Source organism: Epilithonimonas sp. (assembly GCF_032054305.1).
In the GTDB taxonomy this organism is placed as follows: domain Bacteria; phylum Bacteroidota; class Bacteroidia; order Flavobacteriales; family Weeksellaceae; genus Epilithonimonas.
On sequence record NZ_DAMBSX010000002.1, the window covers coordinates 346,029 to 403,699 of the forward strand.

53 protein-coding genes and 1 pseudogene (2 of these 54 cut by a window edge) are annotated in these 57,671 nt (G+C 34.6%); 26 read left to right on the plus strand and 28 right to left on the minus strand.

Annotation, left to right across the window (positions count from 1 at the left end; all coding sequences use genetic code 11):
* Both RTX21_RS05550 and RTX21_RS05555 read left to right on the plus strand, forming a co-directional pair.
* On the plus strand, nucleotides 1-1,143 hold the 3' portion of the coding sequence (locus RTX21_RS05550) for a SulP family inorganic anion transporter (RefSeq protein WP_312765876.1). It extends 369 nt beyond the left edge of the window; 1,143 of the gene's 1,512 nt are visible here — the last part of the coding sequence; its start codon lies off the left edge, out of view; it ends in the stop codon at nucleotides 1,141-1,143.
* A gap of 408 nt (nucleotides 1,144-1,551) precedes the next feature.
* On the plus strand, nucleotides 1,552-3,144 hold the full coding sequence (locus RTX21_RS05555; protein WP_312765877.1) for a peptide chain release factor 3: 1,593 nt from the start codon (nucleotides 1,552-1,554) through the stop codon (nucleotides 3,142-3,144).
* 48 nt (nucleotides 3,145-3,192) lie between these two features.
* Here RTX21_RS05555 and RTX21_RS05560 read toward each other — a convergent pair whose 3' ends face one another.
* Nucleotides 3,193-3,990, minus strand: a complete 798-nt coding sequence (locus RTX21_RS05560; RefSeq protein ID WP_312765878.1) for a hypothetical protein — start codon at nucleotides 3,988-3,990, stop codon at nucleotides 3,193-3,195.
* Between the two features lie 205 nt (nucleotides 3,991-4,195).
* On the opposite strand from RTX21_RS05560, the gene RTX21_RS05565 reads away from it, so the two are divergent.
* A complete protein-coding gene (locus tag RTX21_RS05565; RefSeq protein WP_312765879.1) occupies nucleotides 4,196-5,140 on the plus strand; it encodes a DUF4349 domain-containing protein in 945 nt (314 codons plus the stop codon).
* A 149-nt stretch (nucleotides 5,141-5,289) separates the two neighbouring features.
* Here RTX21_RS05565 and RTX21_RS05570 read toward each other — a convergent pair whose 3' ends face one another.
* Entirely contained in the window at nucleotides 5,290-5,832 is a 543-nt protein-coding gene (locus RTX21_RS05570; RefSeq protein ID WP_312765880.1) for a tetratricopeptide repeat protein, read from the minus strand.
* Nucleotides 5,833-6,021: 189 nt separating this feature from the next.
* Complete coding sequence (locus tag RTX21_RS05575) at nucleotides 6,022-7,056, minus strand: acyl-CoA reductase (RefSeq protein ID WP_312765881.1); 1,035 nt, start codon at nucleotides 7,054-7,056, stop codon at nucleotides 6,022-6,024.
* Nucleotides 7,057-7,105: 49 nt separating this feature from the next.
* On the opposite strand from RTX21_RS05575, the gene RTX21_RS05580 reads away from it, so the two are divergent.
* From RTX21_RS05580 to RTX21_RS05605, 6 genes are all read left to right on the plus strand, one after another.
* Nucleotides 7,106-7,456 carry a 4Fe-4S binding protein gene (locus RTX21_RS05580; RefSeq protein ID WP_248876933.1) on the plus strand — a complete coding sequence of 117 codons (351 nt, stop codon included), beginning with the start codon at nucleotides 7,106-7,108 and terminating at the stop codon, nucleotides 7,454-7,456.
* A 67-nt stretch (nucleotides 7,457-7,523) separates the two neighbouring features.
* A complete protein-coding gene (serC, locus tag RTX21_RS05585; RefSeq protein ID WP_312765882.1) occupies nucleotides 7,524-8,579 on the plus strand; it encodes a 3-phosphoserine/phosphohydroxythreonine transaminase in 1,056 nt (351 codons plus the stop codon).
* Nucleotides 8,580-8,740: 161 nt separating this feature from the next.
* Nucleotides 8,741-9,697 carry a D-2-hydroxyacid dehydrogenase gene (locus RTX21_RS05590; protein WP_312765883.1) on the plus strand — a complete coding sequence of 319 codons (957 nt, stop codon included), beginning with the start codon at nucleotides 8,741-8,743 and terminating at the stop codon, nucleotides 9,695-9,697.
* 3 nt (nucleotides 9,698-9,700) lie between these two features.
* Complete coding sequence (locus RTX21_RS05595) at nucleotides 9,701-10,942, plus strand: DUF1015 domain-containing protein (protein WP_312765884.1); 1,242 nt, start codon at nucleotides 9,701-9,703, stop codon at nucleotides 10,940-10,942.
* Between the two features lie 214 nt (nucleotides 10,943-11,156).
* On the plus strand, nucleotides 11,157-13,358 hold the full coding sequence (locus RTX21_RS05600) for an ATP-binding protein (protein ID WP_312765885.1): 2,202 nt from the start codon (nucleotides 11,157-11,159) through the stop codon (nucleotides 13,356-13,358).
* Nucleotides 13,339-13,875 (plus strand): biliverdin-producing heme oxygenase, encoded by a 537-nt coding sequence (locus RTX21_RS05605; RefSeq protein ID WP_312765886.1) that lies wholly within the window; start codon nucleotides 13,339-13,341, stop codon nucleotides 13,873-13,875. The genes RTX21_RS05600 and RTX21_RS05605 overlap by 20 nt, the downstream gene beginning before the upstream one ends.
* 48 nt (nucleotides 13,876-13,923) lie before the next feature.
* On the opposite strand, the gene RTX21_RS05610 is transcribed toward RTX21_RS05605, so the two are convergent.
* From RTX21_RS05610 to RTX21_RS05620, 3 genes are all read right to left on the minus strand, one after another.
* Nucleotides 13,924-15,000: a peptidylprolyl isomerase gene (locus RTX21_RS05610; protein WP_312765887.1), complete on the minus strand. Its 1,077-nt coding sequence runs from the start codon at nucleotides 14,998-15,000 to the stop codon at nucleotides 13,924-13,926.
* A gap of 21 nt (nucleotides 15,001-15,021) precedes the next feature.
* Nucleotides 15,022-15,537: an FKBP-type peptidyl-prolyl cis-trans isomerase gene (locus RTX21_RS05615; protein ID WP_312765888.1), complete on the minus strand. Its 516-nt coding sequence runs from the start codon at nucleotides 15,535-15,537 to the stop codon at nucleotides 15,022-15,024.
* Between the two features lie 147 nt (nucleotides 15,538-15,684).
* Complete coding sequence (locus RTX21_RS05620) at nucleotides 15,685-16,755, minus strand: branched-chain amino acid aminotransferase (RefSeq protein ID WP_312765889.1); 1,071 nt, start codon at nucleotides 16,753-16,755, stop codon at nucleotides 15,685-15,687.
* A gap of 83 nt (nucleotides 16,756-16,838) precedes the next feature.
* Between RTX21_RS05620 and mnmD the strand changes: the two genes are divergently transcribed.
* Complete coding sequence (mnmD, locus tag RTX21_RS05625; RefSeq protein WP_312765890.1) at nucleotides 16,839-17,513, plus strand: tRNA (5-methylaminomethyl-2-thiouridine)(34)-methyltransferase MnmD; 675 nt, start codon at nucleotides 16,839-16,841, stop codon at nucleotides 17,511-17,513.
* Nucleotides 17,514-17,564: 51 nt separating this feature from the next.
* Here mnmD and RTX21_RS05630 read toward each other — a convergent pair whose 3' ends face one another.
* The 5 genes and pseudogenes from RTX21_RS05630 to RTX21_RS05650 form a co-directional block, all read right to left on the minus strand.
* Entirely contained in the window at nucleotides 17,565-18,440 is an 876-nt protein-coding gene (locus RTX21_RS05630) for a GEVED domain-containing protein (protein WP_312766313.1), read from the minus strand.
* A gap of 120 nt (nucleotides 18,441-18,560) precedes the next feature.
* Nucleotides 18,561-20,243, minus strand: a pseudogene (locus tag RTX21_RS05635) (M4 family metallopeptidase); the annotation flags it as partial.
* 1 nt (nucleotide 20,244) lies between these two features.
* Nucleotides 20,245-21,051, minus strand: coding sequence for a laminin B domain-containing protein (locus RTX21_RS05640; protein WP_312765891.1), 807 nt, complete (start codon nucleotides 21,049-21,051; stop codon nucleotides 20,245-20,247).
* Between the two features lie 81 nt (nucleotides 21,052-21,132).
* Nucleotides 21,133-22,866: an ATP-binding protein gene (locus RTX21_RS05645; protein WP_312765892.1), complete on the minus strand. Its 1,734-nt coding sequence runs from the start codon at nucleotides 22,864-22,866 to the stop codon at nucleotides 21,133-21,135.
* A gap of 3 nt (nucleotides 22,867-22,869) precedes the next feature.
* Entirely contained in the window at nucleotides 22,870-23,499 is a 630-nt protein-coding gene (locus RTX21_RS05650; RefSeq protein ID WP_312765893.1) for a response regulator transcription factor, read from the minus strand.
* Nucleotides 23,500-23,628: 129 nt separating this feature from the next.
* On the opposite strand from RTX21_RS05650, the gene RTX21_RS05655 reads away from it, so the two are divergent.
* The 4 genes from RTX21_RS05655 (at nucleotide 23,629) to RTX21_RS05670 (ending at nucleotide 27,455) form a co-directional block, all read left to right on the plus strand.
* The gene (locus RTX21_RS05655; protein WP_312765894.1) at nucleotides 23,629-24,045 is read left to right on the plus strand and encodes an NUDIX hydrolase; all 417 of its coding nucleotides are present in this window, start codon (nucleotides 23,629-23,631) and stop codon (nucleotides 24,043-24,045) included.
* A 662-nt stretch (nucleotides 24,046-24,707) separates the two neighbouring features.
* Nucleotides 24,708-25,889, plus strand: a complete 1,182-nt coding sequence (locus tag RTX21_RS05660) for an acyl-CoA dehydrogenase family protein (protein WP_312766315.1) — start codon at nucleotides 24,708-24,710, stop codon at nucleotides 25,887-25,889.
* A gap of 261 nt (nucleotides 25,890-26,150) precedes the next feature.
* The gene (locus RTX21_RS05665) at nucleotides 26,151-26,720 is read left to right on the plus strand and encodes a DUF1287 domain-containing protein (protein ID WP_312765895.1); all 570 of its coding nucleotides are present in this window, start codon (nucleotides 26,151-26,153) and stop codon (nucleotides 26,718-26,720) included.
* A gap of 84 nt (nucleotides 26,721-26,804) precedes the next feature.
* On the plus strand, nucleotides 26,805-27,455 hold the full coding sequence (locus RTX21_RS05670; protein WP_312765896.1) for a peptidoglycan recognition family protein: 651 nt from the start codon (nucleotides 26,805-26,807) through the stop codon (nucleotides 27,453-27,455).
* A 96-nt stretch (nucleotides 27,456-27,551) separates the two neighbouring features.
* Here RTX21_RS05670 and RTX21_RS05675 read toward each other — a convergent pair whose 3' ends face one another.
* From RTX21_RS05675 to RTX21_RS05695, 5 genes are all read right to left on the minus strand, one after another.
* A complete protein-coding gene (locus RTX21_RS05675) occupies nucleotides 27,552-30,245 on the minus strand; it encodes a PD-(D/E)XK nuclease family protein (protein ID WP_312765897.1) in 2,694 nt (897 codons plus the stop codon).
* Nucleotides 30,246-30,543: 298 nt separating this feature from the next.
* Complete coding sequence (locus RTX21_RS05680) at nucleotides 30,544-30,963, minus strand: hypothetical protein (protein WP_312765898.1); 420 nt, start codon at nucleotides 30,961-30,963, stop codon at nucleotides 30,544-30,546.
* A gap of 14 nt (nucleotides 30,964-30,977) precedes the next feature.
* Nucleotides 30,978-31,613: a 16S rRNA (guanine(527)-N(7))-methyltransferase RsmG gene (rsmG, locus tag RTX21_RS05685; RefSeq protein ID WP_312765899.1), complete on the minus strand. Its 636-nt coding sequence runs from the start codon at nucleotides 31,611-31,613 to the stop codon at nucleotides 30,978-30,980.
* 109 nt (nucleotides 31,614-31,722) lie between these two features.
* On the minus strand, nucleotides 31,723-36,111 hold the full coding sequence (locus RTX21_RS05690) for an Ig-like domain-containing protein (RefSeq protein ID WP_312765900.1): 4,389 nt from the start codon (nucleotides 36,109-36,111) through the stop codon (nucleotides 31,723-31,725).
* Between the two features lie 294 nt (nucleotides 36,112-36,405).
* The gene (locus RTX21_RS05695) at nucleotides 36,406-37,617 is read right to left on the minus strand and encodes a LuxR C-terminal-related transcriptional regulator (protein WP_312765902.1); all 1,212 of its coding nucleotides are present in this window, start codon (nucleotides 37,615-37,617) and stop codon (nucleotides 36,406-36,408) included.
* Between the two features lie 386 nt (nucleotides 37,618-38,003).
* On the opposite strand from RTX21_RS05695, the gene RTX21_RS05700 reads away from it, so the two are divergent.
* The 6 genes from RTX21_RS05700 to RTX21_RS05725 all read left to right on the plus strand — a co-directional run bounded on the left by RTX21_RS05700 (nucleotide 38,004) and on the right by RTX21_RS05725 (nucleotide 42,281).
* Entirely contained in the window at nucleotides 38,004-39,194 is a 1,191-nt protein-coding gene (locus tag RTX21_RS05700) for a pyridoxal phosphate-dependent aminotransferase (RefSeq protein WP_312765903.1), read from the plus strand.
* A gap of 316 nt (nucleotides 39,195-39,510) precedes the next feature.
* Nucleotides 39,511-40,143, plus strand: coding sequence for a peroxiredoxin (locus RTX21_RS05705; protein WP_312765904.1), 633 nt, complete (start codon nucleotides 39,511-39,513; stop codon nucleotides 40,141-40,143).
* Between the two features lie 85 nt (nucleotides 40,144-40,228).
* Nucleotides 40,229-40,537, plus strand: coding sequence for a thioredoxin family protein (locus RTX21_RS05710; protein ID WP_312765905.1), 309 nt, complete (start codon nucleotides 40,229-40,231; stop codon nucleotides 40,535-40,537).
* Between the two features lie 5 nt (nucleotides 40,538-40,542).
* A complete protein-coding gene (locus RTX21_RS05715) occupies nucleotides 40,543-40,791 on the plus strand; it encodes a DUF6952 family protein (protein WP_312765906.1) in 249 nt (82 codons plus the stop codon).
* Nucleotides 40,792-40,872: 81 nt separating this feature from the next.
* Nucleotides 40,873-41,880 (plus strand): adenosine deaminase, encoded by a 1,008-nt coding sequence (locus tag RTX21_RS05720; RefSeq protein ID WP_312765907.1) that lies wholly within the window; start codon nucleotides 40,873-40,875, stop codon nucleotides 41,878-41,880.
* A 68-nt stretch (nucleotides 41,881-41,948) separates the two neighbouring features.
* Nucleotides 41,949-42,281, plus strand: a complete 333-nt coding sequence (locus RTX21_RS05725) for a hypothetical protein (protein ID WP_312765908.1) — start codon at nucleotides 41,949-41,951, stop codon at nucleotides 42,279-42,281.
* Between the two features lie 5 nt (nucleotides 42,282-42,286).
* On the opposite strand, the gene RTX21_RS05730 is transcribed toward RTX21_RS05725, so the two are convergent.
* Genes RTX21_RS05730 through RTX21_RS05755 form a run of 6 tightly spaced genes read right to left on the minus strand, consistent with a single transcriptional unit; the run spans nucleotide 42,287 to nucleotide 45,741 of the window.
* Nucleotides 42,287-42,733 carry a GNAT family N-acetyltransferase gene (locus RTX21_RS05730; RefSeq protein WP_312765909.1) on the minus strand — a complete coding sequence of 149 codons (447 nt, stop codon included), beginning with the start codon at nucleotides 42,731-42,733 and terminating at the stop codon, nucleotides 42,287-42,289.
* Nucleotides 42,730-43,230: a thermonuclease family protein gene (locus RTX21_RS05735; RefSeq protein WP_312765910.1), complete on the minus strand. Its 501-nt coding sequence runs from the start codon at nucleotides 43,228-43,230 to the stop codon at nucleotides 42,730-42,732. Before RTX21_RS05735 ends, RTX21_RS05730 begins: the two co-directional genes overlap by 4 nt.
* A 4-nt stretch (nucleotides 43,231-43,234) precedes the next feature.
* On the minus strand, nucleotides 43,235-43,828 hold the full coding sequence (locus RTX21_RS05740) for a Crp/Fnr family transcriptional regulator (RefSeq protein ID WP_312765912.1): 594 nt from the start codon (nucleotides 43,826-43,828) through the stop codon (nucleotides 43,235-43,237).
* Between the two features lie 37 nt (nucleotides 43,829-43,865).
* Nucleotides 43,866-44,240, minus strand: coding sequence for a bacillithiol system redox-active protein YtxJ (gene ytxJ / locus RTX21_RS05745; RefSeq protein WP_312765913.1), 375 nt, complete (start codon nucleotides 44,238-44,240; stop codon nucleotides 43,866-43,868).
* 56 nt (nucleotides 44,241-44,296) lie between these two features.
* Nucleotides 44,297-44,989: a ZIP family metal transporter gene (locus RTX21_RS05750; protein WP_312765914.1), complete on the minus strand. Its 693-nt coding sequence runs from the start codon at nucleotides 44,987-44,989 to the stop codon at nucleotides 44,297-44,299.
* A complete protein-coding gene (locus RTX21_RS05755; RefSeq protein ID WP_312766316.1) occupies nucleotides 44,986-45,741 on the minus strand; it encodes a class I SAM-dependent methyltransferase in 756 nt (251 codons plus the stop codon). The genes RTX21_RS05750 and RTX21_RS05755 overlap by 4 nt, the downstream gene beginning before the upstream one ends.
* Before the next feature lie 93 nt (nucleotides 45,742-45,834).
* Here RTX21_RS05755 and RTX21_RS05760 point away from each other — a divergent pair, with 93 nt between their 5' ends.
* Together RTX21_RS05760 and RTX21_RS05765 are read left to right on the plus strand one after the other, a co-directional pair.
* Nucleotides 45,835-46,995, plus strand: a complete 1,161-nt coding sequence (locus RTX21_RS05760) for a class I SAM-dependent RNA methyltransferase (RefSeq protein WP_312765915.1) — start codon at nucleotides 45,835-45,837, stop codon at nucleotides 46,993-46,995.
* 8 nt (nucleotides 46,996-47,003) lie between these two features.
* Nucleotides 47,004-47,999, plus strand: a complete 996-nt coding sequence (locus RTX21_RS05765) for a glycosyltransferase (RefSeq protein WP_312765916.1) — start codon at nucleotides 47,004-47,006, stop codon at nucleotides 47,997-47,999.
* A 73-nt stretch (nucleotides 48,000-48,072) separates the two neighbouring features.
* On the opposite strand, the gene RTX21_RS05770 is transcribed toward RTX21_RS05765, so the two are convergent.
* Nucleotides 48,073-48,663 (minus strand): T9SS type A sorting domain-containing protein, encoded by a 591-nt coding sequence (locus RTX21_RS05770; RefSeq protein ID WP_312765917.1) that lies wholly within the window; start codon nucleotides 48,661-48,663, stop codon nucleotides 48,073-48,075.
* A gap of 242 nt (nucleotides 48,664-48,905) precedes the next feature.
* Here RTX21_RS05770 and RTX21_RS05775 point away from each other — a divergent pair, with 242 nt between their 5' ends.
* Nucleotides 48,906-49,778, plus strand: a complete 873-nt coding sequence (locus RTX21_RS05775) for an AraC family transcriptional regulator (protein WP_312765918.1) — start codon at nucleotides 48,906-48,908, stop codon at nucleotides 49,776-49,778.
* Here the strand turns inward: RTX21_RS05775 and RTX21_RS05780 are convergent.
* Both RTX21_RS05780 and RTX21_RS05785 read right to left on the minus strand, forming a co-directional pair.
* On the minus strand, nucleotides 49,759-50,151 hold the full coding sequence (locus RTX21_RS05780) for a hypothetical protein (protein ID WP_312765919.1): 393 nt from the start codon (nucleotides 50,149-50,151) through the stop codon (nucleotides 49,759-49,761). The genes RTX21_RS05775 and RTX21_RS05780 overlap by 20 nt on opposite strands.
* Nucleotides 50,152-50,161: 10 nt before the next feature.
* Complete coding sequence (locus RTX21_RS05785; protein WP_312765920.1) at nucleotides 50,162-51,265, minus strand: histidinol-phosphate transaminase; 1,104 nt, start codon at nucleotides 51,263-51,265, stop codon at nucleotides 50,162-50,164.
* Nucleotides 51,266-51,564: 299 nt separating this feature from the next.
* Between RTX21_RS05785 and RTX21_RS05790 the strand changes: the two genes are divergently transcribed.
* From RTX21_RS05790 to RTX21_RS05800, 3 genes are all read left to right on the plus strand, one after another.
* Nucleotides 51,565-52,296 (plus strand): CPBP family intramembrane glutamic endopeptidase, encoded by a 732-nt coding sequence (locus RTX21_RS05790; protein ID WP_312765921.1) that lies wholly within the window; start codon nucleotides 51,565-51,567, stop codon nucleotides 52,294-52,296.
* A 63-nt stretch (nucleotides 52,297-52,359) separates the two neighbouring features.
* Nucleotides 52,360-53,523, plus strand: coding sequence for a sensor histidine kinase (locus RTX21_RS05795; protein ID WP_312765922.1), 1,164 nt, complete (start codon nucleotides 52,360-52,362; stop codon nucleotides 53,521-53,523).
* Nucleotides 53,524-53,642: 119 nt separating this feature from the next.
* Nucleotides 53,643-54,350, plus strand: coding sequence for a LytTR family DNA-binding domain-containing protein (locus tag RTX21_RS05800; RefSeq protein WP_312765923.1), 708 nt, complete (start codon nucleotides 53,643-53,645; stop codon nucleotides 54,348-54,350).
* Nucleotides 54,351-54,388: 38 nt separating this feature from the next.
* On the opposite strand, the gene RTX21_RS05805 is transcribed toward RTX21_RS05800, so the two are convergent.
* The 3 genes from RTX21_RS05805 to typA all read right to left on the minus strand — a co-directional run.
* Nucleotides 54,389-55,945 carry a family 10 glycosylhydrolase gene (locus RTX21_RS05805; protein ID WP_312765925.1) on the minus strand — a complete coding sequence of 519 codons (1,557 nt, stop codon included), beginning with the start codon at nucleotides 55,943-55,945 and terminating at the stop codon, nucleotides 54,389-54,391.
* 81 nt (nucleotides 55,946-56,026) lie between these two features.
* Entirely contained in the window at nucleotides 56,027-56,860 is an 834-nt protein-coding gene (gene purU, locus RTX21_RS05810; RefSeq protein ID WP_312765927.1) for a formyltetrahydrofolate deformylase, read from the minus strand.
* Between the two features lie 64 nt (nucleotides 56,861-56,924).
* On the minus strand, nucleotides 56,925-57,671 hold the end of the coding sequence (gene typA, locus RTX21_RS05815; protein ID WP_312765929.1) for a translational GTPase TypA. Its footprint extends 1,062 nt past the window's final position; the window shows 747 of its 1,809 coding nt (coding positions 1,063-1,809); its start codon lies beyond the right edge, outside the window; its stop codon occupies nucleotides 56,925-56,927.

Here is a 57,671-nt window from a genome sequence, read left to right on the forward strand (position 1 = left end):
TATGGTTTTGTAAATGGATTAGCAATTGTGATTTTTATGTCACAGATTAATCAGTTTAAGGTCCAGGGAACAGAAAAGTGGCTGTCAGGAAATCCACTTTATATAATGCTCGGCTTGGTCGCCCTTACTATTTCAGTAGTACTGATATTTCCAAAATTCACCAAGAAAATCCCGGCTTCTTTAGTGGCAATTGCCATTACTTTTGCTTTGGTAATAATTTTCGGAATCCATACTAAAACTGTTAGTGACATTGCCAATATTGCAGGGGGTTTCCCACCGTTTCACATCCCGAATGTTGCATTATCTTTTGAAGTTTTGAAAGTCATTTTTCCATTTGCTTTAATTATGTCAACCGTTGGACTGACGGAGGGTTTACTAACGTTGAATTTGGTTGATGAAATAACCAATACCAGAGGCAACAGCAACAGAGAATGCGTGGCACAAGGAACTGCCAACATTCTGAATGGTTTCTTTTTAGGAATGGGCGGATGCCCGATGATTGCGCAAACTTTGGTCAATCTATCAGCTGGTGCAAGAGCCAGATTGTCAGGAATTATCGCAGCTTTGGTTATTCTCTTCATCATTCTTTTTGGTGCGCCGGTCATCGGAAAAATGCCAATTGCCGCTTTGGTTGGCGTGATGATTATGGTTTCGGTTGGAACATTTGAGTGGGCCAGTTTCAAAGCGATAAAACGATTTCCGAAGTCTGATATTTTTGTGATGATTGTGGTGACTTTGGTTACTGTTTTCCTTCATAATCTGGCTTTGGCAGTTTTAATTGGTGTGATTATTTCCGCTTTGGTTTTTGCCTGGGAAAGTGCGAAAAGAATCCGTGCAAGGAAGTTTGCTGATAATGAAGGTGTTAAACATTACGAGATTTTTGGACCGTTATTTTTTGGCTCTACGACTGTTTTTGCTGAGAAATTTGATGTGATGAATGACCCTGAACAGGTGATTATCGATTTTAAAGAAAGTCGTGTTGTGGATATGTCTGCTATTGATATTCTGAATAAACTGACTGAACGTTATAAAAACCAAGGGAAAACACTTAGTTTAATAAATCTGAGCCGTAGATGCAAACGTTTGATAAAGAATGCGGAGAATGTTGTGGATATCAATATTATCGAGGATAAGGAAGATTAAAATTTTATAAGGAATTTTATTTTTATATGTCTTCGAGAGCTTCAGACTGACAATCTAATTTCAAATTGATATTTCGTTTTGCGAATCGTTTTGTAACCTCCGTCAACTTTGTTTTGTTTCCTACGGTTGTTTTGAACAAAATCCGTTTAACTTTTTTACTAATGTTGATTGGACGACAAAATCCATGGCCCCGATTGTAGCGGCATCCTTTTTTGTCTGAACTGGAAACTTTGTTTTTGATGACAAAACGCCGATGACAAAAAAGATACAGCGGAAAGCGGGATTAGGCTCCAAATAAAAAATCAAAACCAACAGTTCTACGAAGTCAAACGACTCCTTATTAATAATATAAAACTCGATTTTCAGAATCCGATAAAAATCACGATTTTTGCAATCTCAAATTTTATTATGTCTTTACAACAAGAAATCAGCAAAAGAAAAACTTTCGGAATCATCTCCCATCCCGATGCGGGAAAAACCACGTTGACGGAAAAACTCTTGCTTTTCGGAGGGGCGATTCAGGAAGCAGGCGCTGTAAAATCCAATAAGATCAAAAAAGGTGCGACCTCCGATTTTATGGAAATCGAACGTCAGAGAGGGATTTCTGTGGCGACTTCGGTTTTGGCTTTTGAATACAGAGACCACAAAATCAATATTCTGGATACGCCCGGCCACAAGGATTTTGCGGAAGATACGTACCGAACGCTGACCGCGGTTGACTCCGTGATTGTAGTGATTGACGTTGCTAAAGGGGTTGAGGAACAGACGGAAAAGCTGGTTCAGGTTTGTAGAATGCGAAACATTCCAATGATTGTTTTCATTAATAAGTTGGACCGTGAAGGTAAAGATGCTTTCGATTTGCTGGATGAAGTGGAACAGAAATTAGGTTTGACGGTTTGTCCGCTTTCTTTGCCAATTGGTATGGGAAGCGACTTTCAGGGGATTTATAATATTTGGGAAAATAACATTCAGCTGTTTTTTGAAGAGAAAAAACAGAAAGTTGGAGAATCTCTGAAAATTGATGATATCAATGATTCTCAAATTGATGAATTGGTTGGTGCAAAAGCGGCGACAAGCTTGCGTGAAGAACTGGATTTGATTCAGTCAGTTTATCCGGAGTTTAATCGTGAAGATTATATGAATGGTGATTTGCAGCCTGTTTTCTTTGGTTCTGCTCTTAATAATTTTGGAGTTCGTGAGTTACTGAATGCTTTCATCGACATTGCACCAATGCCACAGCCGAAAGAAAGTGAAACGAGATTGGTGAAACCTGAAGAAAATAATTTTACAGGATTTGTGTTCAAAATCCACGCAAATATGGACCCGAAACACAGAGACCGTCTGGCGTTCGTAAAAATCGTGTCCGGAACTTTTAAAAGAAATGAAAATTACTTGCTTGTAAGAGAAGGTAAAAAAATGAAGTTCTCCTCTCCTAACGCATTCTTTGCAGACAAAAAAGAGGTTGTGGACGAGAGTTTCCCTGGCGATATTGTCGGACTTCACGATACGGGAAGTTTCCGGATTGGCGATACGTTGACAGCTGGTGAAAAGCTGAGTTTCAAAGGAATCCCGAGTTTCTCTCCAGAGCATTTCCGTTACATCAATAATAATGACCCGTTGAAAGCGAAACAACTGGCAAAAGGTGTTGACCAGCTAATGGACGAAGGTGTTGCCCAGTTATTTACGCTGGAAATGAATAACAGAAAAATCATCGGAACAGTTGGTGCGCTTCAGTACGAGGTTATCCAATATCGTTTGGAACATGAATATGGTGCGAAATGTTCTTATGAGCCCATCAGCATCCACAAAGCGTGCTGGGTTGAAGCGGATGAAAAGTCTGAGGAATTCAAAGAATTTGCGAGACTGAAACAGCGTTTCTTAGCACGAGACAAATATGACCAACTGGTTTTCTTAGCCGATTCGTCTTTTACGATTACAATGACTCAGGAGAAATTTCCGAATGTAAAACTGCATTTTATTAGTGAGTTTGCTAATGATTAAAATATTGATCCGCAGCGTTCTCTGCGGATTTTTTGTTTTAAAAAAGATTCACTTCAAATATTTCTTAATCTCATCCAAATTATTATCATTAAAAATCAAAGAAATGATAATCGGCATTTTGCCTTTTTTATAAAGTAACGCCAACACTTTATGTCCATTGATTTTTGATTGTGTATCAATTGTTATATTTTTCTGGTTTGGTAAATCAAGACTTAGAAAACGCTTTTTCATATAATGGGTTTTTACTCTCAGCCTTTCAAAACTTTCATCCAGTTCCAGCGAATAGAAATTCCAGTCGTCCATTGCTTTGAAATAGGTATCTGCTTCTGTTGAGTTTTCATCCGCAAAGGTTTTGAGCTCAGGAGCGAAAATGATAAGTCTGGTTTCGGAAATGTTTTCTGTCTGTGAAGAATTTGGTTTTTTCGGTGATTTGTAAGAAACGACCTGCATTGGATTTTCGATAGAAACACCTTTTAAGATATTCCAACCTTCGTCTATTTTTCCAAAGTCATTAAAGAAAAAAGTGGTGTCTTTGTTTTTCTTATCTATCAAATAATCATCATAATCCGTGTAATTTCCATAGGTTTCAGTTTTCATCAGTTCTGTAATAAAATCGCCATCAGTATCAAACCTCGCCTGACCTTTGATTTCACCATTTTTAAGATATAGAATAGAACCGCCATTAGCTGTGAAAAGATGCTGAACTTGGTCTCTTGGATTTTCTGTTGGTGTCTTTGATCCAGTAATAATTGAATCTTTTTTAATTTGCTCAACTTCTTGAACTTCTTCTTTTTTACAAGAAACTGCAATTGTCAATATCAGAAAGTATTTGAAATATTTTATCATCACATTTAGTTTGAAGCAATTTAAAATTAATTCGGTAAAATCCTCTTTTAATCTTTAAAATTTCATTCTTAATTTTTGTAAATCACTTGTAAAACCAATTTAAATATTTGATTTTAAATAGATTAATAAATTACAAAAAATTTCAGATTCATTTACAAATCATTCTTTTAGTTGTTGGATAGCTTTACATCATAAAATTATCTCAATGAAAAAATTAATATTGACCGCCGTTATTTTGAGCACACTCACGATGTGTAAAAAAGCAGATTTACAGGAAGCTAATAATACAATCGCCAACGCAGATTCTTTAATGGATAAAGCTTCTGAAACAGTAAATAATCTGGATTCTAATGCCAATGCAGTTTTAGATTCGGTGAATCTGAAAGCTAAAGATTTGATTAAAAATAAGGAAGATATCGAAAAAGCCTTTGAGAACAGCAAAAATAAAATCGATTCTATTTCTGAAAATATTGAGAAATTCAAAAAAGATGTTGAAGATAAAAAGATCACTTCTAATATTGATTCAATAAAAAATCAAATCAAAAAAGAGATTCCAAAAGCAACAAAAACTCTCACCAAAGTTATCTACAAAGATAAGCCTGGAAAAAAGCAAATTGTAGTTCCGGAGCCTTCTCCATTGGTAAAAAATGGTTCGGTTGAAATCAATGTCGATAATATCTCCGAAGCCAAAGAATCTCTAAGAGAAATCATCAGAAAATATGATGGAACTGTCAAAACAGAAAATCTCGTGAGTAATGATGAATTCCAAACATTTTATCTTACCTCGAAAGTTCCTTTTGAAAAATTCGATTATGTAATTGAAGACCTTCAAAATCTAGGAATGATTCAAAATAAAAATCTGGAAGTTAAAGGAAATGCTTATAGTCCCAATAAATTGGGCAATCTGGAAATCACGCTTTATGACAATCATCTGAAACCTCAGGAAAACGAAAAAGATAAGACTTTCGGAGAAAAATCTGCAGACGCAATTTCGTCCGGCTGGACTGTAATTGGAAGTATTTTATTATTCCTTCTACCCTTTTGGCCAGTCTTTCTGATTGCAGGAATTGGTTATTATTTTTACAAAAAGAAAAATCAGGATAAGAATCAAAATCCTCCTAAAGAGAATAATACTGATGAAAATGTATAATTTTTAATGCAAAGACGCGAAGTTTTTAAAATTAAATCTCATGTTTTTAAGATGCAAATATTTTAATATCATAAAAATTGATTTGAATTTTGCAAAAAATAAAAGACGCTTAAATTAAGCGTCTTTTTTTATAATTGAAAAATTTGATTTTAGTTCATCAAGCTTTTACTTAAGTTAAGCGCATCTTGATTGGTACTATCATATTGCAGAGATTTTGCAATATATTGTTTCGCTTTTTCAGGATTCGTGTCTTTGTCAACAAATGCAATGAAAAAATATGCATAAGCCAAATTCTGTTTATTAGCCTCTACCTCCTCCGGTTTTACTTTTGCAATATATTTGTCATAAGCAGCCTTTGCTCCTTCGTTATTTTTTGCAGCCTGATTAGCATATCCAATACTATAATATGCCGGCGCCCAATCCGGAATAATCGTTGTGATTTGGTTCCAAGTTGTAATGGCAGATGTAAAATCTCCGGCATCTTGATAAGCTGTTGCCAAAGCCACCAAAGATTGTGTATCTTGTGGATTGGTAGCAATTTTTTGCTTGAGAGCTTCTATTTGTGGATTAGCTGCTTGACTTTGAGTTGTAGCTGCCGTTTGTGTTTCATTGGTTGTTTGGGCATTTACATAACTAACTGTTAGTAATGATAATCCAAACAATAGACTTTTAATTTTCAATTCCGTTTTCATAACCTTTTATTTTAAGTTATAATGATTATCGCAAGGACGATTCCAAAAAGGCCATAAATTTTGAAATTTTAATTTTTTTTCGATTTTTTTAAGAATATAAGGATACGATTTAAGAAAATTTAAAGAAACTAGTATATTGTTTTAATTAAAATCAAGCTAATAAATTAATGAAGTATAATCACATGAATCTTAAATCACGCTCAAAAAAGCCATCGTATCCACATTATCCGCATAAGTGTCCAGCGAAGGATTTTGTGTCTCTCCAAAACCAATCGATTCTAATCCCAATTCCGGCTTTGCAACAATAGTCTGGATTTCATCTTTATTAATTTCAACAAATTGTTTGGCTTCGTCCAAAGTATTGTAACGAGAAAAATTGATTACAGATAACGGACTGAATAACTTCTCATCTTCCTTCAGCATTACAAAATTATTATCCCAGAATTGGTCTTGATTCAAAAGATAAATAGCTCTGTTATAATCGTAGTTATTCGCATATTTGTTATGATTGATAATGTCTTTATAATTGATGAAATTCTCAAACAATCTGTCCAATTTCAAATTATTCGGAATCAGAATTCGGGTTACATTTCTGCATCCTAATCCATAATATCGGAAAATATCATCGGCTAATAATTGTAATTCTTCATCAGTTTCATCCCCTTTTAAAACAGCTACAGATGTTCTGTTTTTTCTGATGATGCTCAAACTATCTTTGAAATAATACTCCAAATATCTTGCTGTATTGTTGCTTCCTGTTGCAATCACAGCATCGAATTTTTCTAATCTTTCTACGATGTGATATTCAATTTCGTTATTAGAAAATTCATTCCATAGTTGCAAAAGATAAGGCAACATCAATCGATCTTTAGAAGATAATTTGATAACCGGAATGTGATTACTCAGAACTACAGAAATAATATCGTGAAAACCAACCAACGGGATATTTCCAGCCAATATCAATCCTACTCTTTTGGATGTGTTGGATAATTGATATTTGGACAACCAGTTTTCAATATTTTCTTTAGAGAAAAGACTTGCCCATTGTTGTAAGTTATACCTTTGATTCTCTTGTGTAAACCAAGGGTTTTCGATTTCAGAACGCATCATAAGATAAGCCAATCGCTCTTCTTTTTCATTGTAATGCTCATCATCATTTTTCAGGAAATTTTGGATGAATTCACCTAATTTTTCAAGTCCTGAAATTTTGTATTCGTTCAGCATGGCTGGCTTTTTTTTTGTAATTTTGTGCAAAATTAAAAATAAAATAGCAATGGCTATCAAGATAACTGACGAATGTATCAATTGTGGCGCTTGTGAACCGGAATGTCCGAACACCGCCATCTATGAAGGAGCAGTAGATTGGAAAGCGTCCGAAGGAACATCTTTGAAGGGAATGGTGGTTCTTTCTTCTGGACTTTCTGTGAACGCAGATGCTGCACAACAGCCTGTGGAAGACGATTATTACTTCATTGTAACCGATAAATGTACCGAATGTAAAGGTTTCCACGAAGAGCCACAGTGCGCGGCTGTTTGCCCTGTTGACTGCTGTGTTCCTGATGAAGACAATGTAGAAACAGAAGAAGAATTGTTGGCGAAAAAAGCTTTCCTTCATAACGAATAAAAAAATTAAAGCCATTAGCCCCAAGCTTGTGGCTTTTAAAATTAAATACCCTAATTACTTATAATAAATGAAAAAACATAATTTTAGCGCAGGCCCTAGTATTCTTCCACAAGAAGTTTTTCAAAAAGCATCAGAAGCGATTCTTGATTTTAACGGAATTGGTTTGTCTCTTCTAGAAATTTCGCATAGAAGCAAAGATTTTGTTGCTGTGATGGACGAGGCTCGTGCTATTGTAAAAAGATTGATGAATCTTGGCGACGACTACGAAGTTCTATATCTGCAAGGTGGAGCAAGTCTTCAATTCTTAATGGTTCCATACAATCTTTTGTCTGTAGACGGAAAAGCAGCTTATACCAATACAGGAACTTGGGCTTCTGGCGCTATCAAGGAAGCTAAAATGATTGGTAATGTAGATGTTGTGGCTTCTTCCAAAGAGTCTAATTATAACTATATTCCTAAAGATTTTACAGTTGGTTCAGAATATGATTATTTCCACTGTACTTCCAACAATACGATTTTTGGAACGCAGATGAAATCTTTCCCGAAAGTAGATACACTTCTGGTTTGCGATATGTCTTCTGATATTTTCAGCAGAGAGTTGGATTTTTCTCAGTTTGATCTGATCTATGCAGGTGCTCAGAAAAATATGGGTCCGGCTGGAGCAACTTTGGTTGTGGTTAAAAAATCAATTCTTGGAAAAACTGGCAGACAGATTCCAACGTATTTGGATTATGCGGTTCATATTGATAAAGAATCTATGTCTAATACACCTCCGGTTTTTGCAGTTTATGCGTCTTATCTGACCTTAAAACATTTGGAAGAAAATGGAGGAATTGCTGCTGCTGAAGCTAAAAACAATGCAAAAGCCAAATTGCTTTATGACGAGATTGATAGCAACCCAAACTTCCAAGGTGTAGCTGCTGTAGAAGACCGTTCTTTTATGAATGTAACTTTCACTTTGACAAATGAGTCTAAGCAAGAAGCTTTTGACGCCGCTTGGAAAGCAGCTGGAATCAGCGGACTGAACGGACACAGAAGTGTTGGCGGCTACAGAGCAAGTATTTATAATGCAATGCCAATAGAAAGCGTACAAGCTTTAGTAGATGTGATGAAAAGTATCTAAGCACTTTTCTCCTTATAAATCAGAAACGTCCTTGTTAATTCAGGACGTTTTTTTGTTAATATAATGTTAATCAGAAGAAAAAATCGTATCTTAGCCAACCTTGATTTTTAACTCAAACAAGTCAGGGAAACTCAGTAACTAAAGGATTTTTGAATTAAACAATGATTGTATTAGCTAATGATGGACTCTCAGAAAAGGGAATTCAGCTTTTGAAAGAAGCAGATATCACGGTTTTGGAAGCCAGAGTATCTCCGGAACATCTGAGCAAATTCATCAATGATAACAATGTTGATGTTCTTTTGGTAAGAAGCGCCACGCAGGTTAGAAAAGACCTGATTGACAAATGTCCTAATCTCAAAATTATCGGACGTGGCGGAATTGGGATGGATAATATCGATGTGGAATATGCGATTGATAAAGGTATTTACATCATCAATACACCAAAAGCGTCTTGCAAATCTGTGGCGGAATTGGTTTTCGCACATTTCTTTTCATTAGCAAGATTCCTTCACGAGAGTAACAGATTGATGCCGTTGGAAGGCGAAACGCAATTCAATGCACTGAAAAAATCATTCAATAATGCAACAGAACTTTCTGGTAAAATACTTGGTGTTATCGGAATGGGAAATATCGGAATTGAAGTCATCAAGATGGGTATTTCTCTTGGAATGAAAATCTTAGCTTACAACAGAACACCAAAAACTGAGAATATTCAGCTTAGCTTTTTCGATGGTCAATCTTTGGATTTTGAAATTAAATCTGTAAATTTAGATGAAGTTTTAAAAAACTCAGATTTCATCAGCCTCAATACAGGTCTTACTGATGGATATTTGATTGATTCTAAAGAATTGGAACTAATGAAGGAAGGTGTTTTCATTACTAATACGGCAAGAGGCGGTGTCATCAACGAAGTAGCTCTTTTAGACGCTATAGAAAACGGAAAAGTTTATGGCGCTGCATTGGATGTTTTTGAAAAAGAACCAACTCCGGAAGTATTAATTCTAATGAATCCTGCGCTTTCTCTTTCCCCTCACGTTGGCGGCAACACAATGGATGCCCAAAACAGAATTGGAGAAGAATTAGCCCAACAAATTATAAAAATAAAAGCCCAATTATAATATATGCCAGTATTTAAACCATTTAGAGGAATCAGACCAAATCCTGATTTTATTGACGTCTTCCCAACTTATTCTTTGGATAATTTTACGCAGGAAGAAATCAATAAAAAAGCACAGCAGGATGATTCTTATATCCAGATGATAAAGCCTGCGGTCGTAAGTAAATCCAAAGATGTTGATAGAAATCTGAGAAAGATAAGGTCTAACTTCGAAGAATTATTGGATGACAAAAAACTAACTCAAGACGATTCTGCTTATTACTTATATGAACAGACCCTTCCGGACAAAACAAGTTTCAGAGGATTAATGGGATTGGTAAGTGTAGATGATTTTTGGGAAGGAAAGATCAAAAAGCACGAATCGACAATTACGGAAAGAAGAATGAAAATGGCACATTACCTTGAAAAAGTTGGTGTACAAGCCGAGCCAGTTCTTTTGACCTATCATTCCAATTCTAAAGTAGAATTATTGATGAATCACGAGCAGAAGAATGTTCCAATCATCAATTATACCGATGAGAAAAAAGTAAGACACAAGATCTGGAGAATTGATAACAGATTGAAATTGCAACAGTTCAAAGAAGTTCTGGACCCAATCGATTCATTTTATATTGCCGATGGACACCACAGAATTGGTTCTGTCGCAGAATACGCAAAAAAACAAAGAGATAAAAGCAAAAGATCACATGGCACGGAACATTATAACTTTGTTTATAGTTTCATAGTTTCCAATCAATCGATCAAGATCAATGATTACAATCGTCTTCTTAAAGATCTGAATGGTCTGTCAGAAACAGATTTTTTAGAAAAGCTAAAAGAAGATTTTCAGATTCACGAAAAAGGTGAAGCGCCTTATTTTCCTTCGCAGAAATTCCATATCAGCATGTATCTTGGTGGCAAGTTTTATAGTCTGCATGTGAAGCATAACATCCGTGAGGAGAATAGAAATGGAAATGACCTGGACCATCATCTAGTAGACAAATATATTTTCGAAAATATTCTTGGCATAGAGAATGCCAAACATACGGACAAGATCACCTATCAAAAGGGAACTTCCGACATAAATGGAATCAAAGACCTAAAAGAAAAGGTGGACAATGGAGAATATAAAGTAGGATTCGGGATTTACCCTATTAGCTTTACCGATCTATTGAAAGTTTCTGACAAAGAAATTAAAATGCCTCCTAAATGTACATTAATAGAACCAAAATTGATCACAGCATTGATAATGTATGATATGAAATAAATTTTTCTACTAAATAAATATCGAGGTGACAAAATTTGTCACCTTTTTTATTTGGCACAATTTTACTATTAAAATTTATCAACTGAAATTCAGAGCATTAAATTATTTTTATCAGAAAGCAAGCTGGCACAAGAATAAAATTAACGTTAGTTAATTTTATTGTTTATCTTTACTTTTTAAAACACAAAAGGTATATCCAATTATTAATCAAAATATGTATCCAAAAGAATATATCAATTGTGATCAGGAACCTATTCATATCTGTGGAGAAGTGCAGGACTACGGTTATCTGATAGGTACTCAAAACTCTAAAATAGTTTCCTACAGTGAAAATATTCTAGCGTTATTTTCTCTTGACCCCTCTATACTTGGGAAAGACATCAAGGATTTATTAAGCGATTTAAACCTTGACATCAACTGGGATAATTATTCTAATAATCAAGAACTTGCTATTCAACATATTGATTTTAAAAATGAAGAATATACTTTAAGTATTCATACCAATAAAGAAATCACTTTTTTTGAAATAGAAAAGGTGATCCCGAATCATAAAATCAATAAAGAATATGCTGCGATCCAACATATTCTTAGAAATTCCAATGACGAAAACATCTGGAAAGTTCTTCTGAAAGAAATACAGGATATTATTGATTTTGACAGAGCAATGATCTATCAATTCTTATACGATGGCAGTGGTCAGGTTATAGAAGAATTGGTAAAACCAAATCTTGAAAGTTATCTGGATTTGCATTATCCGGAATCCGATATTCCTGCTCAGGCAAGAGCTTTGTATCTTAAAAATCCGGTGAGAATAACTTCTCACGTTTGCGGAAAAACATTTCCTATAGTTGGCGTTATCCCAAAGGAACAAATGGATCTGACTTATAGCGTAACACGTTCTTCCTCTCCTGTTCATAGAGAATATCTCAAAAATGCGCACGTAGAATCAAGCTTCAGTACATCAATTATTGTTAACGGAGAATTATGGGGAATGGTTGCTTGTCAAAACGCTGCTCCAAAACATCTTGATCTGCAATCCAGATTATTAGCAGAAACACTCACAAGAACTTCGGCCAATGCTTTTGCTTCTTACAAATCTCTGCAAACTCTGGAAGAATACCAGAGAATCAATCTTAATAATATTTCACTTCGTCAAAATCTTCTGAGTGAAGAAGATTTTGGAAAAGCACTCGAAACCAATATCAAAGATATTATGGATAGTTGTGCTGCGGATGGAATGATCATTAAAATCAATAATGAGATCCTAACTGCAGGTAATGTTCCCAATAATTCTGATATCGAGAAAATTATACTTTGGAGCAAAGAGAATAATCAGAATTTTGAGGAGAATATTTTCATCACCAATACACTTTGCCAAGACATCAATGTAGAATTGGACAATCCGGAGATCAGTTGCGGGATCATCACCAGCGTTTTAGGAAGCAACACGTCTGACATGCTGATCTGGCTGAGAAAAGAACAAGGTCAAAAAATAAAATGGGCCGGAAAACCGGAGAAAGAAACGGTTTCTGAAATCAAAGATGGTGTTGAAATTATCAAATTCTCACCAAGAAAATCTTTCGAAGTCTGGAAAGAATACGTGAAAGGTACTTCCATGCCTTGGAAAATCAAGGAAATAGAATCCGCAAGATGGATCACTTCTGTTATTCTAAAAGCATCACATACCAAATCATCTCAAATTGTTGACCTTAACAATCAATTAAAAGAATTAAACCAAGAGCTAGACTCTTTCTCTCATACTATTTCTCACGATCTCAACACGCCACTTACTGTTATTAAACTAAATGCACAGGTGGCAAAAAAGATTCCTGATCCAGATAACGTACAGAAATCTCTTGACAACATTATCACTCAAGTGGATACGATGAGTGAAATGATCCGAAATGTTTTGGAATTAAGTAAAATCAAAAAATCTGAAATAGAATTGAAAAGAATTGAAGTGGATTCATTAATCAGTAAATTAGCTGAGGATTCTAAAATTAGTTTTAATTCGCCTCGTACAGAAATCATTATCGAAAATACGCCGGAAGTTTTGGGTGACAAAACAATGATTTATCAAGTTTTTGTCAATGTCATCGGTAATGCTGTAAAATATTCTTCAAAATCAAAAAAACCATTGGTGAAAATTGCTGGAGAAGTTTATGAAGATACTGTAACATATAAAATTACCGATAACGGAATTGGGATAGACAAACAGGAATCCAGTAAAATGTTCAAGATTTTCAGTAGAATGAATAACGCAAAGGAATTCAACGGAAATGGTGTTGGATTAAGTATTGTTCATCATCTGATGGAAAAAATGGGCGGAAAAATAAGTTATGAAAGTGAAAGTGGAAAAGGAACAACATTTATATTAAAATTTCAAAAACCCAATTATGATTTCAGTATTTCTTAAAGAACAAACGAAACAACAACACGACGACACGGAAGCGAAATTACAGTCACAAAAAATCTTTGATAAATCTTATACATTAGACGACTATAAAACACTCTTGATTCACAATTATAAATTGATCAGCAGATATGAACCTCAAGTTCAAGAACAGTTGAAAGATTATCCTGAATTGAAATTGGATCTAAGAAGTAAGATCGATGCGCTTAAAATTGATCTAAGTAATCTTGATATCGAAACAGGATCTGAAGCATCAGCTCAAAACCTTGAAAACGAAGCAGAAGCCTTCGGAGCTTTATATGTAATGGAAGGTTCTACTTTAGGAGGAAATGTTATCTCAAAACAACTTAGAAAAAATCCCGAATTTGAAGATGTTGAGTTCAATTATTTTGGTGTCTATGGAGAAAATACAGGTCCTTTTTGGCAGGAATTCAAATCGATTCTCGATGAGAAGATCACAGAAGCACAATACAATGATTGCGTAACTGGAGCTAAGAAAGCATATCAGCTATTATCATAAAAAAGGAGCGAAATTATTTATTATTCGCTCCTTTTTTATTTTTTTGGATCAGCCTCCGATTTTAACCAATTCTACATCGAAAATCAACCATGCATTCGGTGGAATAACACCTCCAGCTCCTCTTTCTCCGTAACCTAAAGTTGGTGGAATCAACAATGTTGCAGTCTCACCTTCTTTAAGAAGCATGATACCTTCGTCCCATCCTTTGATAACTTGCCCAACTCCAATTGGAATATCGATAGGTTGTCCTCTTTTGAAAGAATTGTCAAACTCTTCTCCGTTTACCAATTTCCCGGCATAATGAACCGCTACTGTTTGTCCTGCAGTTGGTGCAGCTCCAGTAGTTGTTTTTGTGATCTTATAGAATAATCCGGACGGCGTAGATTGCATTCCTGCTTTCAGGTCATCAACCAATTTTTGTTGATTGGCTTTGAATTCTTCTTCAGCTTTAGCTAAATATGCTTTATTTTTTTCTTCGATCTTTTCTTTTCCTTCAGCGAAAATTTTTGCGGCATCATAATGTTTATATTTGTCCCCTTTACCGAAAACAGCCACTTTAGTAAGAACAACATCGATTTTAGGCTTGTCCTGAGCTCCTTTTTCTACATTTGCGATAGAATCGATAACAGGTAAACCTTGAACCACTTTTCCAAAGATCGTATGTCTTCCATCCAACCAAGGTGTTGCAACTTCTGTAATAAAGAACTGGGAACCGTTGGTGTTAGGACCAGAATTTGCCATAGATAAGATTCCTTTTCCTGTGTGTTGAAGATCATTCTTCTCATCAGCAAATTTATATCCAGGGTCTCCCATTCCTGTTCCTTGAGGGTCACCTCCCTGAATCATGAAATCTTTTATCACCCTGTGGAAGATCGTCCCATCATAGAAAGGTTCTCCTTTTTTCTTGGATTTATTTTCTATCTTACCTTCTGCAAGACCTACAAAATTAGCAACGGTAACCGGAGATTTCTCATCTTCGAATTTCACCAAAATATCTCCTTTGCTTGTTACAAAATTTCCATAAAGTCCGTCTGGCAGACTTTTATAAACTTCTTTGTCTATTTCCAATGTTTTACAATTTAATAATGTTAATAATGTTATAGAAAGTGCTATAATTTTTTTCATTTTATTGATTAGCGTTATTTTTTATAATACTTTTACTTTGATGATCAAAGGCGTGTCATTTGTTATTTTTTTATTATCTCCATATGTTCCGTACGCTAGAACAGATGGGATCAGAAGTTCTGCTTCCTCTCCTTTTTCCAAATATCTTATGGCATCTTCTATCGCATCCATTTCTTTGAAACGTCCAAAGATGACATCTCTATTTCCGATAGGAGTCTCGTAGACTTTGGTCCTGTCAAAATCATAGATATAATATTCATAACTGACTTTTTCTCCATCATTCTTGCGATGTTTACTTTCAAGATTGGGGATGTTTACCCAATAGTTCATACCCATTGGATAGTATTTTATACTTTGAGAATTGATCCAATCTTGTATTTGTAATCTTTCTAGGTCATTAAGTTCCTTGGTCCTGTTTTTGGAAATTTCCAAATCGCTTTCTGTCATTGTCCGTTCTTCGGATGGATGGATATTTGGTTGCTTTACACAAGATACCAAAAATGCCGTGAGAGATGTTATATAAATTATTTTTTTCATTGATCAGATATAGTTCTCCGGCGATCCGACAAAAGAATTCCGGAGGACAGGTGCAAAAATAAGAATTTTAATAGACTTAACTATAATTAAAACAAAAACCGGAAAATAATTTCCGGTCTTTGTTCTTCAATTTACTTTTATTTAATTCTATAGACTATAGACATTTTCTTCAACCAAAACCCTCCATCCGAAAGGGTCTTCTGCATTGTTGGTCTGGATGTTTACAAGATCATTTTTCAATTGTTCAGCAAAACTCTCTCCTGCCGGAAGTTTTGGCAACTCCAGATGTTCACCTTGATAGCCCAAAGCTTCAAAAACGCTCGTTACCACCGCAGTACCCACACCCCAAACCTCTTTCAGTGTTCCATTTTTCTGAGCCGCAATAACATCTGAGACTTTTACATCATCTATAACGACCTCGATTCCTCTTTTTTTGGCTAATTGAATAAAGCTGTCTCTTGTAACACCATCCAAGATTTTATCAGACGTTTTGGGTGTATAGATTGTATCGTTGATTCTTACAAAAACATTCATTGTTCCACTTTCTTCGAAATATTCGTGGGAACAATCGTCTGTCCAGATGATTTGATCATAACCTTCTTCTATTGCCAATTGTGTTGGGTAAAAAGATGCAGCGTAATTCCCTGCAGCTTTGGCCGCACCAACTCCTCCACTCGCAGCTCTGGAGTAATGGTCGGATATTTTTACAGAAACCGGAGCTGTATAATAGCTTTTTGCGGGTGTTGCTACAATTGCAAACATATATTTTTCAGAGATTCTTGCCTTGAGGGCTTCTTCTGTTGCAAATAGAAGAGGTCTTATGTATAAAGACATTCCTTCTCCTTGCGGAATCCAATCTCTGTCTATATCTACCAAAGCTTTGAGACCTTCCAGGAATATTTCTTCGGAAATCTCAGGAATTGCCAATCTTTTTGCGGATTTATTAATACGCTGAAAGTTCTTTTCCGGACGGAAAAGGAATACTTGCCCATCTTTATCTTTGTAAGCCTTCATTCCCTCAAAACACGCTTGACCATAATTGACCCCCATCATTGCAGGGGTAAATCCGATTGGACCATATGGTACTAATTGCACATCCCCCCATTTTCCATTCTCATATTCACAGATTATCATATGATCGATAAAAGTGTTTCCGAATGAAAAATTATCTGGATCGAATGTTGAGATTCTTGGGTTGGTAGATTTTTGAATTATCATTTTTTAATTTTTTGTTGAGGTATTACAAATATATAATAATTTTTTAATAATTAAAATTTATGTTAAATTTGAAAAAAAATACTTTGAAAAGACAATTAATCGAAACCCAAGATGGAAGTAAAACGCTTTTAATCAATGATTTACAAGAAACCTACCATTCAAAACATGGTGCTTTGCAAGAAGCTAAACATGTATTTATTAAAAATGGACTTAATTTAATAAATGATTGCGAAATTAATATTTTAGAGTTAGGTTTGGGAACAGGTCTTAACGTTTTGGTAACATTTGATGAATATTTGAGAAATGATAAAAATCACAAAATCAACTATTTTGGGGTAGAAAAATATCCGATTTTTTTTGAAGAAGCGTCAGAATTGTCTTATTCTGAATTATTTCCGAACCAAATCATCAAAGATTTGTCTCTTGAAATTCACAAAACAGAATGGGAAAGATTAGTTGAAATAGATGTTAATTTTCATCTCAAAAAAATAAAAGAAGACTTTTTTAATATAAAAAATATGGATTTGCCTCTTATCGATTTGGTTTATTTCGATTGTTTTGGGGCCAGAGTTCAGCCCGACCTTTGGGAAAAGGAAATATTTGAAATTGTTGCATCCAAAATGAAAAACGGAGGATTATTGACAACTTATTCATCCAAAGGAAGTATGAGACGAGCCTTAATGGAATTAGGTTTTGAAGTCGAGAAAAAACAAGGTCCACCAGGAAAAAGAGAAATGATGATTGCTTGGAAAAAATAATAAAAAGCAGAATTCGATTGAGTTCTGCTTTTTTATTAATCAATTAATAGTCTATTCTTTCATAATTTTAAATGTTCTAATTGAATCATCAGAATTATGAACTTTAATCAAATAAATTCCTGAAGAAAGTTTTGAGACATCAATTTTAGAATTATTAGAATTAGTCATCAATACTCTTCCATCAATATTTAAAACTTTTAATTTCTTATAGTCTTTTGAGTAATTAATATAATCTTTTGTTGGATTTGGATAGATAATATCTTTTTTAGAATCAATATCATTCGCAGACAAAGTTTCACTACTTATATTAAGTGTGTAATCTTCCACCTGACCAAAATTAAAATCACCACAAGGCGAATAATTAATCCCATCATAATTAATAATAATCCTCATTCTGACCTTTCCTGTAATCGCATCAGACGGAACAGAAAGAATTCCATTTACAGTAGTTGTTTGCGAAGGTGCAATCGTCAATGCTGTTTCGTTTTGGTCATTAAAATCACCGTCATTATTCCAATCTACAAAAACACTGTAACCTGTTTTGAAAGTAGAATTAGAAACAGTTCTCATCATATATAATGGATACGATGTTGATTTCTGGACATTTCCCACAACATAAGTAAAATCCTCATATCCCGAAGTTCCATAACTGTCATTAAGAATATCTGACAATTCTAATCGTAACATTCTTACATAATTAGAGTTGACCGCTTCTATCTCACAATATGGGTCAGTCGAAGTTTTTACCGTCACAAGATTACTTTTTGCGGATAGATTATTATTCTTATCTCTTGTTCTGACAGTGAAATTATAAGTTGTATCAGGAGAAAGTCTCGTAACGTCCAATATACCAAAAGGATTAGTAGAAATCGCGATAACATCGTCATTATGGTAAACAACCCAAGATTTAAAATCGCTGTAATCCATCAAATCATCCCAAAATAATGTCGTTCTGGAATGCCCCGTATCTTTAGCATTCAGGTTTTGAGGCGCTAATGGCAATGTATTATCATTCGGATTATAAATATCTCCCAATCCAACCAGATAAAAAGCGTTCTGAACACTCACAGCTTCGGGAGATCCTTTTCCATAAAGGTCGATTGCTGATTGGATGGCATATTCTCTCGTAACCGGATAATCGCTTGTCGGGGAAAGATAAGATGTTTCCATTCTGTAAACAATGTCCGCTGCTTTTGCAGTTCCGATTCCATTAACTGTAACGTTAGAAACTGTTTTTCCTTCAGATAAAATATAAAACCAATGATTGAAAACACCGCTGTTGATATGGACACCACAATAATCGTTTCCGGAATGTGGAAGACAACTGTTTGTCGCAGGATACCAATATGTTCCCTGATAATAACTCGGATGATTTTTGAGGTTTGGATTTGCCATTGACCTCAGATAATACGGTGTGGTTTTTCCAAGCTCTTCGCCGATGATATAATTCTGTTTTTCCGGCGCATATTCTTTCTCAACCAACATCGCCCAAATATCAGAAAGCGACTCGTTGATTGCGCCCGATTCTCTTTCGTATTTGAGATTAGCTGTTGAACTGCAAACGCCGTGAGCCAACTCGTGAGCTGTAACATCCAACGAAGTGAAAGGATTGTAAGTCGCATTTCCATCTCCATAAACCATCTGAGTTCCAGTCCAAAATGCATTGCTGTAATTGGTAGAATAATGAACCAAATTTACCAAAGCCGAGCCATTATTATCATAACTATTTCTATTAAAAGTTGTTTTGAAATAATCTTAAGTTTTCGCAACGCCCCAATGTGCATCCAAAGCCGAGTTATCATAATTGGCATTATCATATTCCGATGCACTCCAAACATTATCATTATCAAGAAAATCGACCGCAAGGGAATAATCTGTTGCTTTTTGAAGATTAAGTGTTTTTATTCCTCCGCCTCGTGTTTGGTCATTTAAAGTGTAATTAGTTCCATTAAATGTCGTTTGGATAGATTTTGTTCCGCTAAATTTAGTTTCAGCCGTTCCCGAAACTTTTGCCATTAATTCTTTTAAATTATTGTCTTTATCAGATTCAGGATTTGAAACAGAAAAATTTTGATTATTAGAATGTTTGATGATAGCATCTTTGGAAAGAATTTTTCCATCAACTGCACTGACATACACCAAATCACGAGACAAAGGTTTCGTTGCATAGATGTCAAATTTATAAGCCAATTCTAGGTTTCTGAATTCATCATTTTCCATAACCGGATAAAAAACCAATTTTCCTTCCGGCAAATGATAGTTTTCAAAAGTGGCACTGGCAGAATTTTCCCAAAGATATTCTTGAGCATTAATTTCTTTCACAGCTAATTGAAATGCAGATTGGGAAGAAATCTTCGCATTGATGATAAGATTCTCGGTTTTGTAAAAATTTCCGCTCATACTTATCAACTGATTATTCTTATAATGAATTTTATAAATCCCATATTCTACAGGAATATTGTGATAATAAAACTGGAAATTATGGTCTTCGAAACCATCTTTAAAGCTTTCAATTTTGATTGATTTGAATTCTGAACTTTGAGTCGGTTTCAGAACTTCATTCAATAACTGAATATCACTAAGATTTTTTAATTGAGGCAAAATCTGGTCAAGAACAATCAAATTAGGTTTTCCATTTTTCTCTGTAATTTTCTTCTGAATGTAATTTTGTGCTTGGATTGTAACAACAGAAAATAAAATCAATCCTAAATAGAAACTCTTTTTCATCATTTTAGTTTTTAATAAATTTCGTTGTCACTTTTTCACCAGAAGCGTTTACTGCATTCAGAATATAAATTCCGTTGGGAAGTTTAGAAATATCTATCTTATCAGATTTTTCTATAGATTTTAGAATCTGTCCTATCGTATTGAGGATTTTGATTTCAGACAAATTTTGAGATAAATTAATGATAGAAGAAGCCGGATTTGGGTAAATCTGAAATTTCTTATTTTGAATATCATTAACCGACAAAGAATTACTTTCCAGAATCACATTATCCAATTGTCCTGTGTCCGGACCGGATTCGAATTCTCCTCTTATTCTTAGACTTACGATATTGGATAAAACTTCTTGAATATCATCATTAGTTGCCAAATTACCTTCAAAAGTGCTGATTTTCCAAGCGACAGAATTATCCAATTTCACAACATACTGCGTCCAAGTTGCAAGAGGATTTGGAGATAAATCTATGACTAAGGTTTTATTATTTCCTTCGATAATCACATCATAATAGTCGAATGGACTAGAAAAATTATTCTGAGTCAGCTGGAATTTCAAATTCTTCCCAAAAGACGCCAATTGATTTCCTTTGAATTTACTCGGAGCTTCCCAATACCAAACACCACCTGCAACCGTATCATCCGCAGAAATATATCCATCGGGATTTCCATTTGTCGGACGCCAATCCGGAGCACTACTTGTTGCATCTCCGACAACCAGCCAACCTTCGTCATCTGTATCAAACGTGCTGACGATATCCTGCGAAAAAATTAGTGTAAAACTAATAAGTCCTAAAAAAGAAAATAATTTTGCTTTCATTGTATAAAGTTTGAATCATTATTGATGTAAAATTCAAACAAATTGAAAATCAAAACAATACGATATTGTGCGTATATGAAATCAAATAGGAACTGTAATAGTTGCGGTTAATCCATAATTATTCTGAAAAGAAACATTTCCATTCAAGCTTTTTACTCTGTTTTTTATGTTGGTCATTCCGTTTCCGAATTGGTTTTCTTTTGTCAGTCCGGTTCCGTCGTCGGCAATTATAACTTCTAAGTTTTTTTTGTCAATGATGTTCACAGAGATTTTAATTGTTTTTGCGGAAGAATGTTTCAGGGAATTATTGAGAATTTCTTTGATGCAGAAAAATAGATTTTTCCGGATTTGCCCATCCAGTCCTTTTGAAAGGTCAAGTGTTTCTGATTTTGTACAAATCAATTTGATATCAGTTTCTTCTGTCAGATTATTGGCATAAGAAAAAACATATTCGCAGAAGCTTCTTAAATCATTGTTTTCATTGCTCAAAGACCAAATAAACGTATTGAGTTTTTGTGAAATTTCCTTCCCGACTTCATAGATTTTGGAAGATAATTTTTGCTGTTGTTCGCTCGAAATATTATTATTGGAAAGTAATTCGGAATGAATGAGAATACTTCCCAAACCGCTTCCGATATCGTCGTGCAAGTCTTTACTGATATCGGTTTTCTGCTGAAGAAGTTTTTGCTGGATTTTATTTTTCCTTCTGAAAATAATAATAGTCAAAGCCATAATTACAATCGCAAGACCAGCAACTAAAAGTTGAAGTAAAGAGATTTTTCTCTTTCTTTTGAGTTTCTCGATTTCAAGATTCAGAAGTTTATTTTCATTTTTAATATACTGATTGCTGATATCTTGGATATAAGCGTTATTCTTGGATTTTTCTTCATTGACAAGGGAAATGATTTTAGATTGAACTTTTCTAATATCTTCGGAAGAATTCATTTTTTGAAAAGCCTGCAAAGCATATTCATAGAAAGTTCTTCTGAAAAAGAGATTGACATTTTGTTGTTCGATAAGTTTTTCTCCTTGATTGAAATAATCTTTACAAACTTTTGGATTTTGGATTTCATTTTTCAAAAGCAAACCGTAACTCAACAAAGCAACATCAAAGTTTCTAAAACGTCTTGCCGATTCTATACTTTTCAGGAAAAATTGGTTAGACTGAATCAAATTCCCTTTTGATTGATAAATTTCTCCAAAAGTTTGCTCACAGTTTGCAATAGCTCTTTTACTGTTTTTTTTCAGAGCAATATCATAAGCTTTTTGATTATAAAACAAAGCCGAATCTGCTTCTCCAATTGTCCGTTTGAGCTGAGAAATATTATTGAGAACATGTTCATTTCCAATCGTTTCAAAAAGTGTTCTTTTAGGATTTTCAGGATAAAATTTCAATGACAATCTGAATGATTTTCCCGCTTCCTGATTTTTACTTAATTCATAAAGACTAAGTCCTTCGAAAAAATATGCATCTGCAATCATTAAACTATCATTCAGAATTTTTGCTTTTTTCACAGCCTTTTTCGCTTCCTGATTTCCAAATTGAGACAATCCAACATAATAAAAAATCTCCGACTGAAGACTCAAAATATGAAAAGACAAAGCATTGTTGCTGTTTTCCGGATGATAATCTTTGGTCACATCCAGCCATTTCTGAGAAAGATTGATGCTGTCAATCTCTAAGTAATATTTTGAAATTTTGAAAGATTCTTTAGCCTTGCATTCATTCGTTTTGCAATCATCAAAAGCTTTATTTATCTGCCCATTATAATCAGCAAACAAAAACAAAAGTATAATGATTAAAAACGATTTCATTACTTATCGTTTGAGATAGATATTAACAGCTTCTACTCTGGTATTGACGTGCAATTTTGTATAGATATTCTGGATATGTTTGCGAACAGTTCCTTGGCTTATTTCCAGAATAGAAGCAACTTCCTTATTCATCAATCCTTTGGATAGTAAATCCAGAATCTCCTGTTCTCTTGTTGTCAAACCTTCAGAAATCAATTTTTTATTTTCGAGGTTACAAAAGCTGGCAACGACTTTTCTGGCTATACTTCCACTCATCGGACTTCCACCTTCGAAAAGTTCGTCTAATGCATTAATGATTTTTGCAGGACCTTCGGTTTTTAAAATATATCCCGTTGCTCCTTCTTGTAAACTTGCGAAAATCTTGTCCTCATCTTCATAAGATGTGCACATCAAAATAAGAACTTGCGGAAGTTTTGATTTGACTTTTCGGACACACGTAATCCCGCTTTCTCCGGGTAAATTGATATCCATCAAAATAGCATCAGGAGAAAGTATCGGAATATTTTCCAAAGCTTCTTCTGAGTTTTTGAAACTACCAGAAAGCTCGTAACCCTGCGTGTACTGAATCATCAATCCCATTGCTTCCCGCAAATCGGAATCATCTTCTACAATACAAATTTTCTTTTTTGCCATCAGTCTATAAAACAACGAATTTAAAGTTATTAATTAATTATCGAAATACGCAAAAAAGCGTATAAAGAAACAAATGGCCTTGTCATTAAAACAAAAAATCATAACTTTAAAATTCGAAATCAATAACTGATGATAGATAAGATCAACATTCGGGTGTATGCGCTTTGTATAAAAGATAACAAAGTTCTTGCGCTTCACGAAGAATATGCCGGAGACCATCTTCTAAAATTACCCGGCGGAGGATTAGAATTCGGAGAAAGTACATTAGAGTGCCTTAAAAGAGAATTCCAAGAGGAATTGAATCTTGAAATTGAAATTAAAGACCATTTTTACACGCAAGATGATTTTCTGGTTTCCAGATTCCGGGATAATGAGCAATTGATCACAATTTATTATTTAGCAGAAATCCTCAATGAAGAAGATTTACTAATCTTAGATCCTTGTATTGAAAAGACAGAATGGATTCCTCTGGAAGGAGAAAATCCTTTTCCATTACCAATTGACAAGCGTGTTTTTGACATAGCAAAACAAAAATTCCTGAATTGATGTTCAGGAATTTTTTGTTTTGATTATTTTAAATAACGTTAAAGATACAATTAATGACAAGATTCTTGCACCAGAGAGAGCCGAGAAAAATCCGTAGCAGAATCAAGAAAAGAAAAATGCGCTCAGGAAAAGAAAGCCGAAAATACAGGAAAGCAGATTGATAAGGATTTGAAGAAGAAATAAAATAAAAGTTCCAATCGTTTGGAGCTTTTTTCATTTTTTGTTGCTGGTGCGAGCGTCTCGCTAGTATCCTTTTATGGGCACAAACAAGATGCATGTGCCAGCGTTGAGGGCAAAATAACATAATTCCCAACATTAATCTAAAAAACAAAAACTCATTTCATTACAAAACGACCGTTTTCAAACCAAGCAACTTTGCAGGAAGTCTCCCAGAACTTGCGGGAAACAAAACACAATCGCAGGAAGTCACAAACAAGGTTGTTTGTAACAAAATGCAACCGACGGAAGTGTCCCACAATCTGCAGGGAACAAAATACAACTGCAGGAGGTCGCAAACAAGATTGTCTGTAACAAAATGCGGTTGGCGGAAGTTTCAAACAGACTTATAACTCATTTATGACGTTTTTCAGAAAATGAATTATTTGTTAACAATCTATTTTGGTAATTCAGGAAAAGCTTTATTTTTAGGCAAAACAAAAACAATGTCATATTACCCGTTAACAAGCATACCAGATTATTATTCCATAGACGCTCTTTTGACCGAAGAACACAAGCTTATCCGCGATTCTGTAAGGAATTGGGTGGAGAGTTTTGTAATGCCAAAGATAGATGAAGCGGCGCAAAATCATACTGATATCCCGGGATTGATGAAAGAATTGGGAAATATTGGTGCATTAGGTCCATACATTCCTGAGGAATATGGTGGTCCGGGACTTGACCAGATCTCTTATGGATTGATCATGCAAGAATTGGAAAGAGGCGATTCGGCAGTACGCTCTGCGGCTTCTGTTCAGTCTTCTTTGGTGATGTTTCCTATTTTCGAATACGGTTCTGAGGAGCAAAAAAGAAAATACCTTCCGAAGCTGGCATCTGGTGATATGATTGGATGTTTTGGTTTGACAGAGCCTAACCATGGTTCCGACCCTTCTTCTATGGAATCCAAATTCACAGACCAAGGCGACCATTATCTTTTGAACGGTGCCAAGATGTGGATTACCAACTCCCCTGTTGCAGACATTGCTGTTGTATGGGCAAAAGGCGAGGACGGAAAAGTGAGAGGAATGATTCTGGAACGCGGAATGGAAGGTTTCACAACACCAACAACTCATAACAAATGGAGCCTTAGAGCATCAAAAACCGGAGAATTGGTTTTCAACAATGTGAAAGTTCCGAAAGAAAATTTATTGCCAAATATTGAAGGTTTGAAAGGACCTTTGTCTTGTCTTAATTCAGCGAGATATGGGATTTCTTGGGGTGTAATTGGTGCCGCAATAGATTGTTATTGCACCGCTGTTCAATACACTAAGGAGAGAAAACAATTCGGAAAGCCGATTGCTTCTTTCCAGCTTCAACAAAAGAAACTAGCAGAATTCTTAACTGAAATTACCAAAGCCCAGTTGCTTTGCCTACAATTAGGAAATCTTAAAAATGCTCATAAAGCTTCGCCAGCACAAATATCGATGGCGAAAAGAAATAATGTAAAAATGGCGATTGATATTGCCAGAGAATCCCGTCAAATGTTGGGTGGAATGGGTATAATGGGAGAATTCCCGATGATGCGCCACGCTGCCAATCTGGAGTCTGTAATTACTTACGAAGGAACTCATGACATTCATTTACTGATTACAGGAATGGATATTACCGGAATCAATGCCTTTGGATAAGACCAAATCTTTCTAATATATTTAGAGATTTCTCGTAGATTATGCAGATTGAGCAGATTTTAGAATTGTATTACCTGTTAAATCTGCGAGATTTTTTAATCTAACTCACGAAAATATTTTTGTGAGTTTTTCGTTTAAAATGAAATCCTAAAATCCTTCAAAAACCTCAGGATAGCCACGTTTGAAAAATTTATTACATAATAGATTTCAGCATTGTCAGGCTGAGGCTCTCGAAACCCGATTGAATTAAAACCTTTAAAAATGAAAAAATACTTCGCAATTTTTTTTTTAATTTCAATTACTGTTTTTGGGCAAAATTTTCAATCCAAGCTTTCCAATGCAGCAATTAATTTGACAAAAGATAAAGTGGTTTATGACCCAACTTATTTCGTTTTGAAATATCCTAATGGCGATGTTCCGGAAGGAAAAGGCGTTTGTACGGATGTGGTAATCCGTACTTACCGCAAATTAGGAATTGATCTGCAGAAAGAAGTTCACGAAGATATGGCGAAGAATTTTTCCAAATATCCAAATAAATGGGGATTAAAAAGACCTGATACCAATATCGACCACAGACGTGTTCCGAATCTGATGGTTTTCTTTTCAAGATTTGGGAAAGTGAAACCGATTACGAATGATGCAACAGATTATGTTCCGGGAGATATTGTAACCTGGGATCTGCCCAAAAATCTGACGCATATCGGAATTGTCGTCAATAAAAAATCAGCGGATGGCAAACGTTATTTGATTTCCCATAACATTGGCGCTGGACAGGTTCTGGAAGATTGCCTTTTTAATTGGAAGATTACAGGACATTATTTTTATCAATGATAATCGACAGATGATAATTGGTAAGTGAAAAACTTTTATGACCTTTGACTTCGTCTAATCTTCGATTTGTAGTTTAAATTATTTATGTCTAAATTTTTTCAAATATTATTTCTAAGTTTTTGCTTTCTATTTCATGCTCAAAATCTTAAAATCATTCAGAAACCGATTGATTATTCTAAGGAAAGAATAAAGCTGAGTCTGGATTATATGAAAGAACATCACAATCTGATTCAGAGAACCCCGAATATCACACCGAAAATCATTGTCCTGCATTACACCGCTGGCGGAACGATTGAGTCAAATTTCAGATATTTTAATAATTTATATCTGGAAAATCAACGTTCAACTTTGAAAAAACAAAGTGCACTAAATGTTTCCGCTCATTTTCTGGTTGATAGAGATGGAACCGTTTATCAGTTGGTTGACCCGGAATTGTTTGCAAGACATACAATCGGTCTTAATTATTGCGCCATCGGTGTTGAAAATATCGGAAGTAAATCTCAACCTTTGACCAACAAACAGGTGGAAGCCAACGCTGAATTGGTCAAATATCTCTCTAAAAAATATCCGGTTGAATACCTCATCGGACATTCGGAATATGGTGTTTTCAGGAATTCTAATCTTTGGAAAGAAACAGATTCCAAATATTTTACAGGCAAAGAAGATCCAGGCACTGATTTTATGAAAAAAGTTCGAGGAAAATTGACTGATTTGAAGTTGAAAGGTCAACCGTAATTACAACACTTCGACTCCGCTCAGTGTGACAGTTCTAATACTAACAGTTTATTTTAAGATATGTCATGAGCGGAGTCGAAGCCTTTAAAATTAAATTCACCAACTTGCTTTTTCTTTTTCCTCAAAAGGAACCTCGGGATTCAGAATTTCAAAAATTAGGTTTTTGATAGAATCTCCCACTTCCGAATCTTCAATATCAATGAAATTCAGTTTTTGCGGACCATTATTCACTTCTGCAAAAGACCAGATTGCAGTTTCAATATTATCAGGATTAATGTTCAAAACATTCTTGATACAATATTTATAAATCGAAAGCTGTAAAGCTTGCTTATAATCGTCACGGAAAAATAATTCCGGTAATTTTTCTTCTTTATTTTTGCCTAAATTGATGGTTAGATTTTTCGGTTTTGCTGTTTTGTAATCAATTACTCTTGTAATTCCGTCTAACTTGTCTATTCTATCAATAAAACCGTAGAAACTGATTTTATCACTTTGGTTTTCATCCAAGAAAAAATCACAGTTGATTTCTTTTTCCAAATCTAAAATCTCCAGAGCAGAACCATTTTTCACCAATTCCAAATCATATTCTACGATATTGCGTACTACCCTTTTGGCGATTTCTTTGTGAATGTAATTCATTCCTCGGTCATAGAATTCGGGCTGATGTTTTAATTTTTCAATTGCAAAATCAATTGCTGAATCTGTTTGTTTAAGTAAGTCTTCTAAATCATTAACCAACAATATTTTACCTTTTATTGGTTCATGTAAAAATTGCAACGCATAATGAACTAAATTTCCATAATTCCTTTGCGAAAGTTCTTCCTCGATTTCGTTGGTTTCTCGTGTTTTAAGCAGATTATTGAGATAGAAATCAATCGGATTATAAAGGTAAGTCACAAGATGTGAAGGAGAAACACGGTTTTTCCATTCGTTCAAAAGTCGCATTACTTCTTCATTCTTATCAATTTTAATCAGTTCCTGGGCAATTGGTTCTGAGGAATTTTCGATGATAATATGTTCGATATTGTGTGGACTTTCCATTTCCAACTGCGTGATAAAACGGCTTTTTTCGCCTGTGTTCACACCTGAACTCAGCGCATTGTAAAGTAAATGAACGTTCTCAGAATTCTGTATCAAACGGTAAAAGTGATAAGCATAAATGCTGTCATTTTCCAGGAATGTATTCAGGCCAAAATTCTTACGGACATCAAACGGAATGTAAGTATTTTGAGTGTTTCCTAAAGGCAATTTTCCTTCGTTTACGGATAACAGAATGATATTCTTAAAATTCAGAAGACGTGTTTCCAAAAGTCCCATAATCTGAAATCCTGCCAACGGTTCACCTACAAAATCAATACTTTCGGAGTTCACCAATTGATTGATAAGGACTTCCAGAGTTTCTATTTTGACATCAATCTTATAAGGCAATAATTGATTTTTGATGATCTTGAAAACATTCTCGAACAGCGCAATATTCTCATATTGAATATCGTCCAATTCTTTGAACTTCAACTCGTAACAGAACTTAATCAATAGATCTAAAAATATCTGATAAGTTTCTGGTTTTTGCAAAAGCTGAAAATAGCTTAGATCTCCAAGCAATTCCTGCAACAATGTTTTAGAAATATAGACAATGTTTCTCTCTTCTATTGCGAAGATAAAATTTCGAATGATTTCAGAATCTTTTTCATCATTCGGTAATTCTTCCAAAATGGGTAGAACATCGGCGTAATAATAGCTTGATGACTTTTTTTCCTGTTGTTTTTGGAGATAAAAAAGCTTCTTGATGGCATTACTGAACGAGAGATTTTTCAACGGAAATCCCATCGTGATGTTCACACTCTCAACGGCATTTAAACTATCTAAAACGGCTGGCAAAAGATTTTCATCCAACAGAACCAAAGCAGTTTCAGATAATTCAGTTTTAGGGATTTTTTTTAGAATTTCAGGTAAGAATTTTGCTTGAACAATGTTTCCCGAAACTTCGTAGGTTTTGATATTTTTGGATTGGGAGAATTGGTTTTCAATCCACTTGAAATTTCTGTTATCATTGAATTCCTTCCACTTCAAGGTTTCCCTTAGGAATTTTCCGGATTCTTGTCTTTCGTCATCGATGTAATATTGGTCTGCCTGGAAATAGGTTTCTGCTTTGTTCCATTGCAAAAGCTGTCTTACCAATTGCTCTTCAACTCTCGACAACGCATTGAATCCACAAAAAACAAATTGACGATCGGTTCGTTTGGCAAAGTTTTCAATTTTTGAAAATGCTTCCTGATATAACATTCCGGAAGTGGCGAGGCTTTCTTTTTGGAGTTCTGACTTCAAAAGCGGAAGAAACTCATTCATTTTTCTCCAGAAATTGAGGTTTCGTTTTCTTGGATTATCTTCATCCCCGAGATTTTCTCCCCAGTTTTTGATTCGTTCTTCGTCCAACATCCAAAGTAGGATTTTCTGGTCGTCGTCTGAGAACTTCATCATATCATCCCAATCCTTTTGCAAAGTCGGGAACCATTTTAGAAAACCGGAAAAATCTTCGGAAGAATCAATTCTATTATAAATCCTGAAAGAGAAAAGCCAAAGCGCAATGCCTTTGATTTCTACATTTTCAGATAATTCCGCAATTAGTTCATCGATTGTGACGAAGTTGGGTAAAAGTCCTTGGTAATGCTTTTCCTGCAAGATTCTTTTGATGAAAACCATTGGTCTTTTTCCTGGTAGAACAATATCCAGTTTGGAAATATCCTGATGGTTTTCTAATAATTCTGAAATGATCTTCTGAAGAAATTGCATAAAAAAGCCTTTAAAAACTTAAAGGCTAAATTTAATTATTTTTGAATCATTTGAACGCAAAGTCCACAAAGATTTTTTGAAATTATTGAAAACATTTTAAGGTTCGCAAAGATACTTTTACAGGCAAAGTATAAACTTTAAACAGCAAAGAATTAATAAACTTAAAAGTAAGTTTGTCATTCCGTAGGAATCTCAGCAACTTAGATTCCTACGGAATGACAAAAATTGTGTTTATTTCCGAATGGTTAATTTCAAGACAAAAAAGATATAGTGGAAAGCGGGATTAAGCTCCTAAAAATTATTCTACAACTACTTTTTTCTCCAGAAATGTATTGGTTCCGGCGGCGTCTTTACCCGTCCAGAATTTGAATGTATACTTTCCTGTTTTTGTAGGTTTAAAGTTGATTCGGCTACCGTTTACATAAGTTCCGTCACCGCAAACGTCATTGGTTTTGTAAGCAAAATTGGCAATTGTACGGACAGAATCGTTGGTGTACTGATAATCGTAACTGTAGATTCCTTCGCAGGCTTTTGTGAATGTGGAATAGGCTAAAATCTCCTGTGTAACGCCCAAAGTCATTGTGTCCATCGGAATTTTCACGCTGTCTGTTTTGGTTACAAATACGGATTCTATCTGGCTGTAATCATCATTGTCCTTGCAGGAAACTGCTAATGCCGAAAACCCTATTAAAGCTGATAAAATAAATACTTTCTTCATAATCGTTTCTTATTTTAGTTGTTAAAATTGCCTTTTGAGAGATATACTACTTTTTTTGTATCAAAAAACTCGCCATCGAAATAATTTTTCAAGCTGAAGATCTCGCATTTCAATCCTGCTAATTCTTCGGCCAAATCGCCGCCTTTCAAATAAAGAACACCGTTGTGTTTTGGATTGAATTGATCTTTGTCAAATTTTCCTCTCAACCAAGTTAAGAAAACCGGCATCTGAGTTACCGCTCTGCTGACCACGAAATGAAATTTTTCTTTCAACTGCTCAGCTCTCATATGATAAGCAGTTACATTTTTCAGGCCAAGACTTTCGGCTACACCTTTTACTACGGTGATTTTTTTTCCGATACTGTCCACTAAAGTGAATTGTACATTCGGGAACAGAATAGCCAATGGAATGCCAGGAAATCCTCCGCCGGTACCAATATCCAAGACCTTAGTTCCATCTGCGAATTCCATCACTTTTGCAATTCCCAAAGAATGGAGAATATGTTTCTCATAAAGACTATCTGTGTCTTTTCTGGAGATCACATTGATTTTCTCATTCCAATCTTTGTACAAAACTTCTAATTCTGCAAATTGGTTTTGCTGCTCGCTCGTAATATCGGGGAAATATTTTAAAATTAATTCTAAAGACATAAGGCGAAATTATGAAAAGATTTGAATATTATGTCCATCTAAATAAAAAATCACTGAGATCGATGAAAATCATATCCCAGTGATTTGAATGTTATATATGTAAATTGTGTTATTTCAGAACTTTTTTGGTAACAATCGTGTTGCCCGATCTTGCTTTGATGATGTACATCCCTTCTGCAAGGTTTGTCTTATTTATCATTACTTCTTTCTTAGCGTTCGTGGTGTTGAATAACAATCTTCCCGCCATGTCATAAAGACCAACTTCATTAATATTATCATCTGATCTCACAACGAAGTTCTGATTGTCTTTTGTAATGATTATTCCTTTTAATGCCTCATCAGTGGTTCCCAGCGTTATAGACGACCTATATACGATTTCGAATCTATCTTCATACTGTCCGGAATTGGTATAGAAAATATATGGAGCATCGGTCATGTTTACAGTTTTATTCAGATATTTGTCTTTCAAATATACTGTTTGAGCACCTTCGAATATCCCATTCCTGTCAGTCAAAGAAATCGTGTAATTACCAGAAACTGCAGCTTTGAATCCAACTTTTGTAATATCGTCCAAACTGAAATTAGGATTTTTTGATTGGATCGCTAATTTATGGCTGTCCAAAATGCTCCAGAAAGAATCACTACCTATTGCCAACAGATCTGCATCGTAATCTATATCAAAAGCATTTGTCGCATTGTCGATATATCCGATCAGAATTTCGTTGTTTACATCTGTTGGTGATTTGAACTCCAGCCAAAATCTGTTTTTCTGGGCGCCTCTGTTATAATAATTCGCTATATCAGGCGTTCTCATTGCATTTGTAAAGTTAAGCGGCTGACCTTTGCCTGCTTCTTTTGCTTGAATTATAAAACCTTGTCCCACAGCAATATTTCCATTTGGTTTTCTGTTGTTATAACCGAAATATGTTGCAGAAGCACCGCCTGTAGAATTCAGGATCGCATAATTGTTTCCGCTGTAGTTGGTACTTTGCTGAGACGTTATCTGCTCATCATTATTGGTCCAGAAATAAGCTGTCCCATTGATCTTAGTTTTATTATGCTCATAGAAATCATCAAAACTAATGTTAGATGGATATGGATTACCAACCATATTATAGCCTTTTGTAGCGCCACTCCATCTCAGATTGTAGGAGTTGATATCACCATTTTGCGGTGTTCCCACAAATTGGAATTGTGCTGCCGTAGTGTTAATAGTAACATTATCCGGGAAGCTATTTTTACCACGTATCGCATATCCTCTTGCAGGCAAGAAAGTGGATGAAGAGTTTAGTGCGATATTCTCTGCTGTAATTGATGTCACAAAATAATCGGTAGCTTCGTTATAAATATAGAATCTGTTCCAAGGCGTGCCCGTCCCAGTGCCTCCATTAGCTTGATTATAACCATCAGAGAACTGGTAAAGATTCTGACCGGAAACTGGAGATGACCAGTAATTATAACCCATCTTTGGAATGATCGCTGATTTTTTCACTGTTATATTACCCGTATTTACAGATGTTCCATTCTGCAGTAGATTGGCGTTGTTTTCAATTACAAAACCTGTAGCAGCAGCATTGTTCAGGACCTGTCCATTCACAGTGACATATCCTCCTGTATTGACAGTAAGAGTCCCTCCAGTATTTATAGTAAGATTACTACTTACAAAATTGCCGTAAGTGGTCGTATCATAACTTGTATCAATGATCGCATTTTTAGTAGCAGTAGGTGTTCCATTGCTCCAATGCGGCGCCGCTGGATTCAACCAAATAGTATCATTTGAAGTATTAACTTGATTATAGTATATCCCATCAATCTCCGGACCTAATCCTCCAGTGATAAATTGCATTTTATATTGAACGTAGTAGGTATTGTAAAGGTATAGTCTTACATAAACTTTTTCTCCCGGCGCTAGTTTGAATCCATTGTCAAAAGTAAAGTTCTGAAGCGCGTAAGCGGTAGGGACATTACCTGTAGCCATAACCACTACATCGCTTGAAAAATCTGCTGTTTTGGAGTATCTTAATTCATATTTAGCTCCATCTGACCCCATCGCATAATAATCAAATGTTTTTGGCTCAACAGTCTTATTTGTGCTTATATTATCCAACACAAACTGGATATATCTGGATGAATTAAAATTAGTATTATCCTGTCCACTCTGAGTTTCTACATAGAAAACTTTAGGGTTGGTCTCTCCTCCTACCGTTATTCCTGTACCACCATTACTAGTAATTGTTGTAGAATTTATAAATGATTGGAAAGGCGTCGCAGTAAAATTAGTATTATCCCATCTGATAAGTGGCGAAGTGACATTCGGACCATTATTGATACTTACTGTAGCAGTATTGGAAACACCATATTCATTAGTAATATAATATGTGAAAGCATCTGCACCAATATAATCTTTAGTAGGAACATAATTAATGGATCTATCTGCATTAAGCGTTGCACTTCCATGTGATGGCTGGGTAAAAGTCAATGAATTAATCTTATTGCTGTAATCGTCATTGATCAATACATTAATATCAATGTCATTATTAACGATATTCGCCACAGTATCGTCATACGCTATAGGCGCTGTTGAACTGAATTCGACATTTCCTATAAATGCAGGACCAACATTGTCTCCATTTCTCAAAAGTATCTGGAACGCATTCCAGGTATTATAGACATAAACTCTCAGATATACAACCTGTCCGTCCGTAGCAATCGGTCTTGAGAAGTTAGTTAAAGAAATTGTCGACATACTGCTAGTAACAGTAGTTTCTGGCAAGACATTGAAAAATGTCGTAAAATTACTATTGAGCGAGTAATCTATTTTGATCTTAGCATCTCCACCCTGTGTCATACACAAGAAGTTGAATTCGGATAGATTCAGCTTATATCCATTTTTTGGACTTATCGTGAACTGAATATATTTTGACTTATCAATTGTCACTGCATTTTTATCTGGCCAACCGCTACTTTGAAATGCATTATATCCACCTATACTAATGTTCTCAACATACGACTGGCTTACAGTAGATGTAATATTACCAACATTGATATGAGTATTGTATACACTTGCTGTAAAATTAGAATTATTCCATCTTGTCAGCGGCGTATTTACATTTTCGACAACATTGATGCTAACAGTGGCCTCATTTGATAAACCTGTAGAGTTACTTGCCTTATACTTGAAAGAATCCGTTCCTGTATAACCCGTTGCAGGCTTATATGTTATATTGGTTGTTCCATTTACAGTTAACGTTCCATGATTAGGCTGCTGGGTAATAGTCACCCCATTTATAGCCAGAACTGAAGTATCATTACTCAAAACATTGAAATCTGACTCATTATTTTTGTAAGCGGTATAGGTATCATTATTTGCTACAGGAACTGCCGTATTGGGATCTTGCTGCACATTGATACTCACAGTGGCTTCATTAGAATCCCCGGTTACATTACTTACTTTATATTTGAAAGTATCTGTACCTGTATATGTTGTCGATGCAGGTTTGTAAGTTACATTCGTTGTGCCATTTATAGTGAGGATTCCGTGTGTAGGCTGTTGGGTAATGCTTATTCCTGTTATTGTCAAAGTAGAAGTATCATTACTTAAGATATTAAGGCTAGAATCTCCACTATTATAAACATTATAGGAATCATTATTTGCTACCGGAACAGCTGTTATTACATTGATGCCAACAGTGGCCTCATTTGATGATCCAGTCGTATTAACAGCTTTGTATTTAAAACTGTCCGTTCCTTCATATCCCGCTGTTGGTACATAAGTTACATTGGTAGTTCCATTGACAGTTACAGTTCCGTGCGCAGGTTGTTGAGTAATTGTAATACCTGTAATGGTTGAGCCTGAAGTATCGTTGGATAAAACATTAAGATTTGTACTGGTATTTTTATACACCGAATAAGAATCATTGTTTGCAACTGGTACAGTCGCTTGTTCTTCTGTCAATTTCAAAGTATTTGCTTTGATTCTCCAGCCAGCACCCCAATCAGTACCAGAAGTATAAAATTTAATAATTAGTCTCTGAGTTCCTGAGATGGTGATATTCAATGGAATATTCTTTACAGGATTGGAAGCAATGGACTCATTATTTATTAATATTGATGAATAAGTCCCAAAAAAATTATAATCATCTACATTATTAGAATTTGGTGCGACATAATATCTGATCGTATAATTTTGAATATTAGTGTTAAGTCTCTCCTGCTCAAAAACCAAATTAGAAATCTTGAGAGAGCTGCCATTAGCTGAACCTACGGAAAATCCGAAATATCTGTAGTGTTCAACATTTGTATTGTTCCAACCAGTTACAGTCATTCCTTGTGAACTGTAGGAAATTGGATTTTGGCTTGTACCGACAGCTGTGGCACTTATTTTACTTGAAGAATAGCTCACACTTCCGTCAGAAGTCAATGCCCACCTTACAAGGTCTGTTTGTGCATTTACTATAAAATAAGATATTAAAAATAATAAAGAAAGATATTTTTTCATCGTATTAAGTATTAATAAATTTTTCGGGATGCAAAATTAAAACTCTACCATTTGCTATACAATTAACATTTGGTAAGAAATTTGATACAACTAAATTCACCAACTACAGCATCAAATAATATTTATTTATAATTATTTATTTTGTAATTATTTTGCAAAAATATTAATAATAACACAAGAAGAAACTATCACCTCAATTAGTTTGAGTCTAAAAATAAAAAACTATCCCTTGGGATAGTCTTTGTATGGGTAATGTTGTAGGTATTTATACGGTATACATTCAGTATTTATATGCTAGTTTCTAAATTTTTTGAAAAGATCCTTCCTATCCTTCAGATCTAGCAAGCTATAAATATTTTTAATATGGTATTTTACCGTACTCTCCGTAATGAAAAGTTTTTCTGCAATTTCTTTATTGGAAAATCCGTCAATCATCAATTTCAAGAGATCTTTTTGCCTATCTGTTAGCTTCTCCAGATCAATTGGAGACAAATATTGACTTATCGAATCATCATTATAATCGGTATTATTCTGAGAATAAGAATTCAGCTCTTGATTCGCCAATTCCAACTCCTTTTTGATTTTGAATTTATCTTTTTTCAGATTTTTAGTATTCTTATAAAAAGCAAACACCACAAATGCTGCCACCAAAATCACAACAACAAGCACAACAATAACACCAAAGAGATCAGACTCCTCATGCTTCAATTGCTCCTTCTCCACATATGCCTTATCTATCATGTGCATTTCAGCAACTTTAGTCTCTAAATTATCCACCTTTCTTAACGTGTCCAACAAAGCCCCAATTGCATATGCATCATCAAGACGCCCATTTAACTTGTACACCTTCTCCATTTCAGAAGCTGCATAGATCTTATATTTCAGTATATCACAGCTTTTCGCCATTTTCATGCTTTCCGCATATATACCCTCCGCTTTCTTCACATCCTTTTGCAAACCATACAGTTCGATCATTTTCCCAAACACCACAGGCATGTTGCAAGAACTAATCTCCCTCATTATTTCCAACGCTTCATCATATTTCACACCAGCTTGTTCCAGCTTTCTATCTTTCAACAACAAAAAACCCTCTTGCATCAAAATATAAGCATCATCTTCCGGATGCGAATTGCTATATTTCCGAGCAGCAATACGAGCCATAGCTTCTTTACATTTATCATATTGATTGAAATCAAAATAGACAAAAGCATACTCATAATCCAACTTCATCCTCAAAAGGTTGTCTTTTGACAAAGTCTTTGCAATAGCTTGGGATCGATTGAGATAATCAAGGCACATCATGTGATCGTTCACACTACGATATGTTGTGGCAATATAAAAAAGAACATTAGCCTCTTCTTCTTTTGTCAAATTGCCGGAAAGTAAATAATCCGAAAGCTTCTTCTGAGACAACTTGTGATTTCCCTCTCTATTATATCTAATGATCTCTTGTTCGATTTTCCCCATATCAAGACCCTGCGCAGCATTAAGAAGACCGAATAGCATTAAGAATATTACAAAAAAATAACGTGTGGACTTATAATTCATTTGTGCGAATAGTGTTTTTTAACCAAAAAAAGAAACTCCTTCAACATTGACAACACATCATAAAATTCATCCACAAAAATAACTAATTATTAGTATAATATTCTCATACATATCGTTTTTTTTTACAATTTTGAACATATTTTCTCATCAAAAATAAATTAAACCAGCAAAGCTTCACAAAGAAACAAGGCTAAAATGATGATTTTAGTGAGGAAAAAACCTTTGCCTTGTAAACAAAACTCATAAGTTTTCACCGCTTTTCAATTGAAAATTATCATTCGTCATCGCTTTGTTGATCTAAAAAAATTATATTTGTTCCTAAATCTAATTATAATAATAGTTTCATGAGTAAAATTTCGGACAGACTGAATAGACTGAGTTATTCTCAGACTTTTGTGATGAGTAACAAAGCGCGCGATATGAAAGCGGCAGGGATAGATGTGATAAGTTTAACTTTGGGAGAACCCGACTTTGACGTCCCACAAAAGATAAAACAAGCTGCTTTTGATGCCATCAACGAAAATTACAGCCACTACTCCCCTGTTCCTGGATTTTTAGAACTGAGACAAGCCATTTCTGCAAAACTGAAAAGAGATAATAACCTTGATTATAAACCAACACAGATCTGCGTTTCAAATGGTGCAAAACAATCTATCATCAATGTTTTGTTAGCAATTATCAATGACGGTGATGAGGTAATTCTTCCAGCGCCTTATTGGGTGAGTTATGATGAGATGGTAAAAGTTGTTGGTGGAACTTCTGTTTTTATTGAAACTTCTATTGAAACTGAATTCAAAATTACAGCTGAACAATTGGAAAAAGCAATTACACCAAAAACAAAAGCTTTACTATACAGCTCACCTTGTAACCCTTCCGGAAGTTATTACACAAAAGACGAGTTAGAAGCTATTGCAAACGTAATGGCAAAATATCCAGATATTACGATAATTTCTGACGAGATTTATGAGTTCATCAATTATGGAGGCGAACACGTTTCCATTGCAAGTTTCCCTCAGGTTTACGAACAAACCGCAGTAATCAACGGAATGAGTAAAGCTTTTGCAATGACAGGCTGGAGAATTGGCTATTCCGCTTGTCCTGCATGGCTGGCAAGTGCCTGTGACAAAGTCCAAGGGCAAATGACCAGCGGTGCTAATACGGTTGCTCAAAGAGCTTCTATTACGGCTTTACAAATGGACCCATCTGAATTACAATATATGATCACCGAATTCCATAAAAGACGTGATCTGGTTTTCGAATTGATGAAAGATATCAAAGGTTTCAAATGTAATCTTCCTAAAAGTGCGTTCTACTTTTTCCCAGACATTTCTTATTTCATTGGAAAGAATCTGAATGGAACTGAAATCAAAGATGCAGATGATTTCGCAATGTTCTTATTGGAAAATGCACATGTTGGTTGCGTTGGCGGTGTAAGTTTCGGAAGCCCGGAATGCATCCGTTTTTCCTACGCAGCTTCTGAGGAAGATTTGAGAGAAGCTATGAAAAGAATCAAAGATTGTGTAGAGCAATTCTAGAATTGTCAGCCTGTGGTTCTCTAATACAAATCAATAAAATCAAAACATCACTTCCAGTGATGTTTTTTTTATTTCAAAAAATATCAAATTTCTGATTTTGCTCACTTAAAAAGTTAATTGTTTGTTTGAAATTTCAATATACTTTCAGAGATATCAGATATAAAATAAGCACTTGTTACTTAAAAACCTGATATAACACTGTTAATTTCGAATCTTTCAGTTTGATAGATTTTATAAATCAAATTTTAATATTCAATTCACAAAACCTTTGTAATTTTGCTTCTGTTAATTTTAAACAATTTAAAACTTAAATATTATGTCATTAGTAGGTAAATTATTCCCAAGTGTTGCGGTTGATGCAATGAGCGAAATGGGTGACGATCTTAAGATCAATGTGTTTGAAGAAGCGGTGAATAATCAGCAAAAAGTTATTTTGTTCTGGTATCCAAAAGATTTCACTTTTGTTTGCCCAACAGAATTACACGCTTTTCAGGAAGCTTTACCAGAGTTTCAAAAAAGAAACACTATAGTAATTGGTGCATCTTGTGACACAAACGAAGTTCACTTCGCTTGGTTGAACACACCAAAAGACAACGGAGGAATCGAAGGTGTGACTTACCCGATCCTTGCTGATACTCACAGACAATTGGCAAACATTCTTGGAATTGTTGACCAAGATTTGGATTATGATGAAGAAGGAAACGAAGTTTTTACAGGTTCTAACGTAACTTACAGAGCAACTTATTTGATCGACGAAACCGGAAAAATCTTCCACGAGTCTGTAAACGATATGCCATTGGGTAGAAACGTAAAAGAATATCTTAGATTGATCGATGCTTATTCTCACGTTCAAAAACACGGAGAAGTTTGTCCTGCAAACTGGGAAGAAGGTAAAGAAGCAATGAACGCTAACAGAACTGGCGTTGCAGAATACTTCAGCAAGAATTAATATAACAATGTAAAAAAAGTGTAACAGTTTAACAATAATGAATAGAATAATTGACAAACTGTTACATTGCTAAATTTATAAAATTATGTACATAGAACTAACAGAAGATAACTTACAACAGATTGTAAGTGAAAATGATAAGGTAGTAGTTCAATATGGCGCAACTTGGTGTGGAAACTGCAGAATCATGAAACCAAAATTCAAAAAACTGGCTTCAGAAAATGATGCAATTCCTTTCTACTACGTTGATGCAGAGAAATTGCCGGAAAGCAGAAAGTTAGCAACTGTTGACAACTTGCCTACGTTTGCTGTATTTCAAGGTGGAACTTTGAAAAATCAGGTTCAGACCAATCAAGCGGAAAGTCTTAACAATCTTTTCAACGAGATCAAATAATTGATATGAAGTTACCAATCATAAGACAATTTTATCAAAATCAAACGCCGGAAAATCTGGAAGCGACTTTGGAAGTTTTGGAAAGCTTTTCAGAATTCAGAAATGTTTCTGAGGAAGATTTGAATGTCACAGGAGAACTGATCACGAACATTTGTGGAGCTTTGGAAGTTCACGCAAATGTAAACAGCGGGATGAGCGAAAAAGATGCTTTGAATGCCTTTGCTCAAAAAGTAATGGGTTCAATAGACAAATAAATAGTTTATTTTTGTAAAAAAAGGCTTTGGAAGGAGATTTCTAAAGCCTTTTTTATTTATTTTTGAATTAAATCAAATACTATGAAGGATTTTATAGCTGCCCTTCCAAAGGCCGAGTTGCATTTACATATCGAGGGAAGTTTTGAACCGGAACTGATGTTCGAAATTGCTCAAAGAAACCAAATTGAGATTCCATATAAAACAATCGATGAAGTTAAAAAAGCTTATCAATTTTCTTGTCTTCAGGATTTTCTTGATATATATTATGCTGGAGCCGGCGTTTTGATTCACGAGAAAGATTTCTATGATCTGGCAATGGCCTATTATCAGAAATGCTATGAAAACAATGTGATCCATACAGAAATAATGTTTGATCCGCAAACACATACAGAAAGAGGAATCGCTTTTGAAACTGTCATCAATGGATTGCAAAAAGCAAGATTGGATGCTAAGGAAAAATGGGGGATCAATTCTCTTTTTATAATGAGTTATTTGAGACATCTTTCTGAAGAATCTGCTTTTGAAACTTTGAAACAATCGCTTCCTTACAAAGATTTGATAACCTCTGTCGGTCTGGATTCATCCGAAATGGGAAATCCGCCGACAAAATTCAAAAATGTGTTTGAAGCTTCTGTAAAGGAAGGTTATATTCCTGTTACTCATGCCGGAGAAGAAGGTCCTGCTGAATATATTTGGGAAGCTATTGATATATTAAAAGTTGCGAGAATCGACCACGGAAACAGATGTCTTGAAGATGAAGATCTGGTTAATGAAATTGTGAAAAGAGATTTGGCCTTAACCGTTTGTCCGCTTTCAAATATTGAACTGAAAAATACTGATGTTATGACTAATCATCCATTGAAAAAACTTTTGGACAAAGGCATCAAAGCGACCGTTAATTCTGATGACCCAGCTTATTTTGGAGGTTATATGAATGCTAATTTTGAAGCTGTCCAAGAAGCTTTAAATTTATCAAAAGAAGATATTATTGCACTTGTGAAAAACTCCTTCAATTACTCTTTTGCGACTGATGAACAGAAGAAAACTTATCTTGAAAAAGTGGATGAGGTTGTTGGAGATTATGAATAATATTTTAAAACAAATTATCAAACGTAATATTTTAAATTTCGTATCTTGAAATATTTAGCTTTGAAGAAATGATAAAATTGATTTTATCTGGTAAAGAATTAATAAAACTAAATATTGGCTTTTTAGATATGAAGCAAATGTTCTTTTTGTTTTTAGTAATGGTATCATCAGTGGTTTTTTCTCAAGAGAAAACCAAAGATACAATCAACTGTAGTTTTAGAGAAAACAAAAGCTCAGTTTGCCCAATTTGCAAAAGCGATAAAAAAGTTCTATCTATATTTTATGGCTTAACAACTGGAAGATTTATGAAGAAAAATAAAAAGAAATATTATTTCGGAGGTTGTGAACTTACTGGCTGCGATCCTAAATATTATTGTAAAATTGATAATTATAAATTTTAATATTTTCAATTCTTAAGAATCATCAAACTCCTTTTATGATTTTGGAAACCATAATGTTCATAGAGTTTTTTAGCTCTCTCATTATGGTTTTCTATTTCTAACAAGACAACTTTGAAGTTATTTTCAATCGAATAGTTCTTCACAAATTCCAAAGCTTTTTTGCCCAACGATTTCCCTTGAAATTCTGGTTTCACAAACAACTCATCCAAAAACAAAATTTCGCCACCAAATTCAAAACTGAAATATTTTGCTAAAATAATATATCCAGCAATCTCTCCTTCAAAAACGATTTTGAAGCAATTTCCATAATTCTCATTATTAATGAATTTATCGAAATTATCTTTCGTTTTTATCTCATCAAAAGGATATAAATCAATCGAATAGAAATCCTTCATCATTTGAGATAATTTGGAAATATCGGAGATTTCGGCTTTTAAAACTTCGTAATTCATTTTTTCTTTTTATTTTTTCTCCAGAGCCAAGGCGGTATCGGGTCTTTATCTTGCCAAATTCCTACTCTATTTTTCCGTGCTTCGTTTTCCAGTTTTGCATAAGAAGAATCTTTGGAATATTTTTTATAATGCCAAGCCATTCCCTGCTTCAGCATTTGCTTATTTACATTTTGACCTTTATCATTGATGACAACTGCGATCAAACGTTTGTATCGGTCATATTTTTCAGCCTGAACAGTTACAAATCTTCCAAAGCAAAGATTTGACAAAGCGATTTTGGCTTGATTTCCAAAAGGCTGAGTTCCTCTTTTTTCTGGTGAATCGATATGAGCCAAACGGATTTTAATCGGATTTTTCTTGTATAGAATTTCCATCGTATCGCCATCAGAAATTCCGATAACTTTAGCAGAAAATGTTTTATGACCAAGATTTTCCTTTAATTGACTTTGTCCAAAACTGAAAATCGAAAATAGAATTAATACTAAAAATTTATTCAAAATATTAAATCTCAAATTTCTTTTTAGCCAATTCTTTTCTCACTCGGCTCAAACTTTCAGGTGTGATTCCAAGATAAGAAGCAACCATCCATTGTGGTGCGCGTAACATCAGATTTGGGTATTTTTTCAGAAAATCCAGATAACGTTCTTCCGCTGTTGTACTAATCAAAGCGTTCACTCTATTCTGAAGATTTTTGATGTGATTGAACATCAATCGTTGATTTTTTTCAGCAACTTCGGGATATTCTTTGGAAAGATGCTCAAAAAATCCATCTCTCGTGATCACAATCGTACTTTCTTCGATGGCTTCTATATAAAATCTGGATTTTTCATTCAGCAATTGACTCGTTGTATCAGAAATAATCCAACCTTCCGGTGCAAACTGTATCACGTGTTCCTTGCCTGCTTTATCGATAGAATACATTCTCAACAAACCTTTCTCAACAAAGAAAGTAGAATCTGAAATCTCGCCTTCTCTCAGGATAATTTCATTCTTTTTAACTTCTTTCACTTCATAAAAAGAAGAACAAAATTCTATACTGTTAATTGGAACGCCTAATATCTGAGAAAGATGCTTACTAAAGTTTTGATGAATCATAAATGTTTTTTGCTTTTGAAGTTAATTGCAACTCCTATTAAACTGTATCCAGATCGATATTTTGATGCGATGCATTTTTTGTAGCTTTTCCATTTTCCAGAACAATAAGCTGTGGACTCTGATGAACAACATCAAAACGGGATTCAATTTCGTTTGATAAGTTTCTGTTAGCTAACAGATCCAAAAAATAATATTCATAATCTTTATCCGAGTTCTGCATTTGATTTTCGAAGTTTTTCAAGACGGTTTTGCTGATGAAACAACGCGTAGAATGCTTGAAAATCAAAACCTTTTGATGCAATGATCTCTCAGCAGCAGAATCCAGATCCTTCTCGGACTCCAATTTTTTCCAAAGACTTTTTGTCTGATCCTGCTCTTCTTTTTTACCAAATAATTGATCTAAAAATCCCATAAAATCGATTTGAGTAAAATTATGATTTTCCTATTGAAATAGAAAATATTTTTTAATTAATGATGATGAAAAAGATGTCCACCCAAAGCCAAGATAATTCCGCAAATTACCAGAATAATCTTTTGCCAATCCATCTTGTGATTTTTGTTACTTTCGAAAATAATTACAGATGAAATATGGAGGAAAATTCCGCCAACTACAGCCAGGAAATAGACCTTCAGATTTTCATCAAAGTATTTCCCTAATAACATTCCTAAAGGAGAAGCCAATGCAAAAATCAAAACAATGAGCCAGAATTTGGTGGAAAAATTTTTGCTGTGGGCCAAGAAGCTTCCTAAGACAAAAGAAATAGGGATGTTATGAAAAAGAATTCCTAGAAGATATGGTGACAAAGTTTCCTTCTCATGAGACAAAGGAATACCTTCTATGAAAGCATGAACAAAAAGTCCAATAATCAACGCAACAGGAATGATAGAATGCTCATCCGAATGATGATGCAAATGCCCGTGTTCAAAGCCTTTCGTGAGACTTTCCAACAACATCTGAATCAACACACCGAGAATTACGAAAATCCCGATATTATGGTCTTCTGAGTGATAAACTTCCGGGAAAACCTCGTTCAAGCAAATCGTTATCAAAAAACCGGCGCTTAGAATGAGAAGATTTTTGGCGAATCGCTGTTTACTCCCAAAATATTTTCCGAGAAAAACACCAATCAGAACACTTAAAATCAATAGAATAGCTATCATTTTTTTCGGAATAAATTAATACATCTTTGTGATTCGCCTTCATCAAAATCATTCAGTTGATAATCGCCCCAACGTTTGATCAATTCGAAACCGAATTCTTCTGCAAAGTTCAGAATTTTCTCTGGAGAAGTCAGTTTTACGCGTTCGAAAAAATGATGTTTTTTATCATCTGCTTCAAAATCGATTTCTTTCATAATATATTCGCCTTCAATATGTTTTTTGATATTGAAAATGATATTTTCTCTTTCGATAGAGGCTTTCGGAGTGATCACTTTTCTTACATATTCGGCATTCAGAAAATCAAGGACAAAATAACCATCATCTTTCAAAACATCAGAAACAGAACGGAAAACACTTTTGTCCTCTTCTTCAGTTTCGAAATAGCCGAAACTTGTAAACAGATTGAAAACTGCATCAACAGGCTCGTTATCAATTTTATTCCTCATGTCGTGAACATGGAATTTTAAAGAGTCATTTTCAAACTGTTTATCATAATTGATACTTTGTTCAGACAGATCCAGACCGAGAATATCATAGCCTAATTTGTTAAGATAAATAGAATGTCTGCCTTTTCCGCAAGCCAAGTCAATTATTTTAGAATTTTTTTCAAGTTTCAGAAAATCAGTCAAAAGATCAAGAAAATCTTCTGCTTCTTTGTAATCGTGATTTTTGTAAAGAATATGATAATATGGTGTATCAAACCATTTTTCGAACCATTGCATCCTGCAAAAATAGTGATTTTTGGTTGACAGTTGATAGTTGTTTGTTGATGGTTTTTATAAGTTATGATAATTTCTATCAACTATAAACCAACAACCATCAACTAAAATCCATATTTTTGCGCTATGAATACAGATAATCTGCAAATACAAATCAAAACTTTCTTCGGTCTGGAAACCATTTTGGCAGAAGAAGTTAAGAAACTAGGAGGTAAAAAAGTAGATGCTAAAAACCGTGCAGTCACTTGCGAAGGTGACCTCGGCTTTTTGTACAAACTCAATTATTCTTGCAGAACAGCGCTTAAGATCATGGTTCCTATTATGGAATTCAAAGCTTTTAACGAATCTAAATATTATGATAAATTATTCAAGTTCGAGTGGGACCAGTTTTTGGAAAAACATCAGTCTTTTGCTATCGACTCAACTGTGAATTCGGAGAGATTCAAGCATTCTCAGTTCATGACCCTGAAAATGAAAGATGCTATTGTCGATTATTTTCAGGAAAAATATAATATAAGACCAAATGTTAATAAAGATAATCCAGATATCAAATTCCATCTTCATATTGATAGAGAATTGGTTACGATCTCTATCGACAGTTCTGGCGATCCGCTTTTTAAACGTGGTTACAGAAAAGAGCAAACTGTTGCGCCAATTAATGAAGTTTTGGCTAGCGGAATGCTGCAACTCGCAGGTTGGGATGGAAAAGGTAATTTCCTTGACCCGATGTGCGGTTCAGGAACACTATTAATAGAAGCGGCAATGATAGCTATGGATCTGCCGGCTCAGATTTTCCGTAAGAGTTTTTCTTTTCAGAACTGGAAAAATTATGATGAAGAATTATTTCAAAAGATAAAAGAATTCCGGATCAACAGAGTAAGAGAGTTCGCTGGAAAAATTGTTGGTTATGATATGGACGCAAGAGCTCTGAACGCAGCAAGAACCAATATAGAAGCTGCCGAAATGGAAGATATCATCGAGGTTAGAAAACAAAACTTTTTTGATTCTGAGAAAGACATGTTCCCATTGTTGATGGTTTTCAATCCACCTTATGACGAGAGAATCTCTATTAACGACGATGATTTCTACAAAAAAATCGGTGATACTTTCAAACAACATTATCCAAATACTTTGGCTTGGCTGATTTCTGCTGACCTGGATGCTCCAAAGAAAATCGGACTTAGACCTTCCAGAAAAATTAAACTTTTCAACGGAAAACTAGAGACGAGATTTTTGCAGTATGAAATGTATGATGGGACAAAGAAAGTGCATAAATTAGAAAAATAAAATCCACATTGAATTCAATCTCCATCATCATCGCAATTTTCAACAGAAAAGACGAACTATTCGAGCTTCTGAATTCTCTTTCTCATCAGACAGATAAAAATTTTGAAGTTATAATTGTAGATGACGGTTCCAAAATTGCACTTCTTCCAACGGTTGAACTATTTGAAGAACAATTGGATATTCAGTTTTTCAGAAAAGAAAATTCTGGTCCTGGATTGAGCCGAAACTACGGTGCAAAGCGAGCCAAAAACGATTGGTTGGTTTTTGTAGATTCGGACGTGATTGTGGAAACAGATTACATCGAAAATATCAAGAAGAACCTTACCGAAAATCCTTGCGATGCTTTTGGTGGCGCAGATAAAGCGCACCGAGGTTTCAATCTGATGCAGAAAGCTATTTCTTATTCTATGACCTCGGTTTTTACAACTGGTGGAATCCGTGGAAGCAAAAAATCGGTAACAAAATTTCAGCCGAGAAGTTTCAATATGGGCGTGAATAAAGCAAAGTTTTTGCAGGTTGGCGGTTTCTCAGAAATGAGGATTGGTGAAGACCCGGATTTATCGATGACGTTTTGGGAAAATGGCTTCACAACCTTGTTTTTTGACAATATTGGTGTTTATCACAAACGAAGAGCCAACTTCGGAAAATTCTCAAAACAAGTCTATCAATTCGGTTGTGCAAGACCAATCCTTAATCAGAGACATCCGAAATATGCTAAGCCAACTTTTTGGTTTCCAAGTCTGTTTTTATTAGGATATTTGGTGGGAATTATCCATTATTTTGTTTGGGGAAATGGTTTAATTCTAGCGTTGTACGGACTTTACACATTTCTCGTTTTCTTCCACGCTTTGATAGTAACAAAAAATATCAGCATTGCAGGAATGGCGATTATTTCAACCTACATCCAAATGTTTTCTTACGGTTACGGCTTCCTGAAGTCCTGGTTTCTTCTTAATATTATGAAGCAAACGCCGAGAGAAGCTTTTCCAAAACATTTTCATTAGATTTAAACATAAAAAAGCTTCACGCAATGTGAAGCTTTTAGAAAATAATATATATAACCTTAGTTTCGAGAAACTATCTTAGAGAAATCATTCTGCTGAAACTATCGCCGTCTTTTTCAACATTGATGATGTAAGTTTCAGGATTTGCAGGATTCAAATCGAAAGTCAAATCAATCAATCCGTCTTTCGCCACATTATTTTTGCTGTAATATGTGTTGTTTGCTGTATCGAAAACAGAAACTTTTACATCCCCGATCACATTGGCCATTTGCAATTTCACAACATTTTTGTTAATTGTATATTCTGGTTTAGAAATCGCAGAAACCGGAGACTTTTCTAAAGTTACATTCTCGCCATCAACTACGATTTTATATTTTTCAATTTTAGCATCCGATTCAGCAACAAGGAAGTAAGTTCCGGAATCCATTCCACTCATATTGTAAGATTTCTCAACATTTTCACTTTTAAGTGTTTCAGAAAAAATTTCGTTTCTATCACTGTTATAAACATATAGAGAAACATTTTTTGCATTAGAAACTTCGAAATGCAAAGTTTTCTGACTAACTTCTCCAATTGCTACAGAGAAATCTTTATCCTTAGCCATTGCGCTTGTAGAGATGAATATACTTGCTACAAGAAAACCAAATTTTAATATACTTTTCATAATAATTTCTTTTTTAATTGTTTTACTATGCAAATGTATAATGGATTAAACTCAGATAATACAATACAATTTTCATTTATATGTTCTATATTAACATTAACCAAATATTAATTAATAAAATAAGGTAATTTAAAACATATTAATTACTTTTGTTTTATGAAACCGCAACCATCTTAAAATAGCCAAAAATCAATTGGAAAATTGCGATAACATACGACCTTTAAAAGCAATAGAATCTACATATGAAACATTATAATCCTGTTTTAGAATCTGTAAGTCCTGATGTCGGCAGTAGTTTTACTTGTTTGAAATATTCGAGGAATGAAAATATCAAGACCAATTTTTGGCACTACCATCCGGAAATTGAATTGATATTTGTCTTCGGAGGTTCGGGAAAAAGACAGATTGGAAGTAATATTTCTTACTTCACCGACGGCGATTTGATTCTTATTGGGAGCGACCTTCCGCATTGTGGAATGACGAATGAAAACACCAAAAACGAGTATGAAGTCGTGATACAATTCTCGATGGATTTTCTGGGTTCTCAGTTTTGGAAAGCACCGGAAATGATGCGGATTTCAGCATTATTGGAAAAAGCAAAAAGCGGGATTGTCTATGGCGAAGAAGTCAAAAAAGCTCTGAAATCCAAAATCGATGCGTTGACACAAGCTTCATCTTTAACAAAGTTGATGATTTTGGTTGATATTTTGGATGAACTTTCCCAGACTCAAGATTACAAAATCCTAAATGCTTCAAAATATTATCTGCAAACTCAAAAAGAGGACAATGACCGAATCAGTGTGATTTTCAATTATGTGAAAGACCATTTCAAAGACCCAATTACGTTGGAAACCGTTGCGGAATTATCCAATATGACGGTGCCATCTTTTTGCCGATATTTCAAGAAAATCACAAATAAAACCTTTACGCAGTTTGTGAATGAATACCGAATAACGCATTCTCTAAAACTCCTGGCAGAACAGCCGATGAGCATCACGGAAGTTTGTTTTGACAGTGGATTTAACAACTTCAGTTACTTCAATAAAACTTTTAAAGAACATACGCAGAAAAGTCCGTCGCAGTATCGGAAGGAGTTTAGTAATATTTTAGCGTGATTTTATTTTTATCCCTTACGTATTTTGAGAAAAGGACAGCTTCTGAATTAAAAAATGGGTCTGGAGTAAAAATTACAGTATTTGAATCCAAAAATTGTAATTCTGATTGAGAAGAACTTTCTTCAAAATTTGTTTTTAATATTGAACCAAACAAATTCCATTTTCCAGAACTATTTGTTTCTACAAGCCCACCAAATGAATGAAGTTTAGTATCAATTTGAACAAATTCTTTCTGAAAGTTTAAATTCACTTCTATAAAACCTACTTTTTCAATTTTTTGATTATTAAACTCTACAGCCTTCCAATTACCTAAAATTGATTGTTCAATATTTTCATTTCTCGAGCTAAAAATTTTCTTTAAAAATTTAATCATAAATAATTTATTAAGAAATTACACTAAAGTAGCGCTCCATCTCCTCCATCGTTCCCAAACTAATCCTCGTCCACTTCCCTTTTTCCTCATACGTTTTCCCGCCCAGAATTTTTGCTTGTCTCAACTGTTTAAAATAATCACCTTTGTAATTTTCCAATGAGAAATAAACAAAATTGGCAGAAGAAGGAATGGTTCTGATGCCTTGTTTCTGGAATTCGGAGTTCGTGAAATCTTTTACTTTTTGATTATTATCCAAAACTTTGGTAATAAATTCCTTGTCATCCATCGCCGAAATCGCGCCAGCCATCGTCACAACACTGATTTCCGCGCCACTCCAACTTTGCAGTTTCTTCAGATTTTCAATCATTTTCGGATGTCCGATCGCATAACCTAATCTCGCGCCGGCAAATCCATAAAGTTTCGAAAATGTTCGTGTAACAACCAGATTTTTATGTTGAATGACCAAATCGCCCAAAGATTGTTGATTCGTAAATTCAATGTAAGCTTCATCCACCAAAATCGTGATATTGTCAGGAACAGATTTTATAAAATTCTCGATTTCTTGTCTGGAAAGCAAATCTCCGGTTGGATTATTCGGGTTGCAGATATAGATGAGTTTCGTACCTTTTCGGATGGATTGTTTCATCTTTTCCAAGTCGATTTTCTTTTTATCATTCAGCGGAATCACAGATTTTGACATTCCGAGAAACACAGCAATTGGTTCGAAAATCGTGAAAGACGGGTCAGGAATGATGATGTGACCTTTGTCCAGCGAGACATATTTGGTGATGAGTTCCAATAGAAAAGACGAACCTGCAGAAACCAAAATATTATCTTTCTTAAGTTGATTTTTCTCCGCCAACTTCTCACACAAAACATCTGCAAATTTGAAATCATACATCGAGGAAAGGCTCAGGTTTTTCTGCATCACTTCCAAAGCTTTCGGCGAAACACCAAACGGATTTTCGTTAAAACAAAGTCGGATGGTTTTTTCATCATTCTTCAGTTCCGAAAAATTGGGTGTGCTTTTCGCTAAAAAATCAAGTGGCGAAAGTGTCAGCCCAACACTTCCCAAGAAAGCCGTTTTCAGCCAATCTCTTCTGTTTATCGACATATCAATGGTTTATTTTTTTATAAAATTAATGTATTTTTTGAAAATCTTGATTCCATTCGAGAATTAATTGGAATTTTAAGTTTAAGTGGGCTTCGAGAGCCTCAGCCTGACAATACTTGATATTGCACAAATAAAATTCAGACTTGCCACACTGAGGTTCTCGAAGTATCTATAAATTAAAACTCCGTTCATCGGGAAAAATTGAAATTCCAACCGATAAAAATTCACTTTAATCGATTTTCATTTGAATTAGTTTTTATCAATTCTACTTTTGAATCAGAAATTAAAAACAATCAAAAATGTCTCTATTCACTCCGCTCATCTGGCTTTTAGCAATGTTACCCATCTTCATCCTCGCTTTCTTAAAATCCAAAAAAGGAAATTTGAAATTCCTTTTATTATTCGTCCTTATATTTTTAACTGACAATTATTTGCAGATATTCAGCAAGTTTTATTTGCCAGATTTCGGATTGAAATTTCCGTGGATCGGCAAACTTTCAAGTCTTATTTCAGCATTATTATTTATCTTTTTTGTCAATAAAAATGACAAAAAAGAAATTGGCTTTACAACTTCTATAAACTCAAAAACCCAACTGAAATACGGCGTTTTGATTTTCCTAGGATTCTTGATTTTCGATTTTATTTTCAAACTCATTCTATTCCAAAAAGGTGGCGAATTCGATCTGGAAACCTTTGCTTTTCAAGCTACAATGCCAGGTTTGACGGAAGAAATATTATTTCGAGGAATCTACTTATGGATTTTTGACAAAGTATTTTTACCAAAATGGAACTTCAAAGGAATTCAATTTGGTTGGGGATTTATAATCATTACATTGCTTTTTGGAGTTGCTCACGGAATCGTTTTGACAACAGATCATCAGTTCAAATTTGATATTATCACGATTGTTTATCTGACCTTGATCTCGTCTTTAAGTGTTGGGATTTTGAGAAAATTCTCTGGAAATTTGATTTATCCGATTCTGGGACACAATGTTATTAATGTGATGAACGCCATTATCAGAATTCTTTGATCTTATTTTAAAAATTCCAATCTCAAAAGCTTATTTTTGAAAATGCCTTTCAACAGAAGAAAAATGCAGACTAAACTTAACCAAAACGAAAATTTTTCCAATCAAGATATATTGCTGGAATTTGAGAAATTCTACAATAAAAGTCCGAAAATAATTTTCCATTTTTTGATGTGGCTGTTTTTTTCCTTCCTGCTTTTTTTATATTATCATCTGGAAATCCGACTGAATGTTTTCAACAGTTTCATAATGACGCTGAGAAGTTCTATAAATAATGCCGTAGTTTTTTATTTCTTTTTTTACATTTTTTCGCCATTCATTATCAGGAAAAATAATTATTTCCGCATTTGTATGTTTTTGTCAAGTGTTCCTGTCTGTATCTATATCTGGTTGATCGTTAATCATTACATTCTTTGCATTTATCAATTTTTGGGCTTTGAGATTGAGAATGGATTTCTGAAAAATATTATAAAAAACAATGCAGACCAGACGTTTTTTGAAGCGATACAATTCGAAACCGTCCTATCCAATTCAATGGTCGTGATCTATACATTGTCGCCATTTTTCTTTATTAAAATTTTATTCGAAATACTAAGGATTTATAACAAGACGACTGAATTACAACAGCAAAAACTGGAAGTAGAAATCCAGAATATCAACATCGAAAAAGACTTTCTGAAATCGCAACTGAATCCACATTTTCTCTTTAACACTTTAAATAATCTTTACGGATTGAGCGTCAAAAAAGATGATTCTGCACCAGAAGTGATTTTGAATCTTTCAGACATAATGAGTTATACTTTGTATGAATCTAATGCTGAAAAAGTGTCTTTGGAAAAAGAAATCGGCTTCATCAAAAATTATTTTGAGCTGGAGAAAATGCGTTATCCGAAAGATAAAAATATCCAATTGAACATTTCTGGAGAAGATGATGTTTCGGGACTTTATATTGCGCCTTTGATGACTTTTACTTTTATTGAAAACGCTTTCAAGTATGGCTTGAGAAGTTCTCAGAATCAGTTCATCAGACAAGAAATTGAAATCAAGAATAATACATTTTATTTTGTTCTGGAAAATGATATTGATAAGACAGAAACCCAAAAAGGATTTGGCGGAATCGGATTGGAAAATATCAAAAAAAGACTGCAACTACTCTACCCTAATCAACATATTCTGAATATCCAGACTTTGGAAAACAGTTTCAGAATTGAACTTAAAATTAATTTATAGAAATTACTAATTCTCGCTGATTTAGCAAATCAAGCAGATTCTAAATGTAAATCTGCAAAATCAAAATAATCTGCGAGAATCGATTTTCAACATACTTCTAAATTAACTAATTTGTAACGATGGAAAAATTACGTTGTATCGTATTGGATGACGAACCGATTGGACGCGAAATTATTGAAAATTTTGTCAAAGACATTCCGTTTTTGGAACTGACCGATTCTTTTGGTGATTCTGTGGAAGCACTGATGTTTCTGCAAAATCATTCGGTAGATATTGTTTTCAGCGATATTCAGATGCCGAAAATCAATGGTTTGGATTTGGTCAAGACTTTGGAAAATCCGCCAGTTATTATTTTCATTACAGCTCACAGAGATTTTGCTTTGGACGGATTCGAAACCGGAGCGACGGATTATCTCGTGAAACCTGTTCGATTTGACCGATTTCTGAAAGCTGTAAACAAAGCGAAAGATTATATTGATCTAAGACAAAATTCAACTGTTCACCAGGTTAATTCAGATAGGATTTTCATCAAATCTGATGGCAAACTCACGAAGATTCTTTTGGACGAAATTCTATATGTAGAAGCACAAGGCGATTATCTGAAAATCGTTATCAATAATGAATCTTATACCACCTTAGCCACTTTGAAATCAATGGATGAAGTGTTGACCTTACCTAAGTTTTTCCGAGTTCAAAGATCATTCATTGTCAATCTGGAAGCAATTAGAAGCCTCAACGGAAATATGGTTGAATTGACCAATGGAAAAAGTATTTCTATTGCGCTGAACAAGAAAGAGGAATTGTATCAGGTTTTGGGGATTAAATAAATAAAAGCCTTAAATAATTTGAAGGATTAATGTTTTTATTAATTAGTAACGGATACCACTTTATAAGAACTCAACTTCCCCAATTTATCAGCATATCTAACCACAACAGTTGTCAGTTTTTTTCCGTTCAAAAATGTAGAAACGGCTTTGGTATTAATTTCCGGAGAAACAATTTCTGTTTGCCAATCATTCCCATATTTTAGATAAATCACATAAGACAAAGCACCATTATTTTTTGTCCAATTAATCGTTACAATATTGCCTTGTTTTTTTAAATCTACATTGAGTTCTGATAATGGTTTTGAAGTCAGCCAAGTTGTTTCCGGAATGAGAACTTTATCTTTGTAAGAATTGTTCTTCAACTCCTGTTGCATCTCATAGTTTTTACTGATTCCTGCGATGCTGTAATGGACTACTCCAGTATTTTTTTTAAGAATCTGTCTTGTCAAGTCTATTTCCTTAGCAATTTCTGTAGCTTTATTGGAAGCTTTGACAGCAACAGTATTTAAACCTGGCCAAAGATGGCGAGCTTTTGTATTCTCATCGTTCCACCATTGTAAAAGAAGCGGAAAACTTTGTCCGGGCGAATCGACAGGCCAATACAACTGAGGTGTGAAATAATCTACCCAACCTTGGTTCAGCCATAATTTGGCATCAGCATACAATTCATCATATTGAGAAGAACCTTTGATTCCCGCAGGAAAACCAGGTTTCCAGATTCCAAAAGGACTGATCCCGAATTTAACATCATTTTTCTGAGCTTTGATTTCGTCATAGATTCGCTTCACGAATTTGTTTACGTTTCCACGTCTCCAATCCGCTCTGGAAAGTGTTCCACCAGATAGCTGATAAACTGACCAGGTTTTATAATCAGGAAAATCCTTTCCACCATTATATTCGGCATAAGGATAGAAATAATCATCCAGATGGATTCCATCAACATCATATCTGGAAATGATATCTTTGATAACTTTTGAAGCCTGATCCTGCGTTCGGTCATCTGCAGGATCAAACCAATACATTCCGTTTTTCAGCTTAATAATATTATCCGGCGACTTTTTCACCATAGATTCTGATGTGATTTGTCCACCGTTGGAATGATGTGCACGGAATGGATTAAGCCAAGCATGAAACTCTAAACCATGTTTATGACATTCTTCAATCCAAAACTCCAAAGGGTCATATTCCGGATAAGGCGCTTGACCAATTTGTCCGGTTAAGAAATAAGACCAAGGCTCGTGCGGACTTTTGTACAAAGCATCTGCAGAAGGACGAACTTGCAAGATCACAGCATTAAAATTGAGGTCAGCTAAAAGATTTAGTAATTGTATTGCCTCTTGTTTTTGTTGGTCAACAGAAAGATTATTTCTCGAAGGCCAATTGATATTGGCAACCGAAGCAATCCAAACAGCTCGGAACTCCCTTTTGATTTCAGGCAACTCGATGTTATCTAATTTGACAACAGGTTTTGGCGGAAGCTTGACTTCTGTCTTTACAACAGGTTTTTTAACAATAGTTTTCTTGGTTTTCGTTGCACAAGAAACCATGAAAACTGACAGCAATAATATTTGGAAAAATGATAATCTGAAACGCATAGTTTGCAAAACTAAACGATAATATCAGAAATACAAAAAAGCATCCTATTATTTGGATGCTTTTATAATTTGTTAACTTTTCTATTCAAAAATAATGGTCTTGTTTCCATCAATAAAAACTTTGTCTTCAAAAACTAATTTCAGTGCATTTGCCAGAACAATTCGTTCAACATCTTTTCCCATTTTCGCCAAATCTTTAGCTGTTTTGGAATGGCTGACTTTGATAATGTCCTGATAAATAATCGGACCTTCGTCCAAATCGTTTGTTACAAAATGTGCCGTTGCTCCGATGATTTTAACACCTCTTTCGAAAGCTTGTTTATAAGGATTTGCGCCGATAAAAGCCGGTAAAAATGAATGATGAATATTGATGATTTTACCTTCAAAATCTTTCACAAAATCCGGAGAAAGGATTCTCATAAACTTTGCCAGAACAAGATAATCGTAGTTGTATTCTTGAAGAACCGATTTGATTTTTTCTTCGTGTTCTTCTCTCGTAATATTTTCTGCAGGAATATGAATAAAAGGAATATTGAATTTTTCCGTCAATTCTCTCAGATTTTCATAATTCCCAACAACAGCAAGAATATTAAAATTAAGGTCTTTAAACTGATTTCTTATCAGTAAATCCGCTAAACAATGATGTTCTTTGGTTACTAAAATAACCACATTTTTGGATTCATTTTGACTTAATTCTATGGAGCAATCACCTAATTGTTTTTTGAGTTGTTCAATCACTTTTTCAGGTTCAGCGATTCCTGAAACTTCGGTTCGCATAAAGAACAGAGCTTTTTCATTATCCACGAATTCGTCATTCTTGATAATATTAAGTCCATTCTCCAAAAGGATTTCAGAGATTCTGTAAACCAGACCTTTTTCGTCTTTACAGGTGATTTTTATGGTAAATTGTTTCATCTTGGTTTTTTGTTTTAAATTCAAAAAAGCCTTCAAAATATGAAGGCTTTTAAATTTATGAAGATTAAGCTTTAGCTTGTCTTTCCAATCTTTTTCTATCTTCTTCAGAAAGGATTTTCTTTCTCATACGGATGAAGTTTGGTGTAACTTCTATCGCTTCGTCAGCTTGGATATATTCCATACATTCCTCCAAAGAGAACAAGATTTTTGGTGCGACACCAGTATCTTTATCTTTTCCGGCTGCACGCATATTGTTCAACTGTTTAGCTTCTACAATATTTACAACTAGATCACCCGGCTTATTCTGCTCACCGATGATCATACCTGTGTAGATTTCCTCACCCGGATCAACGAAGAACTTACCTCTATCTTGTAGTTTGTTGATAGAATATTCTGTAGCCGGGCCTGTTCCTTTACTTACTAACACACCATTGTTTCTTCCAGGAATGGCACCTTTGAAAGGCTTGTATTCTGTGAAACGGTGTGCCATGATAGCTTCACCAGCAGTTGCAGTCAACATCTGAGAACGCAATCCGATTAGACCTCTTGAAGGAATTTCGAATTCCATATGCTGCATCTCACCTTTAGTTTCCATAATGTGAAGGTCACCTTTTCTTTGAGTTGCCAAATCGATAACTCTAGAAGCAAATTCTTCCGGAACGTCAACTACCAAAGATTCATAAGGCTCCAATTTTTGACCACTTTCATCTTCTTTCAAGATAACTTGTGGCTGACCAATTGTCATTTCATACCCTTCTCTTCTCATCGTTTCAATCAAAACTGACAAGTGAAGAATACCTCTACCAAAAAC

What these genes read in the sequence shown, in the direction of transcription:
- RTX21_RS05555 (WP_312765877.1), top strand. Translation starts at nt 1,552, where the DNA reads ATGTCTTTACAACAAGAAATCAGCAAAAGAAAAACTTTCGGAATCATC.
- RTX21_RS05560 (WP_312765878.1), bottom strand. Translation starts at nt 3,990, where the DNA reads ATGATAAAATATTTCAAATACTTTCTGATATTGACAATTGCAGTTTCT.
- RTX21_RS05565 (WP_312765879.1), top strand. Translation starts at nt 4,196, where the DNA reads ATGAAAAAATTAATATTGACCGCCGTTATTTTGAGCACACTCACGATG.
- RTX21_RS05570 (WP_312765880.1), bottom strand. Translation starts at nt 5,832, where the DNA reads ATGAAAACGGAATTGAAAATTAAAAGTCTATTGTTTGGATTATCATTA.
- RTX21_RS05575 (WP_312765881.1), bottom strand. Translation starts at nt 7,056, where the DNA reads ATGCTGAACGAATACAAAATTTCAGGACTTGAAAAATTAGGTGAATTC.
- RTX21_RS05580 (WP_248876933.1), top strand. Translation starts at nt 7,106, where the DNA reads ATGGCTATCAAGATAACTGACGAATGTATCAATTGTGGCGCTTGTGAA.
- serC (WP_312765882.1), top strand. Translation starts at nt 7,524, where the DNA reads ATGAAAAAACATAATTTTAGCGCAGGCCCTAGTATTCTTCCACAAGAA.
- RTX21_RS05590 (WP_312765883.1), top strand. Translation starts at nt 8,741, where the DNA reads ATGATTGTATTAGCTAATGATGGACTCTCAGAAAAGGGAATTCAGCTT.
- RTX21_RS05595 (WP_312765884.1), top strand. Translation starts at nt 9,701, where the DNA reads ATGCCAGTATTTAAACCATTTAGAGGAATCAGACCAAATCCTGATTTT.
- RTX21_RS05600 (WP_312765885.1), top strand. Translation starts at nt 11,157, where the DNA reads ATGTATCCAAAAGAATATATCAATTGTGATCAGGAACCTATTCATATC.
- RTX21_RS05605 (WP_312765886.1), top strand. Translation starts at nt 13,339, where the DNA reads ATGATTTCAGTATTTCTTAAAGAACAAACGAAACAACAACACGACGAC.
- RTX21_RS05610 (WP_312765887.1), bottom strand. Translation starts at nt 15,000, where the DNA reads ATGAAAAAAATTATAGCACTTTCTATAACATTATTAACATTATTAAAT.
- RTX21_RS05615 (WP_312765888.1), bottom strand. Translation starts at nt 15,537, where the DNA reads ATGAAAAAAATAATTTATATAACATCTCTCACGGCATTTTTGGTATCT.
- RTX21_RS05620 (WP_312765889.1), bottom strand. Translation starts at nt 16,755, where the DNA reads ATGATAATTCAAAAATCTACCAACCCAAGAATCTCAACATTCGATCCA.
- RTX21_RS05630 (WP_312766313.1), bottom strand. Translation starts at nt 18,440, where the DNA reads ATGGATTACAGCGATTTTAAATCTTGGGTTGTTTACCATAATGACGAT.
- RTX21_RS05640 (WP_312765891.1), bottom strand. Translation starts at nt 21,051, where the DNA reads ATGAAAGCAAAATTATTTTCTTTTTTAGGACTTATTAGTTTTACACTA.
- RTX21_RS05645 (WP_312765892.1), bottom strand. Translation starts at nt 22,866, where the DNA reads ATGAAATCGTTTTTAATCATTATACTTTTGTTTTTGTTTGCTGATTAT.
- RTX21_RS05650 (WP_312765893.1), bottom strand. Translation starts at nt 23,499, where the DNA reads ATGGCAAAAAAGAAAATTTGTATTGTAGAAGATGATTCCGATTTGCGG.
- RTX21_RS05655 (WP_312765894.1), top strand. Translation starts at nt 23,629, where the DNA reads ATGATAGATAAGATCAACATTCGGGTGTATGCGCTTTGTATAAAAGAT.
- RTX21_RS05660 (WP_312766315.1), top strand. Translation starts at nt 24,708, where the DNA reads ATGTCATATTACCCGTTAACAAGCATACCAGATTATTATTCCATAGAC.
- RTX21_RS05665 (WP_312765895.1), top strand. Translation starts at nt 26,151, where the DNA reads ATGAAAAAATACTTCGCAATTTTTTTTTTAATTTCAATTACTGTTTTT.
- RTX21_RS05670 (WP_312765896.1), top strand. Translation starts at nt 26,805, where the DNA reads ATGTCTAAATTTTTTCAAATATTATTTCTAAGTTTTTGCTTTCTATTT.
- RTX21_RS05675 (WP_312765897.1), bottom strand. Translation starts at nt 30,245, where the DNA reads ATGCAATTTCTTCAGAAGATCATTTCAGAATTATTAGAAAACCATCAG.
- RTX21_RS05680 (WP_312765898.1), bottom strand. Translation starts at nt 30,963, where the DNA reads ATGAAGAAAGTATTTATTTTATCAGCTTTAATAGGGTTTTCGGCATTA.
- rsmG (WP_312765899.1), bottom strand. Translation starts at nt 31,613, where the DNA reads ATGTCTTTAGAATTAATTTTAAAATATTTCCCCGATATTACGAGCGAG.
- RTX21_RS05690 (WP_312765900.1), bottom strand. Translation starts at nt 36,111, where the DNA reads ATGAAAAAATATCTTTCTTTATTATTTTTAATATCTTATTTTATAGTA.
- RTX21_RS05695 (WP_312765902.1), bottom strand. Translation starts at nt 37,617, where the DNA reads ATGCTATTCGGTCTTCTTAATGCTGCGCAGGGTCTTGATATGGGGAAA.
- RTX21_RS05700 (WP_312765903.1), top strand. Translation starts at nt 38,004, where the DNA reads ATGAGTAAAATTTCGGACAGACTGAATAGACTGAGTTATTCTCAGACT.
- RTX21_RS05705 (WP_312765904.1), top strand. Translation starts at nt 39,511, where the DNA reads ATGTCATTAGTAGGTAAATTATTCCCAAGTGTTGCGGTTGATGCAATG.
- RTX21_RS05710 (WP_312765905.1), top strand. Translation starts at nt 40,229, where the DNA reads ATGTACATAGAACTAACAGAAGATAACTTACAACAGATTGTAAGTGAA.
- RTX21_RS05715 (WP_312765906.1), top strand. Translation starts at nt 40,543, where the DNA reads ATGAAGTTACCAATCATAAGACAATTTTATCAAAATCAAACGCCGGAA.
- RTX21_RS05720 (WP_312765907.1), top strand. Translation starts at nt 40,873, where the DNA reads ATGAAGGATTTTATAGCTGCCCTTCCAAAGGCCGAGTTGCATTTACAT.
- RTX21_RS05725 (WP_312765908.1), top strand. Translation starts at nt 41,949, where the DNA reads ATGATAAAATTGATTTTATCTGGTAAAGAATTAATAAAACTAAATATT.
- RTX21_RS05730 (WP_312765909.1), bottom strand. Translation starts at nt 42,733, where the DNA reads ATGAATTACGAAGTTTTAAAAGCCGAAATCTCCGATATTTCCAAATTA.
- RTX21_RS05740 (WP_312765912.1), bottom strand. Translation starts at nt 43,828, where the DNA reads ATGATTCATCAAAACTTTAGTAAGCATCTTTCTCAGATATTAGGCGTT.
- ytxJ (WP_312765913.1), bottom strand. Translation starts at nt 44,240, where the DNA reads ATGGGATTTTTAGATCAATTATTTGGTAAAAAAGAAGAGCAGGATCAG.
- RTX21_RS05750 (WP_312765914.1), bottom strand. Translation starts at nt 44,989, where the DNA reads ATGATAGCTATTCTATTGATTTTAAGTGTTCTGATTGGTGTTTTTCTC.
- RTX21_RS05760 (WP_312765915.1), top strand. Translation starts at nt 45,835, where the DNA reads ATGAATACAGATAATCTGCAAATACAAATCAAAACTTTCTTCGGTCTG.
- RTX21_RS05770 (WP_312765917.1), bottom strand. Translation starts at nt 48,663, where the DNA reads ATGAAAAGTATATTAAAATTTGGTTTTCTTGTAGCAAGTATATTCATC.
- RTX21_RS05775 (WP_312765918.1), top strand. Translation starts at nt 48,906, where the DNA reads ATGAAACATTATAATCCTGTTTTAGAATCTGTAAGTCCTGATGTCGGC.
- RTX21_RS05780 (WP_312765919.1), bottom strand. Translation starts at nt 50,151, where the DNA reads ATGATTAAATTTTTAAAGAAAATTTTTAGCTCGAGAAATGAAAATATT.
- RTX21_RS05785 (WP_312765920.1), bottom strand. Translation starts at nt 51,265, where the DNA reads ATGTCGATAAACAGAAGAGATTGGCTGAAAACGGCTTTCTTGGGAAGT.
- RTX21_RS05790 (WP_312765921.1), top strand. Translation starts at nt 51,565, where the DNA reads ATGTCTCTATTCACTCCGCTCATCTGGCTTTTAGCAATGTTACCCATC.
- RTX21_RS05795 (WP_312765922.1), top strand. Translation starts at nt 52,360, where the DNA reads ATGCAGACTAAACTTAACCAAAACGAAAATTTTTCCAATCAAGATATA.
- RTX21_RS05800 (WP_312765923.1), top strand. Translation starts at nt 53,643, where the DNA reads ATGGAAAAATTACGTTGTATCGTATTGGATGACGAACCGATTGGACGC.
- RTX21_RS05805 (WP_312765925.1), bottom strand. Translation starts at nt 55,945, where the DNA reads ATGCGTTTCAGATTATCATTTTTCCAAATATTATTGCTGTCAGTTTTC.
- purU (WP_312765927.1), bottom strand. Translation starts at nt 56,860, where the DNA reads ATGAAACAATTTACCATAAAAATCACCTGTAAAGACGAAAAAGGTCTG.